The 56,851-nt window shown below is 65.0% G+C and carries 53 protein-coding genes, 2 tRNA genes, 1 other RNA gene and 1 pseudogene (2 of these 57 only partly in view); 5 read left to right on the top strand and 52 right to left on the bottom strand.

Annotated elements, in window-relative coordinates:
- Positions 1–509, top strand: partial view of an AI-2E family transporter gene (locus Q0G75_RS03840; RefSeq protein ID WP_294416886.1) — the end only. 646 nt of this gene lie to the left of the window's left edge; the window shows 509 of its 1,155 coding nt (coding positions 647–1,155); its start codon lies off the left edge, out of view; its stop codon occupies positions 507–509.
- A gap of 154 nt (positions 510–663) precedes the next feature.
- Here the strand turns inward: Q0G75_RS03840 and lysS are convergent, their stop codons facing one another.
- From lysS to leuB, 18 genes are all read right to left on the bottom strand, one after another.
- On the bottom strand, positions 664–2,607 hold the full coding sequence (lysS, locus tag Q0G75_RS03835) for a lysine--tRNA ligase (RefSeq protein ID WP_294416887.1): 1,944 nt from the start codon (positions 2,605–2,607) through the stop codon (positions 664–666).
- Between the two features lie 193 nt (positions 2,608–2,800).
- The gene (gene greA / locus Q0G75_RS03830) at positions 2,801–3,268 is read right to left on the bottom strand and encodes a transcription elongation factor GreA (protein WP_294416889.1); all 468 of its coding nucleotides are present in this window, start codon (positions 3,266–3,268) and stop codon (positions 2,801–2,803) included.
- An 88-nt stretch (positions 3,269–3,356) separates the two neighbouring features.
- Positions 3,357–3,599, bottom strand: coding sequence for a twin-arginine translocase TatA/TatE family subunit (gene tatA / locus Q0G75_RS03825; RefSeq protein ID WP_042434766.1), 243 nt, complete (start codon positions 3,597–3,599; stop codon positions 3,357–3,359).
- A gap of 186 nt (positions 3,600–3,785) precedes the next feature.
- Positions 3,786–3,862 (bottom strand) — tRNA-Pro (locus Q0G75_RS03820).
- A gap of 87 nt (positions 3,863–3,949) precedes the next feature.
- Complete coding sequence (locus Q0G75_RS03815; RefSeq protein ID WP_294416891.1) at positions 3,950–5,122, bottom strand: 4Fe-4S binding protein; 1,173 nt, start codon at positions 5,120–5,122, stop codon at positions 3,950–3,952.
- Positions 5,123–5,255: 133 nt separating this feature from the next.
- On the bottom strand, positions 5,256–6,599 hold the full coding sequence (gene mobB, locus Q0G75_RS03810; protein ID WP_294416892.1) for a molybdopterin-guanine dinucleotide biosynthesis protein B: 1,344 nt from the start codon (positions 6,597–6,599) through the stop codon (positions 5,256–5,258).
- A gap of 354 nt (positions 6,600–6,953) precedes the next feature.
- A complete protein-coding gene (gene recR / locus Q0G75_RS03805) occupies positions 6,954–7,550 on the bottom strand; it encodes a recombination mediator RecR (RefSeq protein ID WP_294396607.1) in 597 nt (198 codons plus the stop codon).
- Positions 7,551–7,562: 12 nt separating this feature from the next.
- Entirely contained in the window at positions 7,563–7,907 is a 345-nt protein-coding gene (locus tag Q0G75_RS03800; RefSeq protein WP_042434781.1) for a YbaB/EbfC family nucleoid-associated protein, read from the bottom strand.
- A gap of 75 nt (positions 7,908–7,982) precedes the next feature.
- Positions 7,983–10,427, bottom strand: a complete 2,445-nt coding sequence (gene dnaX, locus Q0G75_RS03795) for a DNA polymerase III subunit gamma/tau (RefSeq protein WP_294416547.1) — start codon at positions 10,425–10,427, stop codon at positions 7,983–7,985.
- A 214-nt stretch (positions 10,428–10,641) separates the two neighbouring features.
- The gene (locus tag Q0G75_RS03790; protein WP_294416549.1) at positions 10,642–11,301 is read right to left on the bottom strand and encodes a VTT domain-containing protein; all 660 of its coding nucleotides are present in this window, start codon (positions 11,299–11,301) and stop codon (positions 10,642–10,644) included.
- Positions 11,302–11,382: 81 nt separating this feature from the next.
- Positions 11,383–11,478, bottom strand: an RNA gene (gene ffs / locus Q0G75_RS03785) — signal recognition particle sRNA small type.
- A gap of 90 nt (positions 11,479–11,568) precedes the next feature.
- Positions 11,569–12,207, bottom strand: coding sequence for a TetR/AcrR family transcriptional regulator (locus Q0G75_RS03780; protein WP_294416551.1), 639 nt, complete (start codon positions 12,205–12,207; stop codon positions 11,569–11,571).
- 316 nt (positions 12,208–12,523) lie between these two features.
- Complete coding sequence (locus Q0G75_RS03775; RefSeq protein ID WP_294416553.1) at positions 12,524–13,822, bottom strand: class I SAM-dependent rRNA methyltransferase; 1,299 nt, start codon at positions 13,820–13,822, stop codon at positions 12,524–12,526.
- A gap of 159 nt (positions 13,823–13,981) precedes the next feature.
- Positions 13,982–15,769, bottom strand: a complete 1,788-nt coding sequence (gene aspS, locus Q0G75_RS03770; protein ID WP_294380077.1) for an aspartate--tRNA ligase — start codon at positions 15,767–15,769, stop codon at positions 13,982–13,984.
- A gap of 275 nt (positions 15,770–16,044) precedes the next feature.
- Entirely contained in the window at positions 16,045–17,412 is a 1,368-nt protein-coding gene (hisS, locus tag Q0G75_RS03765) for a histidine--tRNA ligase (protein WP_294416555.1), read from the bottom strand.
- A 212-nt stretch (positions 17,413–17,624) separates the two neighbouring features.
- Positions 17,625–20,423, bottom strand: coding sequence for a hypothetical protein (locus Q0G75_RS03760; RefSeq protein ID WP_294416557.1), 2,799 nt, complete (start codon positions 20,421–20,423; stop codon positions 17,625–17,627).
- A gap of 285 nt (positions 20,424–20,708) precedes the next feature.
- On the bottom strand, positions 20,709–21,074 hold the full coding sequence (locus Q0G75_RS03755) for a histidine triad nucleotide-binding protein (RefSeq protein ID WP_042434802.1): 366 nt from the start codon (positions 21,072–21,074) through the stop codon (positions 20,709–20,711).
- A gap of 125 nt (positions 21,075–21,199) precedes the next feature.
- The gene (gene leuB, locus Q0G75_RS03750) at positions 21,200–22,309 is read right to left on the bottom strand and encodes a 3-isopropylmalate dehydrogenase (protein WP_294416558.1); all 1,110 of its coding nucleotides are present in this window, start codon (positions 22,307–22,309) and stop codon (positions 21,200–21,202) included.
- A gap of 275 nt (positions 22,310–22,584) precedes the next feature.
- On the opposite strand from leuB, the gene Q0G75_RS03745 reads away from it, so the two are divergent.
- Positions 22,585–23,922, top strand: a complete 1,338-nt coding sequence (locus Q0G75_RS03745; RefSeq protein WP_294416560.1) for a hypothetical protein — start codon at positions 22,585–22,587, stop codon at positions 23,920–23,922.
- Between the two features lie 369 nt (positions 23,923–24,291).
- Here Q0G75_RS03745 and leuD read toward each other — a convergent pair whose 3' ends face one another.
- The 5 genes from leuD to Q0G75_RS03720 form a co-directional block, all read right to left on the bottom strand.
- Complete coding sequence (leuD, locus tag Q0G75_RS03740) at positions 24,292–24,789, bottom strand: 3-isopropylmalate dehydratase small subunit (RefSeq protein WP_294416561.1); 498 nt, start codon at positions 24,787–24,789, stop codon at positions 24,292–24,294.
- A gap of 22 nt (positions 24,790–24,811) precedes the next feature.
- A complete protein-coding gene (leuC, locus tag Q0G75_RS03735) occupies positions 24,812–26,083 on the bottom strand; it encodes a 3-isopropylmalate dehydratase large subunit (protein WP_288578646.1) in 1,272 nt (423 codons plus the stop codon).
- Positions 26,084–26,330: 247 nt separating this feature from the next.
- Positions 26,331–26,837: a hypothetical protein gene (locus tag Q0G75_RS03730; protein WP_294416563.1), complete on the bottom strand. Its 507-nt coding sequence runs from the start codon at positions 26,835–26,837 to the stop codon at positions 26,331–26,333.
- Between the two features lie 163 nt (positions 26,838–27,000).
- A complete protein-coding gene (locus tag Q0G75_RS03725; RefSeq protein WP_294416564.1) occupies positions 27,001–27,900 on the bottom strand; it encodes a peptidoglycan-binding protein in 900 nt (299 codons plus the stop codon).
- A 9-nt stretch (positions 27,901–27,909) separates the two neighbouring features.
- Positions 27,910–28,965: a polyprenyl synthetase family protein gene (locus Q0G75_RS03720; RefSeq protein ID WP_294416565.1), complete on the bottom strand. Its 1,056-nt coding sequence runs from the start codon at positions 28,963–28,965 to the stop codon at positions 27,910–27,912.
- Between the two features lie 170 nt (positions 28,966–29,135).
- Between Q0G75_RS03720 and Q0G75_RS03715 the strand changes: the two genes are divergently transcribed.
- A tRNA-Leu gene (locus tag Q0G75_RS03715) sits at positions 29,136–29,220 on the top strand.
- A 128-nt stretch (positions 29,221–29,348) separates the two neighbouring features.
- Here Q0G75_RS03715 and Q0G75_RS03710 read toward each other — a convergent pair.
- From Q0G75_RS03710 to Q0G75_RS03680, 7 genes are all read right to left on the bottom strand, one after another.
- Positions 29,349–30,320, bottom strand: a complete 972-nt coding sequence (locus tag Q0G75_RS03710) for a Ppx/GppA phosphatase family protein (RefSeq protein ID WP_294416567.1) — start codon at positions 30,318–30,320, stop codon at positions 29,349–29,351.
- Positions 30,321–30,338: 18 nt separating this feature from the next.
- Positions 30,339–31,325 (bottom strand): septum formation initiator family protein, encoded by a 987-nt coding sequence (locus Q0G75_RS03705; protein WP_294416570.1) that lies wholly within the window; start codon positions 31,323–31,325, stop codon positions 30,339–30,341.
- Positions 31,326–31,510: 185 nt separating this feature from the next.
- Positions 31,511–31,891, bottom strand: a complete 381-nt coding sequence (locus Q0G75_RS03700; protein WP_294360486.1) for a metal-dependent transcriptional regulator — start codon at positions 31,889–31,891, stop codon at positions 31,511–31,513.
- A gap of 657 nt (positions 31,892–32,548) precedes the next feature.
- Positions 32,549–32,767 (bottom strand): hypothetical protein, encoded by a 219-nt coding sequence (locus tag Q0G75_RS03695; RefSeq protein ID WP_294416572.1) that lies wholly within the window; start codon positions 32,765–32,767, stop codon positions 32,549–32,551.
- A gap of 186 nt (positions 32,768–32,953) precedes the next feature.
- Entirely contained in the window at positions 32,954–35,548 is a 2,595-nt protein-coding gene (locus Q0G75_RS03690; protein WP_294416574.1) for a FeoB small GTPase domain-containing protein, read from the bottom strand.
- Positions 35,549–35,738: 190 nt separating this feature from the next.
- Positions 35,739–35,975 carry a FeoA family protein gene (locus Q0G75_RS03685; protein WP_294416576.1) on the bottom strand — a complete coding sequence of 79 codons (237 nt, stop codon included), beginning with the start codon at positions 35,973–35,975 and terminating at the stop codon, positions 35,739–35,741.
- Between the two features lie 127 nt (positions 35,976–36,102).
- Entirely contained in the window at positions 36,103–36,393 is a 291-nt protein-coding gene (locus Q0G75_RS03680) for a FeoA family protein (RefSeq protein ID WP_294416579.1), read from the bottom strand.
- 440 nt (positions 36,394–36,833) lie between these two features.
- On the opposite strand from Q0G75_RS03680, the gene thrC reads away from it, so the two are divergent.
- Together thrC and Q0G75_RS03670 are read left to right on the top strand one after the other, a co-directional pair.
- Complete coding sequence (gene thrC / locus Q0G75_RS03675) at positions 36,834–38,390, top strand: threonine synthase (protein WP_294416580.1); 1,557 nt, start codon at positions 36,834–36,836, stop codon at positions 38,388–38,390.
- A gap of 30 nt (positions 38,391–38,420) precedes the next feature.
- A complete protein-coding gene (locus Q0G75_RS03670; protein WP_276666069.1) occupies positions 38,421–38,771 on the top strand; it encodes a LysR family transcriptional regulator in 351 nt (116 codons plus the stop codon).
- 186 nt (positions 38,772–38,957) lie between these two features.
- On the opposite strand, the gene Q0G75_RS03665 is transcribed toward Q0G75_RS03670, so the two are convergent.
- From Q0G75_RS03665 to Q0G75_RS03560, 22 genes and pseudogenes are all read right to left on the bottom strand, one after another.
- The gene (locus tag Q0G75_RS03665) at positions 38,958–41,414 is read right to left on the bottom strand and encodes a hypothetical protein (protein WP_294416582.1); all 2,457 of its coding nucleotides are present in this window, start codon (positions 41,412–41,414) and stop codon (positions 38,958–38,960) included.
- Positions 41,415–41,598: 184 nt separating this feature from the next.
- Entirely contained in the window at positions 41,599–42,522 is a 924-nt protein-coding gene (locus Q0G75_RS03660; RefSeq protein WP_294416584.1) for a type II secretion system F family protein, read from the bottom strand.
- Positions 42,523–42,551: 29 nt separating this feature from the next.
- The gene (locus tag Q0G75_RS03655; RefSeq protein ID WP_294417720.1) at positions 42,552–43,469 is read right to left on the bottom strand and encodes a type II secretion system F family protein; all 918 of its coding nucleotides are present in this window, start codon (positions 43,467–43,469) and stop codon (positions 42,552–42,554) included.
- A 13-nt stretch (positions 43,470–43,482) separates the two neighbouring features.
- Positions 43,483–44,802 (bottom strand): ATPase, T2SS/T4P/T4SS family, encoded by a 1,320-nt coding sequence (locus Q0G75_RS03650; RefSeq protein WP_294416587.1) that lies wholly within the window; start codon positions 44,800–44,802, stop codon positions 43,483–43,485.
- Positions 44,792–45,649 carry a Flp pilus assembly protein CpaB gene (gene cpaB / locus Q0G75_RS03645; protein WP_294416590.1) on the bottom strand — a complete coding sequence of 286 codons (858 nt, stop codon included), beginning with the start codon at positions 45,647–45,649 and terminating at the stop codon, positions 44,792–44,794. The genes Q0G75_RS03650 and cpaB overlap by 11 nt, the downstream gene beginning before the upstream one ends.
- 16 nt (positions 45,650–45,665) lie before the next feature.
- Positions 45,666–46,253, bottom strand: a complete 588-nt coding sequence (locus Q0G75_RS03640) for a hypothetical protein (RefSeq protein WP_294416591.1) — start codon at positions 46,251–46,253, stop codon at positions 45,666–45,668.
- Positions 46,250–46,708: a hypothetical protein gene (locus Q0G75_RS03635; RefSeq protein ID WP_294416593.1), complete on the bottom strand. Its 459-nt coding sequence runs from the start codon at positions 46,706–46,708 to the stop codon at positions 46,250–46,252. The genes Q0G75_RS03640 and Q0G75_RS03635 overlap by 4 nt, the downstream gene beginning before the upstream one ends.
- Positions 46,695–47,189 (bottom strand): annotated as a pseudogene (locus tag Q0G75_RS03630) (hypothetical protein); the annotation flags it as partial. The gene Q0G75_RS03635 and the pseudogene Q0G75_RS03630, both read right to left, overlap by 14 nt.
- 53 nt (positions 47,190–47,242) lie before the next feature.
- Complete coding sequence (locus Q0G75_RS03625; RefSeq protein WP_294416620.1) at positions 47,243–47,485, bottom strand: hypothetical protein; 243 nt, start codon at positions 47,483–47,485, stop codon at positions 47,243–47,245.
- A gap of 107 nt (positions 47,486–47,592) precedes the next feature.
- A complete protein-coding gene (locus tag Q0G75_RS03620; protein ID WP_294417718.1) occupies positions 47,593–48,345 on the bottom strand; it encodes a prepilin peptidase in 753 nt (250 codons plus the stop codon).
- Positions 48,346–48,479: 134 nt separating this feature from the next.
- On the bottom strand, positions 48,480–49,094 hold the full coding sequence (locus Q0G75_RS03615) for a hypothetical protein (RefSeq protein ID WP_294416597.1): 615 nt from the start codon (positions 49,092–49,094) through the stop codon (positions 48,480–48,482).
- Positions 49,091–49,396, bottom strand: coding sequence for a DUF192 domain-containing protein (locus tag Q0G75_RS03610; protein WP_294416599.1), 306 nt, complete (start codon positions 49,394–49,396; stop codon positions 49,091–49,093). The genes Q0G75_RS03615 and Q0G75_RS03610 overlap by 4 nt, the downstream gene beginning before the upstream one ends.
- Positions 49,397–49,413: 17 nt before the next feature.
- Positions 49,414–49,977: a hypothetical protein gene (locus Q0G75_RS03605; RefSeq protein WP_294416601.1), complete on the bottom strand. Its 564-nt coding sequence runs from the start codon at positions 49,975–49,977 to the stop codon at positions 49,414–49,416.
- On the bottom strand, positions 49,974–50,426 hold the full coding sequence (locus Q0G75_RS03600) for a hypothetical protein (protein ID WP_294416602.1): 453 nt from the start codon (positions 50,424–50,426) through the stop codon (positions 49,974–49,976). Before Q0G75_RS03600 ends, Q0G75_RS03605 begins: the two co-directional genes overlap by 4 nt.
- Positions 50,417–52,546, bottom strand: a complete 2,130-nt coding sequence (locus tag Q0G75_RS03595) for a hypothetical protein (RefSeq protein ID WP_294416605.1) — start codon at positions 52,544–52,546, stop codon at positions 50,417–50,419. The genes Q0G75_RS03600 and Q0G75_RS03595 overlap by 10 nt, the downstream gene beginning before the upstream one ends.
- The gene (locus Q0G75_RS03590; protein WP_294416607.1) at positions 52,543–53,052 is read right to left on the bottom strand and encodes a TadE family protein; all 510 of its coding nucleotides are present in this window, start codon (positions 53,050–53,052) and stop codon (positions 52,543–52,545) included. The genes Q0G75_RS03595 and Q0G75_RS03590 overlap by 4 nt, the downstream gene beginning before the upstream one ends.
- A 28-nt stretch (positions 53,053–53,080) precedes the next feature.
- Positions 53,081–53,317 carry a hypothetical protein gene (locus Q0G75_RS03585; RefSeq protein ID WP_294416608.1) on the bottom strand — a complete coding sequence of 79 codons (237 nt, stop codon included), beginning with the start codon at positions 53,315–53,317 and terminating at the stop codon, positions 53,081–53,083.
- Positions 53,286–53,501 carry a hypothetical protein gene (locus Q0G75_RS03580; protein WP_258795714.1) on the bottom strand — a complete coding sequence of 72 codons (216 nt, stop codon included), beginning with the start codon at positions 53,499–53,501 and terminating at the stop codon, positions 53,286–53,288. Before Q0G75_RS03580 ends, Q0G75_RS03585 begins: the two co-directional genes overlap by 32 nt.
- A gap of 2 nt (positions 53,502–53,503) precedes the next feature.
- Positions 53,504–54,232, bottom strand: a complete 729-nt coding sequence (locus tag Q0G75_RS03575; protein WP_294416611.1) for a type II secretion system F family protein — start codon at positions 54,230–54,232, stop codon at positions 53,504–53,506.
- A 194-nt stretch (positions 54,233–54,426) separates the two neighbouring features.
- The gene (locus Q0G75_RS03570; RefSeq protein WP_294416613.1) at positions 54,427–55,374 is read right to left on the bottom strand and encodes a type II secretion system F family protein; all 948 of its coding nucleotides are present in this window, start codon (positions 55,372–55,374) and stop codon (positions 54,427–54,429) included.
- The gene (locus Q0G75_RS03565; RefSeq protein WP_294416614.1) at positions 55,335–56,663 is read right to left on the bottom strand and encodes a CpaF family protein; all 1,329 of its coding nucleotides are present in this window, start codon (positions 56,661–56,663) and stop codon (positions 55,335–55,337) included. Before Q0G75_RS03565 ends, Q0G75_RS03570 begins: the two co-directional genes overlap by 40 nt.
- 2 nt (positions 56,664–56,665) lie before the next feature.
- Positions 56,666–56,851: the end of a hypothetical protein gene (locus Q0G75_RS03560; protein ID WP_294416616.1), read on the bottom strand. Its footprint extends 1,338 nt past the window's final position; the window shows 186 of its 1,524 coding nt (coding positions 1,339–1,524); its start codon lies off the right edge, out of view; the stop codon is at positions 56,666–56,668.

Here is a 56,851-nt window from a genome sequence, read left to right as displayed (position 1 = left end):
TGCACGCATGCAGCATCACCAACGACTGCTTCTCGCGTTTCATCCGCGGGCAATGCATCGAGGCCATCATCCTAGGCGCCCTGTGTGCAATCGGCGGCACCATCCTGCAGTTCCCTTATGCGGCATCCATCGGCCTTATCGTGGGCGTATCGTCGCTCATCCCGTTCGCCGGCGCATGGATCGGCGGCATCATGGGTGCAGCGATGATCCTGTCGCAAGATCCTATGCAGGCCCTGCAGTTCATCGTGTTCCTAGTGGTCCTCCAGCAAATCGAGGGGCACCTCATCTACCCGAACGTGGTGGGACAGTCGGTGGGCCTGCCGAGCATCTGGGTGTTCGTGGCCGTGATCGCCGGCGGGTCGCTGTTCGGCCTTCTGGGCGTGCTTTTGGGCGTACCCGTCATCTCCACGCTCCGAACGCTTGCCATGGAGCACTTCGCGCAAGTTGATGCCGAAAACGGCAGCGAAGACGAAAGCGACGCGGCTATCAAACCCGCAACACTGGCATAACGTCATCCGCAACGGGACGATCCTATGGCGCGGCACCGCGTCATAGGATCGAGCGGCGAAACGCAACCGCACGTTCGCCTTCCACCAAACAAAGAAAGCCCGCCTGGGTTAACCTAGGCGGGCTTTCTTGCAATCACGATATAAGGTTTGCCGCTTAGTACAGCTTGGCGCCTGCCGGGATACGGTCGGAGACCATGAGCAGGTTCAGACGCTCCTCGGTGGTGTCGTCGTCGACCTTTTCCTCGTGCACGGCGGACAGCAGCATGCCGCAGGAGGCGATGCCCATCATCTTGCGCGGCGGCAGGTTGGTGATGGCCACGAGCGTGCGACCCACCAGCTCCTCCGGCTCGTAGTAGGCGTGGATACCGGACAGGATGGTGCGATCGGTGCCCGTACCATCATCAAGCGTGAACTGCAGCAGCTTCTTGCTCTTCGGCACGGCCACGCAGTCCTTGACCTTCACAGCACGGAAGTCGGACTTGCTGAACGTGTCGAAGTCCACCTCGTCGGCGAACAGCGGCTCGACGACCACCTTGGAGAAGTCGATGGGCTCCTCGGCGGGGTGCTCGACGGGAGCGGCCGGGCGTGCAGCGGGCTTGGCACCGGCAGGGGCCTCGTCGCGCATGTGCGGGAACAGCAGCACGTCGCGGATGGTCGGCGAATCGGTGAGCAACATGGTCAGACGGTCGATGCCGATGCCCACGCCGCCTGCCGGAGGCATGCCGTACTCGAGCGCGCGGATGTAGTCGGCGTCGTAGCCCATGGCCTCGTCGTCGCCCATGTCCTTGGCCTCGACCTGCGCACGGAAGCGCGCGGCCTGGTCGACCGGGTCGTTGAGCTCGTTGAAGGCGTTGGCGTACTCGTGGCCGCAGATGAACAGCTCGAAACGCTCGGTGAGCTCGGGATTGTTCGGCAGCTTCTTGGCCAGCGGGGAGATCTCCAGCGGATGCTCGGTGACGAACACGGGCTGGATGAGCTTCTCCTCGGCCACGGCCTCGAAAATCTCGGAGATGAGCTTGCCCTTGCCCCAGGCGTCCTCGGCGCGACCGCCGTTCTTCTCCAGGATGGCCACCAGGTCCTCGCGGCTACGGTCGAAGGAGACCTCTTCGCCGGCATAGCGCGTTGCCAAGCCGCACATGGTCTCGCGCGGCCACTGGCCGGACAGGTCTATGTCGACGCCCTGGTAGCTGACCTTAAGCGTGCCGCAGGCGGCTTCGGCGGCCGCCTTGATGAAGCCCTCGGTGAGGTCCATCATGCCGTTGAGGTCGGAGAAGGCCTGGTATGCCTCCATGGTGGTGAACTCAGGGTTGTGGTACGGGTCCATGCCCTCGTTGCGGAACTGGCGGCCGATCTCGAACACCTTCTCGAAACCGCCTACGAGCAGGCGCTTAAGCGGCAGCTCGGTGGCAATGCGCAGGAAGTAGTCGCGGTCGAGCGCGTTGAAGTGCGTCACGAACGGCTTTGCGTTCGCGCCGCCCAGGATGGGATGCAGAAACGGCGTTTCCACCTCGTAGAAGCCCTGGTCCTCCATGTGGCGGCGGATGGCGGCGACGATCTTGAAGCGCTTCTCGAAGACCTGCTTGACCTCGGGGTTCATGACCAGGTCGACGTAACGCTGGCGATAACGCGTCTCCTTGTCCGCCAGGCCGTGGAACTTCTCGGGCAGCGGGCGGATGGACTTGCTGAGCAGCTCGAAGGACGAGACGGCCACGGACAGCTGGCCGCGACGCGTGCGCATCATAGCGCCCTCGACGCCGATCCAGTCGCCCACATCAAGGTCCTTCAAGCGGCCGAAGGCCTCTTCGCCCAGCTCGTTGATGCGGCAGAACAGCTGCATGTCGCCCGTGGCGTCGCGCAGGCCCAAAAAGGCGATCTTGCCCTGAACGCGCTTGGACATGATACGGCCGGCGACCTTGACCAGGTCCTCGGTGGAATCCCCGTCCTCAAGGTGCGCGTACAGCTGCTCGAGCTCGGCCAGGTGATGGCTGTAGTCGAACGCATGACCATAGGGGTTCTGGCCCGCATCGAGCATGGCCTGGCGCTTGGCCTTGCGCACCTCGATGGGATCGTCTTCGATAACTTCAGGGGTATTGCTCATGGGAAAGCCCTTCTAAGTACAGGGATTTGGTTGAGTAAGCGAGAGCAGCTGCGGTGCGCCGGGTTTGGCCGAAGCGAGCAGGCATAGGCCCGTAGCCTTGTCCGTGAAACCGAATGCGCAAGCGACGCGGCGCAGCCAGCCGCAACATCGAGAAGTTCCGCTTACCCACAGGCAAGCGGAACTTGTAAATTTGCTAGTGCTCGATGTTGACGATCTTCATCTTGATGACGCGGCCGGTCGGGCCGGTGGTCTCGATCTCGTCGCCCTTCTTGTGGGCCAGCAGCGCGGCGCCCACCGGGGACTCGTTGGAGATCTTGCCGGCATGGCTGTCGGCCTCGGCGCCGCCCACGATGGTGAACACGCGCTCACGGCCGCCCATGTCGACGGTGACGGTGGAGCCGATGTGCACGGAGTTGGAGCGCTTCGGAGTTGCCACGACGGTGGCCTCGCCCAGGATGCGGGTGATCTCGGCGATGCGCGCCTCGAGCATGCCCTGCTCGTTTTTCGCGTCATCGTACTCGGAGTTCTCGGAGATGTCGCCGAACTCGCGCGCTACCTTGATGCGCTCGCCCACCTCGGCGCGCTTCTCGGTTTCCAGATAATGCAGCTCCTCTTCGAGCTGCTGCTTGCCCTCGGGGGTAAGGATGTAATTGTCAGCCATGTTGTTCACCTATCTATACGAAAAAAGCGGTATGCGCCGGACCGCAGCCCGTTGCGCATACCGCGTACCAACCTTGTGAAGCTGCGATCTACTCGCTCTTCTTGCGGGCAGCGGTGGTCTTCTTCTTGGCGGCGTCCTCGTCGTCTTCCTCGACCTCGACCTCGTCGGCCTCTTCCTCGGCCTTCTTAGAATCGCCCATGCCCTCGCGCAGGTTCTTCACGGTCTTGCCCAGAGCGCTACCGAGTTTTGGCAGATTCTTCGGGCCGAAGATAAGCAGGATCACCACGAGGATGATCAGAAGCTCAGGCACGCCCATTCCCAGAAATTTCATGTGTCCTCCAAGTACTCGTCCCAGCCCGGGCATCGGGCCGTGATATGCAACGCCGCGTACTTTAACATAACCGCAGCTTGCCGACGCACCTTCGATGAAAAGCACACGCGCTTGCGCAGCACTCCAACGGATATGCACGGTTGCACGAAAAAGGCTCGGTGCGAACACCGAGCCTTGACCATGCAATGGTCGGGATGACAGGATTTGAACCTGCGGCCTCTGCGTCCCGAACGCAGCGCTCTACCAAGCTGAGCCACATCCCGATTGCTGCTTTCGCAGCGGGGAATATATTAGCATAACCACCCGGCATCCGCGACGACTTTTTTCAAAATTTGCGGCCGAATGCACCCCTACCGCTTGAAATTCGACAAGATTCCCGGTCTGGCCTGGGGTTTCGGCAAATAGATGAAACGCGGTTCGAAGTCGAACAGCTCGGCGGTGCGCACCTGCGGGCTTACCGTGATGCACTTCTTCATGCACGCATCCACACACAGGCCGCATTGCACGCACTCGGCGCAGGAGAACTCGAGGAAGCTGCCGCCATCGGGCGTGCCGTCGGCGTTGGGGCTGGGCTTGATGGGACTTTTGCTGAGCGCGCCCGTAGGGCAGAACACCGCGCACATGCCGCACGAGTTGCACACGGAGGCGTCGATCTCCACCCTGCCGAACAGGCGCGTCTCTACCTGCTCGACCACCGGCTCGCCCAAACGGTCCATGGCATCGAGCACCTGGCTGCGACGGCGTTCCTGGAATTGGGGCAACGTGCCCGAGGCGCCCGCCCCCAGCTGCTCGCGCAGCGTGGCGTCCTTGGCCTTCATTCCGAGGTTTTTGCGGATGACCATCTCGGCGGTCTTGCCCGCCGCGCTGGCCGTCCACGAGGTTGCGCTGGTGAAGAAGCCGCGGCGCGCCTCGCCGAGCAGGCTGTTAGCGTTCTGGAGCGCCAGCCCTTCGGGGAATTCCGACGCGCGGGAGACCATTGCCGGCACCCCCTGCGCCTGCATCAGGTTGTTAGCGGAAGCGATGGTTTCGTCCACGCCGGGCGAGGTCGCCCTGAACCTGCACGTCCTGCAGCACCCGTCCACCAACACGATGTCCTTGGCGCCGACCGCCGCCAAGCCGAGCAGCAGGCTTTCGTCGACGCGCGCCAGGCAGGGCACCTCGGCGAACTTGTGCGGGTCGGCCAGGCCCTTGGACGCGATGCGGGCGCAGGCGACGACCGCGCGCCCATCAAGTGCGGCCATGGCCTCGGCAGCCGCCTGTTCGAGCGCCTCGTCGGCAGGGCGAACGGGGATCAAGGCCTCGGTGGGGCAAACCACCGTGCAGGCCCCGCACGCCACGCAAGCCTTGTGATCGACGCTGAGCACGTTGTTGTGCACGCTGATGGCATCCGCCGGGCAGGCATCGATGCACTTGCGGCACGAGGCGTTGCGGTTGCGTACGGCCACACAGCGTTTCGAAGCTGGCACGACGGCCTTGTCCTCAAGCTCCTCGGCCACTTCTATGATGTCTGCGATGTTGGGCATTCGCCTTCCCCCTCGTTTACTCCCGCGCGTATATGCCGCGGCGAAGATTAGCGTACGACCGCTGCACGCGACGGGTTCGCATCATAATCTGCGCGAAATCGGCGCGGGTCGGACGCGGGCGCTTCACATGGCGCTACTCGCACTCGATGCGCTCCTGCACGATGCGCTCGAGCGCCGCCAGCTCGTCGGGTGTGTTCGCGTTCATGAAGCACCCGCCCATAGGCTCGGCCTCAAGCACCTTCTTTTGCGGAAACTCGCACACGTTGACCTGGTTGAAGAACACCTGAGCGCGCTTCTCCCCCTCATTGAGCGCCTCGCGCACGGCCGGCAGGCAGCCCGAGCGACGGTAGATCGCATGAAACGGCTCGAAGCCGTGCTTGTTGACGGGCACCACCACATCGGCTCCCGTCCTGGTCATCTCGAGCGCTTCGGCGACCACGAGCGACGGCGACGCGAGCACCATGTCGCAGGCCACGACGGCCACGTAGGGGTTACGGGCGCAGCGAAGGGCCGTGTAAAGGCCCGGCAGCGCGCCGCGCTCGTTGATGACGTCGGACTCGAAGCGGATGCCCAGTTCGGGATACCGCTCTTGCAGAAACGCAAGCTCCTCCGGCTCATTGGTGGTGATGATGAGCTCGTCGGCCACCGGCGAGAGCCTCTCGACCAAACGGCAGATGAGCGGTCGGCCGCAGAACGGGACCGTGGCCTTGCTGCGACCCATGCGGCGGCTCTCACCGCCGGCCTGGATGACCATAGACACGCGCGGACGCGCGAAGCTCGCCTGCAGAAAATCCGCCAACCCTGCCACATCATTGATATCGAACGCCGGGATGCCGTATATGCCGGCGGCTTCAGCAGCCAACGGAATGTCGGTGACCACCGCAACCGTTGCGGCCGTGGGCATCTTGTTGGAGATGTCGGCATGGTCGGGATAGCTGCGAGCGAGGCGGTCCTCCTCGGCCTGACCTAAAGGCTGCGCCACGGGATGATCATTGGGATGAACATCGGCCGCATGGGGCATGGCGCCGCGTCCGAACTGGGTGAAATCCGTGCCGAGCGCCCATCCCTTGCGAGCACCTTCGGCGAACACCTCGGCGGTTCGGGCATCGGCCTTGTTGCCGGCGCGCATGATCTCGATGGTGGGCAGGCCGCTCTTGCGATAGCCCTCGACGATCACTACGTCGTGGCCGGGCATGCTCGCCACGATGTCGGCGCATTCCGCTTCCCCATCGGTGGTTTGGATACGCGCCATCTGGCCCGGAGCCGCGATAACCGTCTCGCTGGCGCCGGCGTGGCGATGCCGCCACGAGTCTTTCCCGGGGATGTCGATATCGAATCCGACATGGCTGTGGTGCTTGACGCTGCCCACGTCCAGGCCGCGACCGACCAGCTCGGCGATGAGCTTCTCGATAAGGGTTGTCTTGCCCGAATTATGACGCCCGACGATGGAGACCGCGGGGCTGGGAAACTTGATCATGCGCATATCCTTTCGTGCGAAAAAGTATAGCACGCGCTTTCCGACGCACGCCCCGCGCACAAGACCCAGCCCGGGCGTTCCATGCGCTCCATCTAAGGAAGTGCTTATGATTGATAGAATTTATTGATATTCCATGAAGAGATTGCTATAATCATTTTGCTTTTTTCGATAGCCTTGGCTTCGTTAAAAGGAAGAGAAGGGATTCCGTTTTTTGGAGGGGGCGGAATCCCTTTTTCTATGTCAAAACGCGGCCATCAGGCGAAACACACGGGCCCCGCAGCTGTTCGGCTGCGGGGCCCGGTTCGTTGTCATGGATTTTGGCGCTGCGGAAAACGCGCACAGGGCAGAAGCGTGCTACAGCACGCGCCTTGCCTCAAGCGCCCGTCCGAGCGTCACCTCGTCGGCGAACTCCAGGTCGCCGCCCACGGGCAGGCCGCTGGCAAGACGCGTGACCTTGATGCCCAGGGGCTTGATCAGGCGCGCAAGATAGGCGGCGGTGGTCTCCCCTTCCACGTTGGGATTGGTGGCCAGCACCACTTCCTGGATATCCTCGCTACCCAGACGCTGCATCAGCTGAGGGATGCGAAGATCATCGGGCCCGATGCCGTCCATAGGCGACAGGGCGCCCCCCAGCACGTGGTACACGCCCTGGAACACGGCGGTGCGCTCGATGGGCGGGATATCGCGCGGCTCGCTGACCACGCACAGCAGCTGCTGGTTGCGGCTGGTCGAGCGACAGATCTCGCACAGGTCATCCTCGGCATAGTTGAAGCAACGGCTGCAGAAATGCACCGTGTCCTTCACCTCCACGATGGCCTGCGCCAAGCGCAGCGCCGTGGCGCGGTCGGAGTTCAAGATCCAATACGCCATGCGCTGCGCCGATTTCGGGCCCACGCCGGGAAGGCGTTCGAGCTCGTCGAGCAGCTTTTGGATTGCGGGAGCCGATTGCACGGAACCGCTTCCCTACATCAGGCCGGGGATGCTCATGCCGCCGGTTGCGGCATTGATGCGCTGGGCGCCCAGCTCGGCCACGCCGCGCAGCGCCTCGTTGACGGCCGCGGTGATCATGTCCTGCAGCATCTCCACGTCCTCGGGGTCAACCGCCTCGGGGTCGATGGTCAGACTGACCAGGCTGTTGTCGCCCTGGGCGACCGCCTTGACCATGCCGCCGCCGGCGGAGGCCTCGAAGGTCATGTCCTTGATCTCCTCCTGCGCGCGGGCAAGCTCGACCTGCATTTTCTGAGCCTGCTTCATCATGGCGCCCATGTTGCCCATGCCGCCACCGGGGAATCCGCCTTTACGTCCCATATCGTTTCCTGTTCTAATCGCGAATGTACGGGTTTCAAACCATTGCATTGTACCGGGCGCGGGCCCGGATGTGCGCTATTCCTTGACTTCTTCGAACGTCACGCCGCCGCCGAAACCCGCCTGCAGCACGGCCTGCAGCTCGTCGGGGGTTTGCGGAGCGCCCTCGCAGGAAGGCGCCGGCTGGGCCGCGAACGCCTGAGGGCGCGACGCGGGAGCCGGTTGGGCCGGTGCTGTGGGGGCCGGTTGGGCCGGGAAAGACGCGGCAGCAGGCTGCGCGGGGGCCATGGGGCGCGGCGCGGCCTGAGGCTGCGGCATGCCAGCCTGAGGAGGCGCCGGTCGCTGCGAGGCAACGGGCGCCGCCTGCGGACGCGCCGCCGGACGGGGAGCCCCCGCCGGATGCGGCTGCGCGGAGCGCGCGGGGCCGGCCGGCGCGTTAAGGAGCTCATCCTCGGGCATGGGCGCGTCCATGTCGCCATAGGGAACCTGATCGTCCTCCCACGGCGGCACGTCGGCAGCAGCCCGTTGCGGGCGCTGCGGGGCCGCGGGGGCCGGTGCTGCCGCGGGTGCAGCAGGGCGCTGCTGAGCCATAGGCGCGGGCGCAGCCGGACGCTGCTGAGCCGCCGGCATCTGGCGTTGCACGGGCTGGGCCTGGGGCTGCGGGCGCGAAGGCGCGGGCTGCGCGGGCATCTGCACCGCAGGACGCGCTTGCGCGGGCTGCGGGCGAGAGGGCGCGGGGGCCGCCGCGGCGACAGGGGCCGCACCTGCCTGCTGATATGCGAACGGCACCGCCTGGCCCGCGCACGACTGCGCCAGAGCCTCGGCTACCGCCGTTTGCACATCCGGCTTCTGGACGGCCTTGAACGCGAAGGCGTTCTCCTTCGGAAACTCGATGGCGAGCATGCTCGTCTGCGCATTCCACACGGCCTTCGTGCCCAGGAACAGCACGCCGTAAGCGGCCTTTTTGCGCTTGAGCTCGGCAAGCGCCGCCTGCCACATGCGCTGCAGCGCCGCAGGGTTTTCCATGGTGGCCGCCAGCTGCGGGTTCGCACCGCCCGCCGCAGCCGCAGCGGAAGCGGGCGCGGCCGCCGGGGCCGACGGAGCGGGTGCGGGGGCCGCAGGGACCGGAGCCGGAGCCGCCGGGGCAACGGGCGCGGCGGGAGCAGGAGCAGGTGCGGGCGCAGGCCGCTCGGGCGCAGTCGGACGAGGAACCGCCTGCGGTGCGGCCGCCGGAGCCGCAACCGGCGCAGGGGCTGCAGGAGCCGCAGCCGGCGCAGCAGCAGACGCAGCGGCAGCGGGCGCAGGGGCCGCGGGGGCAGGGGCCGAAACGGGCGCCGCCGGGGTAGCATGCGCCGCAGCGACCGGCGAAGCGGCCACGGCGACCCCGGAGCGCTCCAAAGCCTCGACGCGCTCCGCAAGCGCGGCGAGCGTCAGGTCGCCTTCGGGGCGCACCATGCGCGTGCAGCCGATCTCGAACGACAGGCGCGGATTGGTGGAGGTTTTCAGCTCGGCCATGACGTCGCCGAGCACCTGCAGCATGCGCGCCAGGCGATCGGTGCCGAACAGGGGCAGTTCATCGGCAAGCTGACGGCGCTCAGACGCGCTGACGTCGAGCGCCACGTCGGTCCCCGCCAAGCTCATCACATACAGGTTACGCACGTGCTGGGCAAGCTCACGCGCGAATTGCGCCAGGTCGGAACCCGATTCGACGAACTCCGCCACCCAATTGAAGCATGCCGCGGCATCGCGCTTGCCGAGTGCCTGCACGATGTTGGCCAGATCGCCGGAATCCACGCCGCCGAGCATGCGCTCGGCAACGGCCAAGGTGACCTTGCCCTCGCCGAACGCGATGGTCTGCTCAAGCGAGGTGAGCGCGTTGCGCATGCCGCCGCCGGCGTGGTGCGCGATCAGGTCGAGCGCATCGCCTTCGAATTCCACGCCTTCTGCCACGCACACCGCGCCCAGGCGCGAGACGATGGACTCGTTGGATATGCGACGGAAATCGAAGCGCTGGCAACGCGAATGGATGGTCTCCGGCACCTTCTGCGGGTCGGTGGTCGCCAGGATGAACACCACGTGATCGGGAGGCTCCTCCAACGTCTTGAGCAGCGCGTTGAACGCTGCGATGGACAACATGTGGACCTCGTCGATGATGTAGACCTTATAACGGCCGCGCGTGGGCGCGAACTGCACGCGGTTGATGATCTCCTCGCGCACGTTCTCCACGCCCGTGCGACTTGCCGCGTCGAGCTCGTAGACGTCGGGATGCACGCCTTCGGCGATCATCTGGCAATCCTCGCAGGTGCCGTCCGGGTCGGGAGTGGGGCCCTTCTCACACAGCAGCGCCTTGGCGAGCAAGCGTGCCGTGGTGGTTTTACCCGTGCCGCGCGGGCCGCAGAACAGGTAGGCATGGCTGACCTTGTCCTGCTCGATGGCGTTTTTGATGGTGCGCTCGATTTGCTCCTGCCCTACCACGTCCTCGAAGATCTGCGGACGGTATTTGCGGTACAGCGCCTCTGCCATATGGTTGCTCCTTGCCCTGCGTGCGGATATGCGAAAGCCCGGGAAGCCCGGGCGTTGTGGTCTGCCACCATTATACGGGCATCCCATTGCGGCCGCGTGCCAGACGCCGCCGAACACGAAAAACGCCCGGAGCCTGCAAGCCCCGGGCGCATCTCGGCGCACCCTGCAACGGATGCGCCGCCGAAGATTCCCGCGAATAGGCGCGAATGCCGCGCTACGCCTTCTTCTTGCGGCCGTTCAGAGCCGCCTTCACCGCGCCGATGACCGCCGGAGCGACCGACACGGCCACGATACCGAGCACGATGACCTCGAAGTGCTCCTGCACGAACGGCACGCCGCCGAAGAAATAGCCCACCAGCACGAACAAGCTGACCCAGGAGACGCCGCCGATGGCGTTGAACATCGTGAACTTCGCGAAGTTCATGTGCCCGGTACCGGCGATGAACGGGGCGAACGTGCGGAAGAAGGGCATGAAGCGCGTGATGACGATGGTGAGCCCGCCGTACTTCTCGAAGAAGCTATCGAGCTTGGCCATGCGCTCGGGCGTGAGCGCCTTCACCTTGCCGGAGTCGATGATGCGCTTACCGAAGAAGCGCGCTATCCAGTAATTGGAGGTGTTGCCCAAGATGGCCGCGGCATAGAACACCAGCAGCGTGGCGCCCAGGTGCAGCCCGCCTCCATCGGCCGAGAAGACGCCGGCCGCGAACAGCAGCGAGTCACCGGGAAGGAACGGGAAGAACACCAGGCCCGTTTCCACGAACACGATCAAGAACAGCGGCGTGTACACCCACACCGCACCCAGCGTGATGATCCATCCGGCGATGGCGCCGCGCGGGTCGCTTAACAGGTTGAGGAAGAAATCGATGATACCCATATATGCCTTTCCAACGCCGTTTCGCCCCGGTTTGCACGCATCCGGGGTGCAGCCCCTGTGTTTTTGGGCGCAAAAAGAGCATCCTATATGGGACAGGGCGCTCGTCAGAGGCCCCTTATGGCTGCTTCCTCCCGGACCTGACCAGGTTCGGAACTTGGCGCCGCCCCGACCCATATAAGATGCTCGTTTCGACTCGGCATAGTATACCGGCGCCCCGCTCCCGCTGCGGGCGCAGGGCGCAAGCGTTACCAAATGCACACAGGCGCTTTACGCCGGCTTGACGCTTGGCAGCACGCCGTTGAGGCCGTCGAACAAACACGCGCTGGTCACCCCGGCAAGGCTTTCGAGCGGGATCTCGGAATCGGTGATGAGCCAACGGCGGTACACCGCCACCAGGCCCGCGCAGAAAAACGACACGATGTAGGGCACGTACGGATCGTCTCGGCGCAGGCCAAGCACGTTGTCCTCCATGAGCACATCGACCAAGCTTGCCTCCAGGCGGTCGAGCACGTCTTGCAGCGACACATGCTGCAAGACTCGCTTGCTGCGCGTCATATCAGGGGCCAAGGCCAGGCTGATGCTTTGGAACAGCTTGCTCACATCAAGCCCCTTGTCACCATCCGAGCGCAGCGCCTCGCGGCAGCTGGCGACGATCTTCTGGGCCTCGTCGCGGATGACCTCGTCCACCAGGTCGCTTACCGAGCGATAGTGCAGGTAGAACGTCTTGCGGTCGATATCGGCCTCGCGCGCCACGGAGGCGATGGTGATCTTGTGGTAGTCCTGGTTCTCCATCAGCTTGAAGAACGCCTCGCGGATGGCCTTGCGCGTGCGCACCACGCGGCGATCGGTGGACCTGCGCAGGTCTTTTGCCGTCGTTTCGCCCTTCGGCGCAATCGGGTCTGACACCTTATACCCCTCGTTTCCTGGTTACTCGCCGACATCCGGCGGCCCTTGTTCGTCTTAGCGTGATCGCTGCAGCGATAGCTTTATGCGTTAATCAACATTGGACCATTTTGTGGATACTTATCCTCGTTCGTTGCAAAACGGTCGATTGCAGAATACCAGAATCCCGCTGTGTTTGGGGAACGTAGATTACTACCCACCTGCGTATTTCCTAGGAAAGCTGCCAAAACGGCTCGATATGGATTGCGAGCGGTTTTTTTGAGCGGCTTTTGCGCAACGGCAAAAAAACGGGCGCGGCATCATGCCGCGCCCGTTTGCGTTACACCACCTGGAAGATGAAGAACTTCAGGTAGTCGGTTTCGGGGACGCCCCAGACGATGGGGTGATCGGGCGCCTGCTGACGCTCCTCGATCTGGCGCAGCTGCACGCCCGCATCGTGCGCGGCGCTGGCCACCACATGCTTGAAGCGCTCGGTGTCCATGAAGTGGCTGCAGCTGCAGGTGGCCAGATACCCGCCGCGCGGCAGCAGCTTCATGGCGCGATAGTTGATCTCCTTGTAGCCGCGCGATGCGCTTTGGATGGTTTTGCGGCTCTTCGTGAACGCCGGCGGGTCGAGCACGATGAAATCGTACGTGCGGTCATGCGCGGCCTCAAGAGCCGGAAGCAGGTCGAACACGTTCGTGGCCGTGAAGTCCATGCGCTCCTCCAGGCCATTGAGCTGGGCGTTCTTGCGCGCCTGCGCCACGGCGAGCTCGGAGATGTCCACGGCGCTCACATACGCCGCGCCGCCATGGGCGGCGTTGAGCGCGAAGCTGCCCGTATGCGTGAAGCAGTCGAGCACGCGCTTTCCCGCGGCAAGCTTGGCCACCGCGCGACGGTTGTACTTCTGATCCAGGAAAAAGCCCGTCTTCTGACCGTTCTCGAAATCCACCTCGTAGCGCACGCCGTTTTCGACGATCTGCGTGGCGGTGGGGCCGAAATCCTCGGTACCCGGCGCGCCCGGCGCCAGCGGGTCAAGACCCGTTTGCCCGCCTTCGTCGGCCGCGCCCGCGAACCAGCCCGCGGTGAGCTCAAGGCCTTCAAGCTTGCGGGTGGCCACGTCGTTGCGCTCGTACAGGCCGCGGATGGACACGCCGTCCTCGGCGAGCACCTCGAGCAGCACCGGGAAGATCACCGGCTTGAGCTGCTCCATGCCCACGGACAGCGTTTCGGCGACCAACACATCGTTGAAGCGGTCCACCACCAGGCCCGGAAAGCCGTCTGCCTCCGAGAACAGCACGCGGCAGCAGCTGGCGTCTTCGCCCATGACGGTTTTGCGGTACTCCCACGCCCATGCCACCTTGCGCTTCCAAAACGCGCGGTCGAACGCATCGTTGGCGTTGCGCGTGATAAGGCGGATGCGGATCTTGCTGCTTTTCGACAGCAGGCCCGTGCCCAGGTACGACCCCTTGCGGTTGACCACGTCGATAAGGCTGCCGTTTGCAACCTCATCGCCCTGCCCCGGCGCACCCTCCATGAACAGCACCTCGGCCTCGTACACCCACGGATGCCCCTTGGCCAGCGCATGCTCGCCCTTCGGCGTGATGGTGGCGCGAGGATACGGACGTTGAGCTTTCATGAGGGTCCTTTCAGGAACGAAGAGTAAAAGAATCACAGGTGGCGCAAAAGCCAGCGAAGGCCGCTGCGGTGCCCCGGATTCGCGCGAACGCGAAGGCGAGGTGCCACAGCGGCCCACAGCGTCGAGCAATTGCGCTGGCCGTTAGGTCAGCGCAACCTATTACAGCAGTCGCAGGGAGACTTCCTTGAGCTGGCGGCCGGTGACGGCGTTCGGGGCGCCGGTCATGGGGTCGGAAGCGCTGGAGGTCTTCGGGAAGGCGATGACGTCGCGGATGGACTGCTTGCCGGCCAGCAGCATGACCAGGCGATCGAGGCCCAGTGCGATGCCGCCGTGCGGCGGGGCGCCCAGCTCGAGCGCGTGGATGAGGTGGCCGAACTTCTCCTCCATCTGCTCATCTTCCACACCCAGGCGGCGAAGCACGCGCTTCTGCAGCTCGGCGTTGTGGATACGGATGGAGCCGCCACCCATCTCGAAGCCGTCCATGACGATGTCGTAGGAGTAGCTCGAGCACGCCAGCGGATCGGTTTCGATCTTGTCCCAATCGGCCTCGGGGATCATCGTGAACGGATGATGCTCGGCGGCGTACTTCTTCTCCTCCTCGTCGTACTTGAACATGGGGAAGTCGACGACCCACAGCAGGGCGTGGCCCTCGCGCGGGATGTTCAGGGCCTCGGCCATGTGCAGGCGCAAGGCGGAGAGCACGGCGGAAGCGGTGTCATAGGTGTCGGCGGCGAACAGCAGCAAGTCGCCCGGCTCGACGCCGGCGGCCTGCTTGATGGCGCCGTGGACCTCGTCGCCGAGGAACTTGATGATGGGGCTCTTGCCCGCAAGCTCGGCGTCGGCGTCGGTGTAGGCGATCCAGGCCATGCCCTTCGCGCCGTTGGCGGCAGCCACGTCGGCCAGCTTCTCGATGTCGCCGCGCGACCAGTTGCCGGCGCCCTTGGCATTGATGCACTTCACGACGTTGCCCGCCTCGACGGCCTTGGAGAACACGCCGAAGCCGCAGCCGCGCACGATGTCGGTGAGCTCGACGAGCTCCATGCCGAAGCGCACGTCGGGACGGTCGCAGCCGAAGCGGTCCATGGCCTCTTTCCACGGCATGCGCTGCAGCGGGAACTCATGCTGCACGCCCGCGGCGGCCAGGACCTCCTTGAACACGCCTTCCATCAGGTCCATGACGTCGGTTTCCTGAACGAAGGACATCTCGATGTCGACCTGCGTGAACTCGGGCTGGCGGTCGGCGCGCAGGTCCTCGTCGCGGAAGCAGCGGGCGATCTGGTAATAGCGCTCGATGCCGCCGACCATGAGCATCTGCTTGAACTGCTGCGGGGACTGCGGCAGCGCGTAGAACTTGCCGGGGTTCGGACGGGAGGGCACCAGGTAGTCGCGAGCGCCCTCGGGCGTGGAGTTGGCCAGGATAGGCGTCTCCACCTCGATGAAGCCGCGCTCGTTCAGCGCGGCGCGCATGGCCTGGGCCACGGTGTGGCGCAGGTGCAGGGACTGGTACATCTCCGGACGGCGAAGGTCCATGTAGCGCCACTTCATGCGCGTGGTCTCGTCGGTCTCGATGCCGTCCTCGATGGAGAACGGCGGGGTGACGGATTCGTTGAGCACGTTGACCTTGCTGGCCAGCACCTCGATCTCGCCGGTAGCCATGTTCGGGTTCACGGCGTCGGCGCCGCGGTCGCGCACCGTGCCGGTGATCTGCAGGGCGTACTCGCGGCCCAGATGCTCGGCCTTGTGGAAGTCCTCCTCGGGCACGCAATCGGGGTCGACGACCACCTGGGTGTAGCCGGTGCGATCGCGCAGGTCGCAGAAGATCAACCCGCCGTGATCGCGGTTGTGCCACGCCCAACCGCACAGCGTGACCTCGCGGCCCACGTCGGACTTGCGCAGCTCGCCGCACGTTGCGTCGTGCATGCAAAACTCGTTGATGTAATCCGTCATTCTCTCTTGCTCCTTGCAATGCTTTATGGGCGCCCGGCCGCAAGCGCGGGCCCGGGTTGTTGCTCAAACCTAGCCATTGTACATCACGAAAGGAGCCGGAAACCATACTGGCTTCCAGCTCCTTTGAAAATGCCATGGTTGCAGCGCCGCGGGGTGAACAGGGGACGGAGGTGTGTTCACCGGAAACGCCTTCGGAATGACCAGGAGATGATCGGGTGAACACACCTCCGTCCCCTGTTCATGCCCTGTTCACGTGGCTGCGCGGCGATTGCGGGTTATTCCTCGCCGGCGAACACGTCCTCGATGCTGGCATGCGCTCCGCCGAAAGGCTCGCCGCCGAACTGGGCCAGCAGTGCTTTGGCCTGATCGAGCTTCACCAGGCGCTCGTGATGAGTCGCCATATTGCGCACCTTCACCTGACCTGCGGCCAGCTCGTCGGGGCCGAGCACGGCGACCATGCGCGAGCCCACCTTGTCGGCCAGCTTGAACTGGCTTTTCAGGCTGCGGTGCTGGTGATCCATCTCGGCGGCCACGCCTGCATCGCGGCATGCCTGCACCAAGCTGAACGCCTCGGCGCGCACGGAATCATCCACGCAAGCCACGAAGATGTCGCAATGCTGGGCGCTCGGGAACGCCTGGCCCGCCGCCTGGATGGCCAGCGCGCAGCGCTCGTAGCCCAGCGCGAAGCCGAAGCCCGGCGTGGGGCGACCGCCCACTTCCTCGGCCAGCTTGTCGTAGCGACCGCCGCCGCCGATGGCGTTTTGGCTGCCCATGCCCTGATCGACCTGCACCTCGAACACGGTGCGCGTGTAGTAATCGAGACCGCGTACCAGCGTGGGGTCCTCGATATAGGAGATGCCCGCGCCGTCCAGGTAGGTTTTCACGGCCTGGTAGTGTACGCGACAGTCATCGCACAGGTAGTCCGAGATCTTCGGGGCGCCCTCCATGACCTCGGCGCAGCCGGGGTTCTTGCAGTCGAAGGCGCGCAACGGGTTGATCTCGGCGCGGCGCATGCACTCCTCGCACATCTGCTCGGCGTGGGCGTTCATGTACTCGCGCACGGCCTCGCGGTACTTCGGGCGGCACTGCTCGCAGCCCATGGAGTTCACCAGCAGGCGCGTGGCGTCCATGGGGACGCCGATGGCTGCGTAGAAGCGCATGAGCATGATGATGCCCTCGGCGTCGACGCTGGGGTCCTCCGCGCCCAGGCACTCGATGCCCACCTGGTTGAACATGCGCTGACGGCCCTTCTGCGGACGCTCGGCGCGGAACATCGGGCCGGCATACATGAGCTTGGCCGGAGCCGCGCCCTGCGGCACCAGGTCGTGCTGTACCACGGCGCGCACCACGCCCGCGGTGCCCTCAGGGCGCAGGCTCAGACGGCTTTTCGCCTTGATGGTGCCGCCGTCGATGACGCGCTTGAAGTTCTCGCCGGAAATGGCGGTGAACATCTCCTTGGACACCACGTCGGTGGCCTGACCGATGCCGCGCACGAACAGGTCGGTCTGCTCGAACAGCGGCGTTTCGATGGGCTGATAGCCGTAACGGGCGAAGATGCCGAACGCGGTGTCGCGGAAATGCGCCCAGAACTTCGCCTCATCGGGCAGAAGATCGCGCGTTCCCTCCGGGGAGTTGATTGCCATGACGGTTCCTTACTTCCAATAGCTTACGTTCCGATGGTACGGACGGTTGAAAACGGTTAACCCTTGCATTGTAGCGCAGACGCCGCCATACGGCGGCCCGCCTGCCGCGGCCCCACGCAATCAGCGCGGCGAAACGGCCGGCGGGCGCGGCAATTGCCCGCAGACAGCGGCCGGCAAACACGGCGGTTGCGCGCAAGCGGCGGCGAGCGACGTTACGCAGGCTCGCCGAAGCTGCGCAGCACGCCCATGAGCGCGTCGTCGGGACGATGGCGCAGGCGCGTGGCGAGCAGGCTGCGGGCCACGTTGGCAAGGCCGGCATCGCAGGCGGCGGACAGGGCCGCATCGATGACGTCGAGCGTCTCGGACGCGGGCGCGCAAGGGATGCCCTCGGCGGCAAGGGCCGCCTCCACGCCGCCTGCCGGCGGGATGGATGCGCCGGTCTCGGCCACCAGCTCGCGCAGCTCGGCCGTGGCCTGCATGGCGATGGACGGCGATGCCTCGACCGCTTTCAGATAGCATGCCACGCCCGCGTCGGCGCTGCCGCGCTTCCACATCACGTATCCCAGCTGGTAGTACATGAGCGCGATGTCGGTAGGCTGCAGGGAGACGCGAAGGCCCACGCGCAGCACGTCGAAGGCGCGGCCCATATCGCCTTGGAGCATATAGGCGCGCCCGAGCACCCGATAGCCCATGGCGCACGACGGGCCCATGGCCACGGCGGCGCGGCCGTAGCGCAGCGCCTCGTCGGCGCGCTCGAACGAGCGCTCCAGCAAGTGCGTGACCTCCAGGTGGCACAGGTAGAACGAGTCGGGCACCACACGCACGCGCTTGCCGGTGTCGGCCACGGCATCGGGGACCGCGACGCTTTCGGATGCCGGATCGGCTGCAGACCCCTGACCAGGGTCGACGGGATTGCCATCAATCGGTACCGGCTGCGTTGCACGAGAAACGTTGTACAGCACCCTGGCGCTGTAGCTGTCGAACGCACGGTACACCTCTTGGGAGCCGTCGGCGAAGCCGTCGAGCAGCTGAGCCTCGGCGATGGCGCCGATGAGCGCTTCCACGGCAGCTGCGGGATCGGTCTCGGCAAGCGAATGCGCGCGGCCGAGCGCCACCAGGCAGCGGTCCTCGCCCAAAAAGCGCCCCACCACCGCGTTCTGATCGGCGGCGTCGATGGAGCCCTCGGCAAGCGCGGCCATCAGGCGCGTGCAGGCCGAGACGGCGCGCTCGTCCTTCGCTTCGAGCGCGGCGGACTGCACGCGGCGCACGGCGGCGATGGCCTCGGTGGCGCTCTGCGCTTCCACAAGCGAATCCGCCAGGCCCTCGGCCATGCGGCGATACGCCGTGTCGTATTCGATATCGAGATCGCGCTCGCACTTTGCGCCCAAGGGCCCTTGCGCCCACGTCGGAAGCTCACCTGCCTGGTCATCAGCGCTCCACGACTCGAACACGGGGTGCATCACGCGCTGGCGCGGCACCTGGGCGTCGGCAACGTCATAACGCGCTCCCGCGACATCGAGCAGCTCACGGGGATCACCCGCGATAGCTTGCTTGAAACCGCCGCGCTCAGCGTACAGCGCACGGTCCACATCGACCTCGAACAGCGCCGTTTCCCGAGAATCGCGCAACTGCTCCGACGCGGCGGGCGCGCCCAGCACCGCGGGCACGGGCTGCTGCGATCCTGCGGCAGGCGCATCCTGCGGCGCCTGCGGGTCGGGCAGCGGGAACGCCATCAGCTTCACCTGGGCAATGCCCGGCTCGGCGGCGAAAGCGTGGTCGGCGAGCAGCAAGCCCACGCACATGACGTAGGGAAGCGCAGCCCCCTCTTCGCCGTCCGCAGAACCCGGCACCATGCCCTCCGGCGGCATGGTCAGGCAAAAAGCCGCCTGACCGGCGCCGATATCGCCCGCCAGCTCCACATCCACGCGCACGGGAAGGCGCAGCTGCTCGATAGCCAGCGCCAAACGGCAGCGCATCCCCCATTCGCCGCCCTCGAGCCCGGACGGGGCGCCAACGGGCATGCCGCCTGCCAGGTCCTGCTCGCCCACCGCGACGAACAGCTGCGCATCGGCCTGGCGGCACTCGTCAAGCCCCGCGGCATCGGCGCGATCGCCCATGCGCTCGCACAGAAGGATGAAGCGGTTGAGCGCCGCCTCTATTCCCCACAGCTCCCGATCGGAGATGTCGGCATCCTCCTGGTTGCGAACCAGATAGGCCAAGTGCGCGTACTTCGTGGAGCGCACCAGGCGCACCGCTTCGTCGGAAACGCCGCGCTCATGGATGGCGAACAGGCCCGCCTGCTCGAGGTTCTCCAGCAGAAGCCTGACGGCACCGGGGGCCTCGAGCTGAGGGTCTGACAGCGCACGCTGAACCTGGCCCGCAAGCTCGCGCAGCGCCTCGAACGGTTTTTCGGGCCCCAAAGCGTCGAAGACGCCCATAACGCCGCGGCTGGGAACGGCCGGCGCGCCCATGGCCGGCCGGAAGCACAACGCGAAATACGCACGGGCCATGAACTCCTTGTAGGTCATAGCCTTGCGCTCGTCGAAGCGATACCACGTGTCGGATACCTTGTATAGATCGGCCGTTCCCTTGTACGCCGCCACGCAGCGCGCCGCATCGCCTTCGCCATCGCGCACGTACACGTACCCGGCGGTTTTCACCGCGTCCTGGGCAACATCGTTGAATCGCGCGATCTCCATGTCGGGCGTGCGGGCCGGCGGGGCGACCTGCGGCTCATCGCAGGCGAACACGCGCCCGTACCTGTCCAGATACGCCACGATGCGCATAGCCTGGTCGCTGGGGGAATCGCCTTCCAGATGCACCAGGTACATGCCGCCGCTTTTCGGCTTCGGCCGCATCACGCGACCGCCCACCACACCGAACGCCCCGGAAAAAACCGTGCCGTCGGCGAGCGCGGGCACGGCGTTGCGCAAAACCTTGCAACGCACGCCCAACAGCTTCTCGTGCGGCTCAAGCCGCCACAAGCCTTCTTTTCCCGCAACCTTTTGCACGCTGAACCATCCTTTCAAATGCCGGCGAATAGCTTACCAGAGTATGCGAGAAGCCGCCGACCCGCTGGTCGACGGCTTTCATCGTCGATGGATGCGTTGCAGCGAAAGGGGCTTCCGAACCGGACACTTAACGCTACGTCCCCGAAGAGTCTGTTGCGAACACGCTTAAGGCCAAGCTCCCGAAGTGTCCGCACCCAAAGCGTCCGTAGCGAAACGAAAACGCCGCCTGCCTTTTCGGCAAGCGGCGTTCTGCGATCGAAGCCTATTGCGCTGCGATTTCGGGCGCTAGCCCTCCACGCGCTGGGAGTTCTCGAACGTGAAGCGACCCATCTTCACGCCGCCCAGGATATGGATGTGGAAGTGCTTGACCGTTGCGGCGGAGTCGGGGCCGGTGTTCATGACCGTGCGAAAGCCGGACTCGCGCACGCCCTTGAGCTCGGCGACCTTCGGCACCACGGACAGCATATGGCCGAGCACCTCGGCCGGGATGCCGTCGCACAGGTCGTCGTAGTGCTTCTTCGGGACAAGCAGGGTATGCACGGGAGCCTCGGGCTCGATGTCGTCGAACGCGAAGCAGATATCGTCCTCGTACACCTTGTTCGTGGGGATCTCCCCGGAGATGAGTTTGCAGAACAGGCAGTCATCGGCCATTTGAGGTTCCTTTCGTCGAAGGGGTGCGGCGGCGCGGCGCCGATCCGCACGAACAGTTTACCGCACGGGGCCGCACCGCAACCCCGTGAACCTGTCGCAGCGGGAACTTCCCCGCCGGTCGGTGCTTACAGATGCGAAACCACCAGATCGCCCATGCCGGCGCAGCCGACCACCTTGTCGGCGGGCGTCGCGGCGTCCTTCAGGTCGCCCGTGCGCCAACCCTCGTCGAGCACCTCGGTGACCGCGCGGCGGATATCGTCAGCAGCCTCGTTCATGCCGAAGCTGTAGCGAAGCATCATCTCGACGGACAGGATCTGCGCCAGCGGGTTTGCAATGCCCTTGCCGGCGATATCCGGAGCGCTGCCGTGGCTGGGCTCGTACAGCGCCGTGGAGTCGCCAAGGCTTGCGGATGCCAGCATGCCAAGGGAGCCCGTGATCTGCGCGGCCTCGTCGGAGAGGATGTCGCCGAACATGTTCTCGGTGACCACTACGTCGAAGTCGGCAGGACGGTTGATCAGCTGCATGGCGGTGTTGTCCACCAGCAGGTCCTCGATCTGCACGTCGGGGTACTCCTGCTCGCCGATGCGGTGCACGATCTCACGCCACATGCGGCTGGTCTCGAGCACGTTGGCCTTATCGACGCTGGTCACCTTGCCACGGCGCTTGCGAGCAGCCTCGAACGCCTGGCGGGCGATGCGCTCCACCTCGTACTCGCGGTACTCGAGCGTGTCGTAAGCGCGCTGGCCCTTGGCGCCATCGGTGCCGGCGCCTTCCTCGTCGTAAAAGCGCTCGCGCTTGCCGAAGTACAGACCGCCGGTGAGCTCGCGCACGATCATGAGGTCGACGCCCTCGATGACCTCGGGCTTGAGCGTGGAAGCGCCCGCAAGCGCATCGAAGATCTGCACAGGGCGCAGGTTGGTATACAGGCCCAGGCCCTTGCGGATGCCCAAAAGGCCCGCCTCGGGACGCGGCGCGCCCGGGTCGGTGGTATCCCACTTCGGCCCGCCCACCGCGGCGAGCAGCACGGCGTCGGCCGCCTTCGCGGCCTCGAGCGTGGCTGCCGGCAGCGGATCGCCCTCCGCGTCGATGGCAGCGCCGCCGATAAGCGATTCCTTGCAATCGAAGCGCGTGCCGTACTTCGCGCCGACGGCGTTGAGGACCTTCACGCCCTCCGCGATGATCTCAGGGCCGATGCCATCGCCCGGCAACAGGCAGATGTCGTATTGCTTCGTCATGATGCGAGCCTCTTTCAAAAGGTGATTCGGTTACGTTCACATAGTAACGCACTAGGGCTTCCAAACAGCCTATTCCCGTGGGAAATATGGATATGTCCACGCAGGACGATGCGCGCTTTGGCGACGAAGCGGCGGCGCCGTCATCCGGGCGTTTTCGCGAAATGGGCCGCTCCATTGCCGGAGGTGCTGCTTTTTGGGCCGCGCGGGGCTTGCCGCGGGCACGGCGGCTCAGGCATACTCGCAAGCAACAGCCCCTACGCCCAAGGAGGCCTTATATGGAAGGGTTCTTCGCCATCAAATGCCGCAACTGCGGCGGCCCCATGTACTCCCACCAGCAAAACCGCAGCTTCGATTGCGCCTATTGCGGGGCGAGCACGCCCTGGGCCGAGGGCGGACCGGAGCCGGCACCCGCCATGGGCATTCGCCATACGCCGCTTCAGGTGGTCGACGGCCTGCTGAAGCTGACGCACGTCTCGCAGCTTGAGCCCGCGCAGGATTCCGATTGGTACTACTACAAGCCCTACTGGCGCAACATGTCGCTGCTCGAGCGACTGCTATGGGAAGACCCCGCAACCGCCGACGAGTTCCAAAACGCCGAGCACATGAGCGTCCCCTGCCCGTTTTGCGGGGCGGCCTTCGAGGGCAAATCCACCCAAAGCGTGTTCGAGTGCCCCTCGTGCGGCAACAAGATCGGCGTCGCCGACCTGCTCAAACCCGGCACGTTCAGCAAGCGGCTTTCCATGGGAACGGGAGCGGAATACATCCCTGAGCAGGCCCTTCCCTGCCGCATCTCCGCCCAGCAGGCGCGCGCGAACGCCCTTGCGCTTGCACACCAGCACCCCGAGGCCTTCGCCGGGCACGACGTGGATAAGGCCATCGGAGAGCAGATGGCGCTCACGTACGTGCCCGTGGAGCTTGCCGACCTGCGTATGATGGCGTCCTTCCCCGGCAAGATGCCGGGGAAGGAATCGCAGGTGTACTTCGAGGTGCTCGATTGGGCATGGCCGAAGACCTATTTCGTCGACATACCGCTCATGGGCCTGCTCGAACCGTGGGATTTCTCGACGGTGGCCCCGTTCGACCCCGCCATGCAGGAAGGCGATTTCCGCGTCATAGCCGTCGAAGGCCTGCTGAAGAAGAGCGCCGTCATCGACAAGCTAACGTATTCGCTGGCGGGAAACGATGCCGAGAAGGCGTTCGGCTACGGCAAGAAGAGCATGCGTCAATGGGCCCGCAGCGTGCGCAAACACGCATCGGGGTTGATGCTCGTGCCCGTCTATTACGTCGATCGTCCCACCTCGGACGGGCGCGATGGCGAGCAGGTACGCATAGCCGTGAACGGGCAGACGGGCCGCGCCGCAGCCGTGGTGTTCAGCGAGAAAAAGGAAATCCACGTGCAGGCGCCGCTCAACCCCGGCCTTTATCTGTCCGCCGAGAGCACCGTGCATGCAACGCCCATCGAGGTGAAGTACGCGAAATCGCCGTTTTTGTACAAGATCATCCGCATCGGCGGCAACGGGGGCGCCGTCCAAACGGCAACGGCCGGCGAAGGCACGTACCGGGAAGAGAAACCGCGCCGCAAAGGCCTGCTCAGCAGGCTGTTCGGGGAGTAGACGCGTCCCGCCGCACATCCCTGAACCGCAAATGAACAGGGGACGGAGGTGTGTTCACGGTTGGTGAACTGGGGGCGCAGGCGCATTCGCAGCCAAAAGCAGGTGCGAACCGGGGTAGAAGCGCGTTCACGTGTGCAAACAGAGAACGCGGACGCGTCCAGGGAGCATTGCCTGCCCTGAAAGCAAGAGGGCGGCTTGCCATGCGCAAGCCGCCCTCTTCTCAGTTTGCGGTTGGTACCCCACTCCCCCCTCGGAGGGGGGGGACAGTGCACAGGGGACGGAGGTGTGTTCACGAGCTTCCTTCTGCATCGTGAAAGCCAACCGTGAACACACCTCCGTCCCCTGTTCACGAGTCGGCGCCGCTAAAGGCTATTCGATGCCGAGCACCTTGCGGGTGCGGTTGATCAGGCCGCCTTCCTCGATGATCTCGCGGATGAACGGCGGGAACGGCTGGGCCTTGAACGTTTCACCGGTGGTGGTGTTGGTGATGACGCCCGCATCGGCATCGACGTCCACGACATCGCCCTGCTTGATGGCGTCGACGGCCTCGGGGCATTCCATGATGGCCAGACCGGTGTTGATGGAGTTGCGGTAGAAGATGCGCGCGAAGGACTTGGCGATGACCACGCCCACGCCTGCGGCCTTGATGGCGATGGGCGCATGTTCGCGCGAAGATCCGCAGCCGAAGTTCTCGTCGGCCACGATGATGTCGCCTTTCTGCACCTTCTTCACGAAGTCCTTGTCCAGATCCTCCAGGCAGTGCGCTGCCAGCCACTCGGGGTCGGAGGAGTTGAGGTAACGGGCCGGGATGATGACGTCGGTGTCGATGTCGCGGCCGTAACGATGCGCGGTACCCTTGAAATGCATGATCGGTTCCTTCCCTTATCCGTTATTCCGCAATATCCTCGGGCAGGCCGATGTGGCCGAGCACGGCGCTGGCCGCGGCAACCGCCGGGCTTGCCAGGTAGACCTCGGACGTGGGGTCGCCCATGCGGCCGACGAAGTTGCGGTTCGAGGTGGACACGCAGCGCTCGCCGGCGGCCAAGATGCCCATGTAGCCGCCCAAGCACGGGCCGCACGTGGGCGTGGAAACGGCGCAATTGGCATCGAGGAACACGTCCATCAAGCCCTCGGCGATGCACTGCTTGTACACGGCCTGCGTTGCCGGGATGACGATGCAGCGCACGTCGGGGTGCACCTTGCGGCCGCGCAGCACATCGGCGGCCTGACGCATATCCTCCAAACGGCCGTTGGTGCAGCTGCCGATGACGGCCTGGTCGATCTTCACGTCGCGGGATTCCGCCGCCGGGCGCGTGTTGGACGGCAGGTGCGGCCATGCAACGGTAGCTGGGATGTCGGCGGCGTCGATCTCGTACACGTGGGCGTACACGGCGTCGGGGTCGGAATGATATTCGGTATAGGGGCGCTCGGTGCGGCCGTCCATGTAGGCGCGCGTGATGTCGTCGACCTCGATAAGGCCCGCCTTGCCGCCGGCCTCGATGGCCATGTTGGAGATGGAAAGGCGCTGGTCCATGGACATGCTGCGGATGGCGCTGCCCGTGAACTCCATGGCCTTGTACAGCGCGCCGTCAACGCCGATCATGCCGATGATGTACAGGATGACGTCCTTGCCGGTGACGCCGGGGGCAAGCTGGCCGTCGATCTTGAACAGCAGGCTTTCGGGCACCTTGAACCACGCCTTGCCCGTGGCATAGCCCACGGCGGCGTCGGTGGAGCCCACGCCGGTGGAGAACGCGCCGAGGGCGCCATAGGTACAGGTATGGGAATCGGCGCCGATGATCAGATCGCCCGCGCCCACGACGCCCTGCTCGGGCAGCAGCGCGTGCTCGACGCCCATGCAGCCGACCTCGTAGTAATGCGTGATGCCCTGTTCACGGGCGAAATCGCGCACCTGCTTGGCCTGCTCGGCGCTTTTGATGTCCTTGTTCGGAACGTAATGGTCGGGAACCAGGGCGATCTTGGTGGGGTCGAACACCTTCTCCACGCCGATCTGCTTGAAATTCTTGATGGCGATAGGCGACGTGATGTCGTTGGAAAGCACCAGGTCGAGATTGCACTCGATCAACTGCCCCGGCTCGACCTCGTCAAGCCCCGCATGGGCGGCCAAGATCTTCTCGGCCATAGTCATGGGACGTGCCATGTTCGCTCCTTCGATTTGCAGCCTCGTTTGCCCGCATACCGGGCGTTTTGAAAAACTGGCTGATTGTACCACCGGCGATTCCCGAAAATATGGAAGAGCCCCGATGGGGCTCTTCTTCGTAACATATTGTTTACGTTTGCTAACGCGAAGGGCGTGTCCGGCTGCTGAAGCTAGACCCGGCAAGGGCCCGAACACGGCCGTCCGAGATACCGTGCGTCGCGGATGGCCGTCGTTGCAAAACCCAGCACTACCAGGTTCCGGCGTAAGCGCCGTAGTAGCTGGGATCGACAGCGGCCACGAACGCAGCGAGCATGCCGCCTATCATGACGGTGAAGATGATGCCGGCGAGCATCCATACGGCGAAACCGATGGCGGAGAACTTCACCGCATCATTTTTCACCTGGGGGTACTTATCTGCATTGCACACCCAGGCAAGCAGGATGCCCGGGATGCCCACCAACGCGCCGATGACGAACCAGGCGAACTTCATGCCGCCCGACAGCTTCATGAGCGGCGCCGGGGGATACACCGGCTGCGCATACATGGGCTGTTCGTAGGGCTGATGCTGCTGTGCCTGCGCATACGGCTGCCCGGGCTGGGGCTGGGTCGGAGGCACCTGGGAAGCGCCGGGGCCGCTTTGCGGCTGGTCGCCGGGCTGAGCTTGAGGCTGCTGCTGAGGAACAGGCTGGGCGGGCGTCTGCGGGGAAGCCGGCTGCTCGGTCTGCGGAATGGGGTTATCGTTATGCTCGGTCATGATCGGACCTTTCTCTTGATTGCAGGGGCCGCGTTCGGACCCCGCTTCGATATCCCCAGTATACGCAACGCCCAACCGCTTTAGGCAAACCGTTGCCATCCCGATGCAAAACGGGCGGCCCCGTGGACCGCCCGTTACCTTTGCTTCTTTTCGCTATACGCCCCTACCGCTTCGCGAGCGCCGTGCACAGCGCGTCGAGCAGCGTGATGGCGAAATGCTGAGCCGAACGGCCCACGCCGGCGTCCTCCCACATGCTGCCGGGAAGCTCGACGGCGATGCGCGCCGGATCGGCCTGCATGGCCGCCTCGAGCGCCGACTCCAGGCGCATGGACAGCGTTTCCTCGGGGGCGAACCCCACGCGAGGAGCGTTGCCCGTCTGCTCCTCGGGCAGCACGATGTGCACGAGCAGCATCTGCTCGTCGGGCGCCACCAGCAGGTTATCGGCGCTGACGATCTTCGATGCAGGGTTGGTGGCAAGCGCCAGGTTGCTCATACGCGAAGCCACGCTGCGCGTGAACTCCTGCGTGCCGAACAGGCACAGCGCGTTGCGCTCGAGCACGCCGGCCGCACGCGCGAAGCCCAGGTGAGAGGAGCCGCGCACGGCCTCCTTGCCCTCCCAGGAATGATGCAGGTTGCGGATGGCGGCATACGTGTACGCACCGGCGATGCCGTCGGTGGGCAGGCCCAGGTTCGTCTGGAACTTGCGCAGGGCAAGCTCGGTGAACGCGCCGAAGATGCCGTCGATGTCGCCGCAGGCGAAGCCGAGCGCGGAGAGCGCCTTCTGCAGCTGCTGCACGTCATGACCGTGGAAATGGGGCATGCGCAGGTACAGCGTGCGGTCGCCCAGGCAAAACGATGCGTCCACCAGGGCAGCCCACGTTTTCTCGTCCACCTCTTCGCCGCACTCGAGCTGCGCCTGGGAGCGGAAAGCGGCAACGGCCTTCGCCGTTTCAGGCCCGAACAGGCCGTCGACGCAAGCCTCGTCCAGAAGCCCGATGCGGGAGAGACGATGCTGCACGTCCTCGACTGCAGCTCCGGAATCGTTGAGTTTAATGGTTTCCATTGCACCCACCTACTTCAGTCGGTTCACAAACCAATCGGCCATGGAGATCAGCATGTCGCGCGACAGGGACGGCCCCACCTTTTCCACCAAGCGGCCCTTCGCGGCGTTGGTCAGGTTCTCAGCATAGCTGCGCGCATACTCGACGCTGCCCGTTGCCTGCATGATGTCGACCGCCTCGGCGAGCACCGCCGGGTCCTTCTCCTTGGCTGACAAGATCTGGATAAGGCGCTCGCGCGCCTCAGGGGCGGCGTTGGCCAGGGCGTGCACCACCACCAGCGTGCGCTTGCCCTCGGTGATGTCGCTGCGGAAATCCTTCTTCGTGGACTCCTCGCTGCCGATGAGGTTGAGCAGGTCGTCCTGGATCTGGAACGCCAAGCCCGTATCAAGGCCGTAGCTGCGCAGGGCCTCCACCTCTTCTGCCGTGCCGCCGCCGATGATGGCGCCCACGGCCAGCGGCACCGCACCGGAGTAATGGGCGGTTTTATGCGTGGCCATGACAAGATAGTCCTCGGGGGTGATGTCGTAGCGGCCGTCGCGCGCCCATCCGATGTCAAGGGCCTGGCCTTCAATGGTACGGCGCGTCATTTCGATGAGCTCGGAGATAACGCGGACCTTCGTATGATCGTCAAGGTCGGGGTCTTCCACGACCGTGCCGTTCACCAGGGACAAGGCAAGGTCGCCCGCGTTGATGGCAAGGCCGATGCCCTCCGTGCAGTGCATGCACGGCTCGCCGCGGCGAAGCTCCGCCTCGTCGGCGATGTCGTCGTGAATGAGGGCCGCGGTATGGAAGTGCTCGATAGCGGCCGCCGCGCTGGTGGCCAGGCGCATGTCGCCGCCCACGGCCAGGCATGCGGCGAAGCAGATGAGCGGGCGATGGCGCTTGCCGCCGTTTTCGCTGTACCGCTTCAGGGGCGTGTACAGATAACGATCCATGTCGGGATGCGTTCCCGTGGGAAGATAGGTGTTCACCAGATCCCCTACCTGATCGGCATAGGCCATCAGATAGCCTTCGAAGGTTTTCGGGGGTTCGGCTACGTCTGCGATGATCTCGTTGATGTTCTTCATAGCGCTTTCTTGATTCGAATCGCTTGCATGCTTCATGTCATGGTACCACAAGCGTCTTGCGCTCACGCGCCCCTCCGGACAAGCGGCGCAATCAGCCAAGGAACTTCAAATTGACCGCCGTCAAGACGCCCTCGCGGCTTTTTCTGTTATGATGGTGGGCGCGCTAACGCGGGAGCGTGGCGGAATCGGCATACGCAGCGGACTTAAAATCCGCCGCCGCAAGGCTTGTGGGTTCGAATCCCACCGCTCCTACCACGCAGACATGGCAACGGCCCGGATCGGTTCACCGATCCGGGCCGTTTTTCACATGTTCGCGCAAATCCGTTGCACTACGCCGCGGGCGCTTGCGAAACGCCAGGTTACGCTGCCGCTTGAAAGACGACCTAGCCTAGCTTGGCCGCGTCCAAAATGATGCCGTGCAGGATGTCCGTCTCGCTGACGGTGAACCCGTCCACGCCGACGGCATCCATGACCGCCTGCATGATGACCAGTCCCGCCACGATGACCGGGGCCCGGCCGGGATCCAAACCCACGACCTGGCTGCGCCGCTCCAGGGGCATGGCCGCAAGCTCCGAGTACTGCCGATCGAGCTGCTGGCGCGTCACGTGCGCCTTATGCACCTTCGTCGAATCGTAGACCCGCATCTGGTCGCGCACCGCGACCACCGTGGTGGCCGTACCCGCGACCGCCACCAGGCGCTCAGGCGCCACGCCGGCCTTCCCGGCTTCCCCGAGATGCTCGGCAAGCTGCTGCGCTACCCATTCGCGCGCTGCTTCAAGCTCGGCGGGTGCGGGAGGATCGGTGCGTATGAACTTCTCGGTGACGCGACGACATCCGATATCGAACGAATGCGCCCACGCCGGTGCTTGGCCCGCACGGCCCACCACCATCTCGGTGGAGCCGCCGCCGATATCCACCACCATAAGGTCCTGACCAGGGAAATCGCACGATGCGCCCGAGAACGACAGCCCCGCTTCCTTCCAGCCGGGGATGACCGAAAGGACGATTCCCAAGTCCGCCAGACGCCGCACGAACTCATCGGAGTTTCCCGCATCGCGCGATGCCGAGGTTGCGACCGCGATGGTCTTGGCGATAGGGGCGCCCTGCTCGGCAAGACGGTCGCGCACGGCGCAATAGCCTCCTACCGTTTCGGCGGTGTGCTCGATTGCGGCGGGCGCGAGCATGCCGGTGGCGTCGACCCCTTCGCCAAGGTTGGTGATGGCGTATTCGCGATCCACCTCTTGGATGGCGCCCGCGGCATCGACGTCGGCCACGAGCATACGGCACGTGACCGTTCCGATGTCGATGGCGGCATAGCGCCCTGCAGCAAAGCCTTGCGCACAGCTTTCGGTCATGGCAGCCCCCTTGCCTGTTTATTTGTAGCCGAACACCAGATCGAGCAGCGGCGAGTACCACGTATCGGGCGCCTGCACGCTATCGGAGGAGATGTTGGGCGTGATATTGGAGCCCTGCTGCGTTTCCTCCAGGTTCAAACCGCGCACGTTGGCGGATTCCTCGCCCTTCTTCACCCAACCGAGCTGCTCGTGGGCGCGCTGCTCGACGCCCGCATCGGTTTGCAGGGAATCGACGTCGGATTGCAGCGCTTGGTTGCGATCGACGAGCGCATCGTATTCGATGACCAGCTTGTCGTGGTCGCGCACGCTGCAATAGTAGCGCTGCGCGGTGGGATACAGGAACACCGTGGACATGACCAGGCATGCCGCCACGGCGGCGCCGATCATGAAGTTACGAGACCCCATGGCGCCCATAAGGGCATCTTTGGAGAAACGCGCATGACGGCGGTTGCGAGAAGGCGTGGACTCATCGGCCTGCATACGCTGGGCGCGGCGTTGGCTTGACCCCATCTGCCCTTTGTACACGGCTGCGCGCGGGGAATCGTCGCTCTCGGGCGCCTGCCCGCCGAACTGCTTCTCGAACGCGCGGCCGGCCTTGGCCTTGGCACGGGCCTTCGCCTTGGCACGGCGGCGATCGGCTGCCGTGATCCGACCCTCCTGCGCCTCTTCGGCGCGCTCATCACGCTCTTGCGAGGAAACGCGAGAGGAACGACGCGGCTCGGCGACGGCTTCGCCGCGCTTACGGGCGGCGCGGGATGCGCCGCGGCGCTGCTGTGCGGGATGCCGCAAGGCCTCCTCGTCGGAATAAGGCTGCGCGAACGCGTCCTCGGAAAGATAGGACAGCAAAGGCGAGCTTTGACGACGCGGGGCCTGCGAGGGACGCTGGCCCGCGCGGGCGCGACCCGCCTGCGGGCGCTCCGCCCGATCGCGATGCTGATGTTCCGGGTAACGGGAACCGCCTCGCTTGACGTCGTCGAACGAGAGGATATGAGCTTGCCGTGACATGGATGACCGCCCCTTAGCGCATGTGGTTCGATTGAGTGTGTGATTTGGTGCAAGAAGCATTCGGTAGGATAGCACATCGAGCGCCGCCGCGCCGCCGACGCCCAAGACGGAAAACCGCCCGTCTCCGAAGAGGAAACGGGCGGCTGGCATGCGGTTTAGCTTCAACGATGGGCGTCTTCGCGCCTTTAGAGGTCGAGCTTTTTAATATAAGCTCTCCATTTCTCGAACGAGTCGTCGCTGATGGCGTGTTCCATAAGGCAGGCTTCGTTTTCGGCAACGTCGGCGGGAATGCCCAGCTCCTTGTGCAAGAACTTCGAGAGCATGCAATGACGCTCGTAGATGGCCGTGCCATAGGCGAAACCAGCCTCGGTGAGGGTGACATCGCCGTAATACGGCTGCTCGGCAAGGGCCTTCTCCTTCAGCGCGGTGACCGCCTTGTTCACGGAAGCCTTGGAAACGCCCATTTTGTTGGCGATGTCGACAGATCGGACGGACACCTCCGTGGTGCCCCCGAGCATTACGATGGCCTCAAGGTAATCCTCGTGCGATTTGGACATCTTCTCCATTGGGCCCTCCTTTCATAGTTGCCCCCATAGTACCACAGGGCGACAGCATAACACCGAAAAGCGCACAGCTGCGCATTCCGGCTGTTCAAACGGCTGGTGAATTCGCGGGGAAACCCGAAGAGGAGAAAGTGGCCGACGAGGGTGGAGAGGGGGGGGTATGGAACCCTCGTCGGCCTGCTGATACGGCGGGGCCAGACGAGAAGAGCCCTGCCGCCGGGTCAGCAAAAGAAAGAGAGGCGTCTGATGGCTTTCGCGAAGGGGGAAACGCTTGCCATCGACATTTGTCAGTATAGGGTAACTTTAGTAAACCGTCAATAACTTTTTGGAGAAAGTTTTCCTAAGCAATCTTCTCATCTTGCGCGCTTGATTCGCGAGCTCGCTCGAGCGCTTCGTTTGCGTTCGACGCGGGCGCGGACGGGCTTCCCGTTGCCGGTTGATTCCCAAGCCCATCCGAACGCTTCCCAAGCGAACCTCCCCTGCCGCCCGGATATCGCGGAACGGCTGCGTCGCACGCTTCGCCTTCATATCGCGGAACGGCTGCGCCACATGCCCGGCTCTCCCCGACCGCAAGACCGTCGAATACGCAAAGGGGCCGGCATCAAGCCGGCCCCTCCCCTTGGTCGCATCTTCTATACCGCGGACATGCCCGCGGTTCGCCTATCTGCCGGACACGGCCTTGCCCATGTCGGCGGCCATGCGCGCCGCGGCGCTGCACCCCGTGCACCCGCCGCAGCCGCCCGAGCAACCGCGCGGGCTGTCGGCATGGCAGTCGCACATGCCTCGGCTCCACAGACGGCGCACCGCCCATACCGCCCATGCGACCACGATCAGCAGGACCGCCACGGTCGACAGGTTGAATTCCAAACCCAAGATCACGGTCTGACTCCTTCCCAACGCTGCGCACCGATGCCGGCGCGCGAAAATGTTTCCTTTGGATAATACTACGAACGACAGCGGGACGCCACCCGAAGGCGGCGTCCCGCTTAAAGCAGCTCACGTCTTCGCAAAACCGTCATCGATGGTTTTCTGGCCCGATACCGGTCTTGCAAGATGGGCGCAGCGCTACTTCTCCTGCTTCTCCTCACGCTTGGGCATGGGGCGGAAGATCTGGAACAGCATGGCGGCTGCGATGACGATGGCCACCACGGTGAACACGTTGAACTCGACCTCGCCGGTCGCAAGGCCGACGAACTGGTAGAGCATGGTGCCCACGCACCAGGCGAAACCGCACAGGTAGCCGATGGTGATCCAGAACCACTTCGGGGAGTTCTGCTGCTGGCGGATGGTGCCCATGGCAGCGAAGCACGGAGCGCACAGCAGGTTGAACGCACAGAAGGCGACGACGGCAGCGGTAGAACCGCCGAGCATCTGCAGGAAGCCGAACCACAGCTGCGGGTCAGCCTCGCCGTAATCGGCCAGCTGCGTGATGATGCCCACGGTGGCAACGACGTTCTCCTTGGCCACCAAGCCGGTGACGGCGGTCGCCGTAGCCTGCCAGTTATCGAAGCCCAGCGGCGCGAAGATCCAGGCAAGCAGGTTGCCCAAGCCGGCCATGAGGCTGTACTCCATGTAGTCGGGGGCATCGGAGTCGAGCAGGCCGAAGCCCTCGCCCGCATCGCCGAAGTTCATGAGGAACCAGATGACGATGGTGGACAGGAAGATGATGGTACCAGCCTTGATGATGTAGCCCTTCACGCGCTCCCACATGGACAGCAGGATGGACTTCACCGTGGGCATATGGTATTCGGGCAGCTCCATGACGAACGGAGTGGCGTCGCCGGCGAACAGCTTGGTCTTCTTCAGCATGATGCCGGAGAGGATGATGGCGATGACGCCCAGGAAGTAGAACATGGGGGCCACGTACCACGTTGCCGACGAGTCGCCGGATGCCAGCGCGCCGAACACGAGCGCGATGATGGGCATCTTGGCACCGCACGGAATCATCGTGGTGGTCATGATGGTCATGCGACGATCCATCTCGTTCTCGATGGTCTTGGTGGACATGACGGCGGGCACACCGCAACCGGAGGCGATGAGCATGGGGATGAACGATTTACCGGACAGGCCGAACTTGCGGAAGATACGGTCCATGATGAACGCGACGCGGGACATGTAGCCGCACAGCTCCAGGATGCCCAGCAGCAGGAACAGGATGATCATCTGCGGGATGAAGCCGATGACGGCGCCGACGCCGGAGACGATGCCGTCGTTGACGAGGGACTGCAGCCACGGCGCGACGTCGGCCGCTTCCATGGCATCGGCGATGATGGCGCCAAGACCCGGGATCCACAGGCCCCACGTGCCGTCGGCCGGATCGGGCTCCTCGACCTCAAGGGCCTTCTGGTAATCGGCGAACGTGATGGTCTGCTCCTCCACGTTGCCGTCCTCGTCCTCTACCTCCATAGAGGCCACGGCATGGGAAGCCTGCGCCTGCTCGTCGAAGTCGGCGACGATGGCCTGCGCCTCCTCGTATTCGGCCAAGGCGTCCTCGTATTCGGCTACGGCGTCCTCATCGGCGTCGTCTTCAGGAGCTTCGGGCTCCTCGGCGGCCAAGGCGTCGAGCACTTCCTGCGATTCGTCGGAGGGCAGCTCGGATTCCTCATCCTCGCCCAGGATGTTCTCAACATAGGCCACGACCTGGGAATGAGCATCCTCGTATTCCTCGGTGGCCTCGTCGAACGCGGCGTTGCCGGTGTAGAGCCAGCCATCGCCGGAGATGCCGTCGTTGGCCCAGTCGGTCACCACGCCGCCGCCAACGGAGACCGCCAGCCAGTACACGAAGAACATGATGACGACGAAGATGGGCAGGCCCAGCCAGCGGTTGGTGACCACGCGGTCGATCTTCTGCGAGGTGGTCAGGCCCGTGCGCGTGCGCTTGACGGTCTTGTCCACAACATGGCTGATGGCGTCATAGCGCTCGGCGGTGATGATGGACTCGGCATCGTCATCGAGCTTGTCCTCGATGGAGGTGCGGATAGCGGCGATGGCGTCCAAGTCGGCCTGGGAAAGCTTGAGGTCGGCGATGGTCTTGTCCTCGGCCTCGAACAGCTTGATGGCGTACCAGCGCGCAGCGTTGGAAGCGACCTTATCGCCGAGCACGCCCTCGATCTTGACGAGCGCCTCCTCAACGGCGGCGTCGAACCTCATCTGCGACGCAGGGACCTTGTTGCTTCGAGCGGCATCGATGGCGGCCTTGACCACATCCTCCATGCCGCGGCCCTTCAGCGCCGAGGTGGGGATGATGGGGCACCCGAGTTCGCGGGACAGGCCGTCGACGTCGATCTTGTCGCCGTTCTTCTCCACCAGGTCCATCATGTTCAGGGCGATCACAACAGGAACGCCAAGGTTCAAGATCTGGCTGGTCAGATACAGGTTACGCTCAAGGTTGGTGGCGTCCACCAGGTTGATGACGGCGTCAGGGCCGCCTTCGAGCAGGTAATCGCGCGCCACGATCTCCTCGGGCGAATACGGGGACAGCGAGTAGATGCCCGGCAAGTCCGTGATGGTCACGTCCTTGTCGCGCGTGTACTTGCCTTCCTTCTTCTCGACGGTGACGCCCGGCCAGTTGCCAACGTATTGGTTGGCGCCCGTCAGGTCGTTGAACATCGTCGTCTTGCCGCAGTTCGGGTTGCCGGCAAGGGCAATGCAGATTCCCATGATCTACCTTTCTTGCGAATCGATCCGGCTTCTTATGCTGTGCGGGATTCGACGTCTATCAATGTCTCATCATGCCAGGTCAGAAGCCTATTTTGAGTTAGGTTACGGTAACTCGTTCCGGTAAAAAACGGCGCACTTGCGCCATTGCCCATCGACAGTCGATGCGCCGGCTGCTACGCCGACGTACGCGCTAGTCGATGAGGATGCACTCCGCCTCGCTTTTGCGCAGCGACAACTCGTAACCGCGAACCGTCACCTCGATCGGATCTCCAAGCGGCGCTACCTTGCGCACGTACACCTCAACGCCTTTCGTGATGCCCATGTCCATGATATGGCGCTTGAGCGCGCCCTCTCCGCTAAGGCGGCGCACCGTAGCAGATTCGCCGATCTGCACATCACGCAGCGTTTTGCCCTGAATCTCGGCCATCTAGCCCTGTCCTCGCTTTCTTGTGCTTCTCTCCATGCCTTTATACTGGCGGCTGCAGCGCAGCCGCACGAACGGCCGCAGCGTTGCCTCGCTGCGGCCGGATTCGCCCATTGCGACGGCAGAACGGCTATGCCGTTGCCGCAGAGGTGATGATATGGGACGCCGCCTGGCGGCCGATGGCCACCTGCGCGCCTTTGACGGAGACGATCAAGTCTCCCGCCACGCCCGAGACCACCTTGACCTCCGCTCCTTCCACGAAGCCGAGGTTTTCCAGATGATGCTGCAGGTCGCCCTTCCCGCGCACTTTGACGACATGCGCGGACTCGCCTTCTTTCAGAAAGGAAAGCGGCATCTGCTGGACGGACACGCTAGAAGCTCGCGCAGCCTTCGCCGCAGCGCTTGCCATTGCAGTCTCCATGATGTTCTCCCTTCATTGTTAGACGCATACAACAGAAGGATGTTATATCAAATTGACTTTTAATGGAAGCCCTGGGCAACTTTTTGTACGCTGCGGGTAATTTTTCAAAGTTTCACCACATTTACTTCGCAATGGGCCGTACGCCGCCGAAGACGCCGAACGCGCAGGCGCGGAGTACGCCCAGCGCCGTATCCCGCTTTCCGCCCTCCTTGCCCGCAATCGTCGAAACCGCCCGCAGGGGCCCCTCGCGCAATGTCGGAAGCGAGCCTCCTGCAGACAGACGGCACGAGCCCCGGCACCGAGAGCGTTTGCAGGAAACGCCTTTAGCCACCGTTTGTCTGAAGAACGGGAAATTCATCTTCCATCTGTACTTTCGCAGGAATATTATGCGTACCGTGAATAATCCCCCTTTTCGCAATGCCGAAGGAGGCGCCAAGCCCATGCAAGAGAATCGTTACATCGATACGCGCGGATGCGTCTGCCAGCCCGTCGAATTCACCGAGGCCGTTATCAACGGCCTGGCAGACGGTGGCGGACTATACGTTCCGCAGCATATCCCCGAGCTTACGCTCGATGAGATCTGCGAGCTGGCGCAGCTGCCCTACGCGCAGCGCGCGGCGCGCATCTACAAGGCTTTCGGCGTCGATCTGCCCGGACAGGTAGTCGACGAGCTGATGGCCCAGGCCTATGGCGACAACTTCGACGACGAGCGTATCTGCCCCATCACCTCCCTTGACGCCGACACCCACGTCCTCGAGCTGTGGCACGGCCCCACCAGCGCCTTCAAGGACATGGCGTTGCAGTGCCTGCCGCGCTTCTTCAGCGCATCAGCTGCCCAGCTGCGCGAGCAGGGCAAGCTCGACCACGATTTCCTTATCCTGGTGGCAACGTCGGGAGACACCGGCAAGGCCGCCCTCGAAGGCTTCCGCGACCTGCCTCATGTCTCCATCTCGGTCATGTACCCCGACGGCGGGGTGAGCGACATCCAGTACCGCCAGATGGCCACGCAGCGCGGATCAAACGTCAACGTGTGGGGCGTGCGCGGCAACTTCGACGATTGCCAGACGGGCGCTAAGAACGTGTTCGGCGACGCCGCCTTCGCCGAGAAGCTGCTCTCCGAGCACGGCGTCTCCCTTTCCAGCGCGAACTCCATCAACTGGGGCCGCCTGCTGCCGCAGGTGGTGTACTACGTGTCCGCCTACTCGCAGCTGGTCGCCGACGGCAAGCTTGCAGCCGGTGCGCCGCTTGACGTGTGCGTGCCTACCGGCAACTTCGGCAACATCCTGGCCGCGTACTACGCCAAGCGCATGGGCGTGCCCATCGACATGCTGTACTGCGCCAGCAACGAGAACCGCGTGCTCACCGACTTCATCAACACCGGCACCTACGACGTGTCCGACCGCCCGTTCGTGCTGACCCCCTCCCCTTCCATGGACATCCTGGTCAGCTCCAACCTGGAACGCCAGCTGTTCGAGCTGACGGGCCGCAACCCCGAAGCGATCGCCGGCTGGATGGCCGACCTGAAGCAGCAGCGCTGCTTCCGCGTGGACGAGGACACGTTCAAGGCCGTTCGCGAGCACTTCGCCGCCGACAGCGTGGACAACGCCGAGTGCCTGCGCACCATCAAGGAGGTGCTCGACAAGCACGACTACCTGCTCGACCCGCATACCGCCGTGGCATACCGCGCTGCACAGAACCTGCGCGGCGAAAACCCCGTGCTCATCGCCAGCACCGCCCACTGGGCCAAGTTCGGCAACAACGTGTACCGCGCCCTGCACGACATGCAGCCCGGCCAACCCCTGCCGGAAAACGTAGCCGCGCTTTCCGGCTGCGGCCTTAACGACCTGGTCGCCGACGAATCGGGCCACCACGACGTGCCGCGCGGCTTGGCGGAGCTCGACGGTCTGCCCATCAGATTCACCGAAGTCATCAATGGCACCACCGAGGATATCGAGAACGCGACGGAGCAGTTTCTCGCCGCCTTGGACAACGAATAGCAGCACACGAGGGGAACCGAGGGACTTTTCATGAGCAAACTATCCAAGCTTAAACCGATCGTCAGGCTTTCCGTGGTCAATCCCGATACGGAAAGCAACTCGGTGTTCGGCCGCGGCATCGCCAGCCTGTGCATCGGCGTGCGCGACACCGGCTCCTTGAATGCCGCAGCTAAGAGCATGGGCATGGCGTACAGCAAGGCGTGGCGCATCATCAAGGACACAGAAGCGGCCCTTGACGTGCAGCTTCTTTACCGCGATGGCGCTCACGGAAGCCGACTAACCGAAGATTGCGAGCAGATCCTTGCCGCATACCAGGCCATCGAGGAGCAGCTTCAGGCGCAAGCCGAGGATAGCTTCGAAAAGCAGGTTGATGGCCAGTAGCCTATAATCGCTCGGCCTGCGCGTCGTCTCAGGGGGATTTTCGACGAAAGCGCAGGTCGAGCAAATCGACCTTATCTCGCATGTTGTGGCGCGATGTCGGCACGCATCTTGCTGAGCAACCCAGCGCCGCACCACGCACCCCGGATCGGGCCGCCAGGCAATGGCGGCCCGATCCGTTTTCCATGCCTACGAAACCCAAATGCCCTCGTATCTTGGCAATGCCCATGCAAGGTACGCCGTCATAGAGCACGTCACCTTCAACTTCGCCGCCGGCGGCTGGGATGCAGAAGCATCGGCATATGCGCCGATAACGCCGACCGCCTCCCTTGCACGCCCCTCGGCCTCGTACCATACGCTGGGACGCCGCGAGAACGACAGCACCTCCCCATAGGCCACCTCTTGCGCAGGCGGCAGCATGGATTCGCCGTCCACCTCGGTTTCAAGCTGCTTATCGGCGAAGCACCGCCGCTCCGAGAACAGCTCCCGTGCCATATCCGTCAACGCATAGCGAACCTCGGCGATATTGCGCCCGAACAGGTCAAGCGTCGCGCCCTGCACCACCGTGCCATCCGCGAACGGGACGGTGCACGAGGCATCGGCGAACCACCCCTCCACCTTCTCGCACCCAGGTTTCAAGGCAATGGCACGCGCATCAGGGGAGGCGCTGTACGAGGACGACTCGTCAACGCGTTCGGACCAGCAAGGCTCTCGTTCGCCATCCACGAAATAACGCACCGTGGTGAAGGGGTTCACCACTTGCAGAGGCTTCGAAACGGCGCATCCCAGATACGCGGCATGCAGGTACGCGGTGGTCGCGCGCACGATGCACGCCAGCCGCTTTCCCTCCAAGTGCTCGCCGACCTGAAGCGTCCGCCCCGTTTCCTCAAGGAGCCCCGCTGGCACGATTCGGGCGCTTATGCCATAAATCGGCATCCCGCCGTAAGACGCCTCCTGCCCATCTTGGACCCATTCAGACCAGCTCCCATCCTTCCCGCACACGCGATAGCGCACATGAAAGCGCGAAGCGGCATCCCCGCCGAGCTTTATGCTGAGACCCTGCGCCTCGGCTCCCTCTTGCGAGGCATCGCGCCACGCTCCGGACGAGGCGATTCGCACGGCAAGTCCCGGCCCGCCCCCTTCGACCGACAGGTTCAAAGCACGCAAAGCCCCGGCACGCCCGCGTGTTCCCACCACGTTCGCCGCCGGCTGCGCATCAAGCCAAAGACGTTCCCTATCGAAAGAGACGCATGCACGGCCCACGATCTCGGGAACCTCGGAGATGGCCTCACCCTGGTCGTCGTCGGCGAACCATGCATACTCGTAGCGAATGCCTTCCGCATCGGCCGATGCGCCTCCGGGCCTGAACGCAGTCCGGGGATCGGGAACACCGAGCGAAGCGCCCACAGCAACCGTCGAGCCGTCTGCAGCGCCCTCAAGGTCGAAAAGACCGCCGCCCTCTGTGCCGAAACGAGCGTCTGCAAGATGCCACATATGCGATTCGTTGCCCCACTCCCCATCGGCATAGCCGTTCGAATGGAACTGTACGCGCGCACCGTTTTTCTGCGAAGCCCCCACGCGATCCAGCGCCATGCCGGAGCAATCGTTGAAAAGCCATTGGCGCGACCCTCGCCCATGCACCCACACCGCCTGCGCGCGATCGGCCCCCGCGCGACGCTGGAGCTCCGCCGCGCTTGCGTCGAAACGCGGCCCACCGCCAGCTTGGCCCAGGGAAAGCGAGCCGTCGCCGGCGCAAACGGGCACGAAGCGAAACGTCCCGGCGAAACGCTCGTCTTCATGCTCCACCGCTATCCAATGGCGCCTCGTCGAGGACGCAGAGGCGAACACGCTGCATCCCCGACCGGCCCGAGGCCCGTCAACGCCCAACTGCAGCGACGGCACCGTTGCCGGGGAGATGACAAGCACGCGGCCGGCCCATTGCGCCTCGCTAGCGATGCCCACCCGTTTCGCACGCTGCTTGACCCACTTCGTGGAAAAGCCGATAGGGGGATTGTCGGCCCGCTGGTAGTACCAATCCTTCCCGTAGTAGTAATAGTTCCAAAACCACGACCTCAGCTGAAAGCCATGCATCGCATCACGGTCGATGCGTCGAATCCACACCGAGTAATCAGATCCGGGATACTCGCGGTAATCGGTCCACACATGGCAGCCATCCCTATGGATGCCCGCTCCGGCCTCGTTATCGATGACCACGACTTTCGACCCCTCTTCCACGCCCCCCTTAGGCGCGCCGTCGACGGTATGGAACAGGGTGAAACGCGTATCATCGCCCGAATCCGTGTGCCACAGGTTATACGAGGCGTTCAACTCGTTATAGCTTCCGCATGCGATCTCGAGCTTGCCCCTCATGTGGTAATACAGCTCCGTTGTGAAATCGCATGCCATGGTGATCTTGGTGGCCACCCTGATGAACTGCCGCGAGGAGATGTCCCATTCAACCCAAGGCGTTTTCGCCGATACCTGCAAACCGGTGTACATATTCCCCGCCTGCTCGGCGCCTGCCCCCGCTTGCGCCGAACCGATTTCGCTCCAAAACCTGCTGGCATAACGCGCGCCATATCCGCGGAAGATCAATGACCCGTCCCACCAAGGCTCATCGGCAAACGCCATTCGGGGGTTGTACATAATCAGTCCAACAGCGACCGCCCCTAAGCCGAACACGAAACCACGGCGCGTGAGCACGCGCCCGTCCCCCGTTGGCGCGGCGCCTGATGCGGGAACGCGGCGCCTTCGATTGCGCATCGCGGTTTTACGCCTCTGCCTCACCATCGCCCCGCCCTTCCTTCCTGCAGCGCCCATCGAAACGACCTCAAGCCAGCCCACCTCCCAGAAACGCCAACAGATCGACCACCGTGGGAACGAGCACCAGCAACGTGGTAGGCGGCAAAAAGCAAACGGACAGCACCACATCGAGCTTCGTCGGCATCTTCCTGATATGCTCGAGCGCGGCCGCCTGTGCGCGCGAACGGGCAAGCGCGGCTTGGTTGGCAAGCCCCTGCGCCACCGATGCGCCCTGCTCTATGGCTTGGGTCAGCTGAGCGGCGAACGCGGTGACCTCCTGGCTTGCGCAGCGCTGCGCAAGGTTCGAAAGCGCCTTCGCGCGGGAATGCCCCAGCAGGTTGACCTCTTGATCCACCAGGCGGAACTCATCGGCAAGCGGGCCGCTCAAACTCTCGGCAACCTGACGGAAGCACTGTTCTACCGGAGATCCGGCGGCTATCGCCACGCCAAGCAGCTCCATGGCATCGGGCAATCCGGCATCGATGGCGGCGCGGCGCGCTTGGCGCCTCGATCGCAAATACAGCTGCAAGCCTCCGCAGCCCGCAAGCCCCGCTCCGCAAACGACGAACGCGAATACCGCCGGCGCCGCACGAAGCGCGATGCACGCCGCAACGGCGATGACCACGCAGCCCGAAACCGCGGCAAAGCACACGCAGCGCCAGGTCTCAGGCTCCAAAGCGATGCCCGCGCATCGAAGCCGTTCCCTTGACCGCTCCCGCTCCTTCATCGAAAGCGGGGCGAAATCCGCAAACGCCTCCACGGCACGCGACCACAAGCGAGCCGCGCCCGCATGGGCCCGATCCTTCGACGGACCGCCGGCTTGATCGGATCTTGCCCACGCCGGCATAAGCCCGCGCGCTTTCACCCCGGCCCAAGCGTTGAGCGCCTCGTAAACCGCCAACCCCGCAGCAATCGCCAGCAGGCAGATCGCGCAAAACGTCAGACCTTGCATGTATCACCCCCTAACCGGCGCGAGCGCGCCTAATACGAGAACCTTGTGATCCGACGGCACGCCGCAATACCCGCCACCTCCATGAGCGCAGCGCCCGCAAGCACGGCCCACCCCAGCGGGTTTTCCCGATAGAACAGGGAGAACGCCGGGTTCGTGGCAAACATGAACGCGAAGATCGCGGGCATGGCGCACGCCACCACCACCGTGGCCATACGCGTTCCTGCAAGTTCGCTGCGCAGCTCCTGCTGCATGAGGGCACGGCCCTGGGCATGCTCCGCGATCAGATCGAGAACCGCGCCCATCGACCCGCCGAAACGCTGCTGGATGCGCATGGCCGACGCCAACGCCGCAACATCGGCGTCGCCTGTGCTCTGCGCCATACGGGCAAGGGCCTGCACCAACGGCATGCCATAGGAAACGCGCGCGAGCACCGCCATCAGCTCCGAGCGCAGCGGCTCCGGAGCATGGTCGGCCGAAACCCGCAGCGCGCGCTCAAGGGTCAGCGAGCTTTTCACGCTGGCCGACAGCTGAGGCACGAGCCGCACAAACTGCCGGGAAAGCAGCTCGCGCCGTTTCGCCCGCGCGCGCAGCACGTACAGCGCCGCGGCGATGGCAACCAGCCCCATACCCAGCATCGCACCGAGCGGGCCGCTTATCCGTATGCCGAAAAATGCCGCGAACGCGCCCACGGTGCCCAAGCACAGCGTCCATGAAACCGGAGACGCCTCGATGCCCGCATCGCGCAGCATCCTGCCGAGCGGTCCTTCGGCATCCGCCTTCGCCGACTCGGCATCGCGCCTGCCCAGTTCGTACAACGCCCGGTCCGACGCTCGGGCATCGCTTTCCTCGGCCCTTTGCCGCAACCTCAAAGACAGGGCGGTGCACGCCACCGCCGCCGTCGCCAAAAGCACGCCGAAGGCAAGCGCCCCGGAGAAGAATCCCTTCATAGCCATCGCCTTCCTACGACCCGAAAAACCAAGACGGATCGAACCTCACCCCTGCCGCGAGCATGCGCCGCTTGATGCGCTGCGGCTGGACGCCGCACGCGCGCCAAGCTCCCGTGATACGACCGAACGCATCCACCCCGCGCGGCTCGAACCGGAACAGCTCGGCGCGGGGGATGACCGTCGCGCCCTCGGGCATCTGATCGACCGCCACGATGCTGGTAACGCGCCGCCCTCCGTCGCGCATGCGCTCCACATGGACGATCAAGCCCCCCGCAAGCGACTCCGCGATCTGCTGCACGATGACGTCGCGGCCCAGATCGGCATCGGCGTAACCCACCATGGTGCGCAGACGGCTCAGCGCATTGCCCGGGTCGTTGGCATGCACGGTGGTCATCGAGCCGGGGTGGTCGGTCTGCATCGCCTGCAGCATCTCATAAGCTTCCGCTCCGCGGCATTCGCCCACGATGATCCGATCGGGGCGCCGGCGCAGCGAGAGCGCCACCAGCTCGCGCATCCCGACGGCCCCTTCGCCTTCGATGTTGGCCTCGCGCGTCTGCATCCGCTCGACGTGCGCAGCGCGCAGCCGCAGCTCAGGTGTATCCTCGATGGTCAAGACGCGTTCATCGTCGGGAATGAACCCGGAAAGCGCGCCGAGCATGGTCGTCTTTCCCGAGCCGGTGCCTCCGGATATGATCACGGGGCACCGGGCGCGAACCGCCGAGCCTAGAAACTCCGCCATCACGGGGCTAAGGGCGTCTCGCGCCGTCAGATCCTCGATGCTCATGACGTCATCGCCGAACAGGCGAAGGTTGAGCGCTGGGCCGTCCGGGGCAAGCGGTGGCACGATGTAGGTCGCTCGCGCTTTGCCGCCCGGCAGCATGGCGCAGCCCATGGCATGCGCCTCGTCGCAGCGCATGCCCGCCTGCTCGGCGATCTTGTCGATGATGCGACGGAGGTGGTCGGCATCGTCGAACCGAACGTACGGGCAAGGTTCCAATCGTCCTGCGCGCTCCACGAACACATGCGGCTCCAAAAACCTTGCAACCCCGGCATCCATCGCCACGCCGCCGCCGTTGACGATGATCTCGGTGATCCCAGGGTCCTCCAACAACCCTTGCAAAGGGCCGTAGCGAAGGAAATCGTCGCCGACCGAACGGCACAAGCGGGCGATGTCGGGCTCCGCAAGGCCCAGGTTCCACGCCCGCACGGCCTCTTGCACAAGCGATTGGATAGCCGATTCCACCTCCACGGGATCGAAATCCCCCTGCAACCTGGTCGCAAGGCCTTCGCGAACCGCCCGCTTCAGGGCAAGCTCGGTCCCCCTATCCATCATGCTCGACCATACCTCCCGACAACATGCCACCCGCAACGAGTTGGACGCTGATGGTGCCCGATGCCTGCGCGCAACGAACGGCGTCCGCCTGCTCCGGCGTCAGCTCCAGCGTGATGGCGCTGTACGTCGCACCCTCGCCGGCGCCGTCGCCGCCCACCGACATCACCCGCGCCGAAGCGCAAAGCTCGTCCAGGCTGACCGCGCCGCCGGCGGCCTCGGTGACGCACACCACGCGAACCTCGTCGAACGGCTGGACCTGTCCGGCCACACCCGTCTCATCGTTGACCGACAGGGACACCGCCTCCATACCCGCGGCAAGCTGCGCGGCCAACCTTCCATCCGCCGCGCTGCCGGCGATCATCTGAGGCGATAGCTGAGTGTTCGCGGGAACGGACACCAATGCCCTGGCGCCTGCCACGCCGCCCGCGCCGTCAAGGGCGTCGGCACCGAGCGCATCGTCTTGGCGGAAGGCCTGGGGGACCTCCACAAGCTGCACCGCATCCGCGCCGAACTGATCGCCGGCGGCGACGTCGCGCGTGGTGACGACCACGCTGCGAGCGCCCTTCGTCGCTTGATCGACCGCCGCATGGGAAACCCCTGCCTGCCATAACCCGTACCCCACCGCCACGACCGCAACGGCCACCGCCGCCGCGGTCACCGCCGACATCTGCTTGAAACGCGCAGCTGCGGAATCCATCGAGCGAACGGCGTCGTCGATCGGGCGCTGCTCGCCCTCGTCCGCCTGCCCGACAGCCCTTCCATACGCCGCCCCCGGACGCCCGTTGGAACGCAACCGCCCCGACAGCGTCTGCCGCGAGGCGCGCCCCGTGTTCCTTCCGACCGACATGGTCGTCCTCCTTTCGCTATCCACCTAAACGGGCCTGAGCCTCCTCGGCTATCTCCCGAGGGAACCCCTCAAGCGCGTTTATCGCCGAGAACCGCCCCTGACCTGCGCCGCAGCCATCGTCGAAACGATGCACGCCGCATATGCGGGCATCAGGCCGCCAAACTTTCTGCGCCGCATACGGACGGGCGCTGAACACCCGGCTCGAAGCCACCTTCGCATCGGGGGCGGAGCTTACGGCAAACGGAAGGGCTTTCGCCTCCTCCACCTGCATGCCCACCACCCAGACCCGCTCGCTTTCGGCGACCGCCCGAGCGGGCGCCTCGTAGAACCACACGCTCACCGCGCCTTCCACCCCTTGCCCCCTGATTTGATCCACGATCGAATCGGCAAGGACGGCGCCCGCATCGTCGCCGTATTTCGCGGAGGCTGCTTGACCGGCGTCCATGCACGCCGACCTGGCGGCATCCAGGGCCTGCTCCTGGCGGGCCTTTGCGCCGTAGAGCACGGCGCAATCCGCCAAAAAGCCGAGCGTCATCACCAACACCAGGCACAACGCCACGGCAAGCGGCGCCACGTTTCCCTTCTCCCCTCGATATCGGCTCATGCGAGGCTCACCTCCGTCACCCGCTCGTCGACCACCGCGCACGCGACGTGACGCGACAGCCGCCCGCCATCGCGAAGCCCGGACAGCGATATCGGCGCCTTATAGGACACATCGTAGGAAACGGAGGTGAGAGCCGTGCGGCTTGAGACGCCGCTTGCGGAAAACGCATCCTCGCGCGCGTTCGATTCCACCCGCACCCCCGACACCGTCAAATCGCGACGACGCAGCTGCGCGGACTCATCGATGATCTGCTCGGCGACGAACGATTCCTTGTCCGATGCCGCCCTCAGGCCCGACACGTCGATGCGCATGCACGCCTGGGAAAGCTCGGAGGACAGCATGATGGCCGCCGCGTTCATCATGGCCGCCTGCATGATGCCGAACGCCACGACGATGAGCAGCACCGCGGCGAAGGAGAACTGCACGCTCTCGCTCCCCCGTTCATCGACGACCATGCCCCACCTCCGTATCCGCATCCACCGAAACCGTCCTGCTCGCCGCCGACGACAGCTCAAGCCCGCCGACCGCGCCCGCCGCGGAGAGCGCCGCTTCGCCGACGGGCGTCAAGCATCGGGCGCTCACGCGCATCCTCACGTCCACCTGCCGGCAAGCGAACCCGACCAGCCGTCCTTCGAAGCGATCTGCCTGCGGATCGAACGTCTTGCGTTCCACCTCCTTCGTCTGCACGGGCGAGCAGTCGACCTCGATCGAGCAGGAAACTCCCTCGCCTGCAAGCCCGGGAGCCTGCTCGAGCGCGGCCGAAAGAGCGGACGCCCCGTCCGGGCCCTTATCCCCTTGCGCTACGCGCTGAGCCGCATAGCGGCAGGCGGCCTGGGCCGCGACATCCGCTTCCATCCCCAGATACGCCGCCCTTCCGATATCCGCGACGGCGCACAGCAGGCCCATCAGCAAGGGCAGTGCCATCACGAACGTGACGGCACTCGCCCCATCGACCCGCGCCCAGCCGCCGGCCGGGCACCAAAGCGCGGCTACCTGCTTCCCACCGCGCCGCTCGTCACGCTCTTGAACATGTTCGTGACCGAGTTTCCGGCAGACGTGATCGCCGTGTTGACCTGCGTCTGCAAGATCATGAGCGCCGCTCCCAAGCCCACGGCGAAACCGAGCGCGATGACCACCTGCACGATTTCCGATCCGCCATCCTCCTCGCCGCGATACGCCAAGGCGCGAGCCTTGTCCGCAAAACCCTTCAGGCCGATTTCGTTCATGTTCATGTCCATACCCATATCCAAACCTTCCCATTCGCTGCCTTTTCCTTGTCATCGAATCGAACCGACGCCGAACCAGCCCAAGGGCACCACCTCCTTTCCAGACCCCGCCCTCATCCGAGCACCGTCGTCCCCACCGCCAGCCATATGGACAAAAACGGCGCCATGGGGATGCCGTCACGACGTCCAAGCCGATGCGTCAGCATCCCGGCGATCGAAAACGCGCACGCCGATACATAGCAAGCCGCCGCGCCCAGAAGCGTCGCGGGACCGCATGCGAAGGCGAGCGCCGTCATGCAGCGGATATCGCCGAAGCCCACCGATCCGCCGCTTTTTCGCGCAATGCGGTTCGCCGTCCAGCACACCGCCAGAACCGCTGCCGCGGCAACGGCGCCTTCCACGATGCCGATGGACCCATGGCGAAGCAGCTGATAAGCGCCTCCTGCGACCAGCAGCGCCGCGCAGCATTCAAGCGGGATCATCCTTGCCCGCAGGTCGCACACCACCCCCGACGCCATGGCCACGCCGCATACGCACAACAGGCCGCCTTGATGCCACGGGGCGCCGAACAGCGGCTGCGCCGCGAACCACAGCGCCGTGACCACGGCAAGCACCACTCGCTGCCACGGCCGCGGGGAGAACGAGCAGCGCCGCTGCTGCTCGACCTCGCTTCGCGTTGAGGCGCCCTTTCCCACATCGATGCCCGCCTCCCGAAGCGCTTCGGCGCGCTCGTGCGTGAGCGCCCTCTTCAAAGCCTGGGAGCGGCAATCCTCAAGCCAGATGCCCACGGCGCCTGCCGTCCCCTTCTCGTTTTGACGGGGAAGCCGGCCGGGACGGGCGTCGCGATAATGCGCAAAATCATCCAAACAGCGATACCACCAGGTATAAGAGCGCCAATATGCCCTGCTCAGCAACATATCGGCTATTCGGGGGATCGCGAACGCCCCCGTTGCGGCACCGACTGCCGCGCATAAGGCCAACGCAGTCAGCGCATACCCCGTCATGCGCTTACCGCCTGCAATTCGGCAGCATGACGCGGATGGGTCGGTCTTGCCTGTTCAGCCCCTTGCCCGGCCGACGCTCCTCGCTGCACATCGGCCGGGCGGGCGCCAACCGATCCCCGTACCGGCCTACCTCGGCGCAACAGCTGGCAAGCGGCGGCCTGAGCCGCCTGCCGGGCAGCATCGTCCTTCGCCGCCGCATTCTCCTCCACAGCCCCTACCAGCTCGATACGCACCACGATGTCCGCTCCACCGGCGGAAACGCTCACGTTCCTCGCTATGACAGGGGCGCTCCCGCAAGGCTCTCCGTCCAAGCACTGCTCGATTCCGGAAAAGCCGTCATCGGACAGCGACCGCTGCGGCTGCTCCGCCGAGCATTCCTTCGCCAAAGCCGCCTGCCGCGCATCGGCCCAAGGAGCCGAGTTCGCGCCAGGACTCGGCGCCTGGGCGCGCATCTGCGTCTCCTGGGGCAGCGGCCCGACGACCCCTCCCTTATGCGCGTTGCCTGACATCGGCGCAGCCGCCGGCTCTTTGCCGCTGAACCGGTGCATACAGCCGTAGCAGACCTCGGCATCGTCGAACGCCCTTGCATGGCAAACCGGGCATACCCTCATTTCCCTGCACCATCCTTTCTCGTCATCTCCACATGCTCCCCCGCTGAAAACCAGGGCGGGTCGTTCACGGAAAACCGCTCTAAAACGGCCACCGCTTTACGGCACCTGATACGCCTGCGCGGCCCAACGGCCCGATACGACTCCAGCACCTGCCCTCGCTCGTCCAGAAACGCGATGTCGATCAGCTCGGCCATGCCGAAGGTGTGAACGTCGTTGCACGGCGCCAGCATGACGACGCCCTTCGAGCGCTTCGTCCCCAGCAAGCCGCGCACGCGCGACCCGAAGCCGACCGCCAATCTCATCGGCGCATCCTTTCCTTTCACGAAAGCCCCTCCTTCCCGTATTCGGACCACTGCACCACCACGCTCGTCCCCTGAGGCATCTGCACGCACTGCACGAACGCCCAGCGGCAGGTGCCGCAGTCTTTCGAAAACGTCGCGCACGAGCCTTCCCTTACCGCGGTCGTGCTCCATCCACCGCGCTCAAGCGCATCCTGCACTTCCCGCAACGTATCAGGGGCGCTGCCCTCGTGTTCGAATCCCACCAGGTGCGACCCGGCATCGCAACGAAGCCCATGCCTGCCCATCACTGGAAGCAGCTCGTCCCTGAACACCTCGGGGACATCCGATGGCGAGCAGGAAAAGCCATCATCGACCCTCCCCATCACCGCATCGAACCCGGCAAGGGAAGCCGACTCGGACGCCGCTCGCCACGCCACCTGGGCATGAGCGGCATCGACGACGGCAAGAAGCGTGATTCCCGCGGCCACGATGAGCGCCGCATGGACGGAACGCGCTCGCGCACGGCCGCCACGCCCTGCGCGCGCCAGCCGTCTTGCCGCCCGATCGACGTCGCACGCCGGAGGCTCACGGCGCCCGCTCATAACAGCACCCCGGGCTTATAGCAATCCACCACCAGCTCCTCGGTATGCGACAGCTTCGGCAGCGCCACTCCCATCACCTCCGACTTCAATCCCAGACCGAACAACGTGGGCGCGTACTCGAGCGTTGCCGAAAACGATGTATGGCCCGCCGAGACGCCATGCGCCGATACGCTTACCGAGACGTTTTCCGCATCCAGCCGCTCATCAAGCGCCCGCTCGATGAGCGCGCAGGTATCGCCCACGCCCTGCCCGTACGCCGGCGAAGCGGCATAGACCCGGACCGAATCGCGGAAATCGTCATCGAACGCCGCGCACCATCCGAAAAACGCCAGGGCGTTGACCGAGATGGCCGCCACCGCCAAAAGCACGGGCAACGCCGCCACGAACTCCACCGTCATCTGCCCGGACAACCTGCCGGCGGCGCATATCCGATCGACCATCAATCCCATTGCCGCAATCCCGTCACGCTCGCATACACGGACAGAAGCTTGTCGGCTGCAGCTCCGATGGCATCCGAGGCAAATCCTTTCACTGCCGGGGGCAGCGCCACCGTTACGGGCACCTGGGCGCCGCCTATGCTGATGGTCGCCACTTCCACCGAATCGCCCCAGGCGTCGAAGCACTGCAGCACGTCCCTGCGAACAGCGCCCACCACCGACGAGAACACGTCGTTGGACATGAGCGGATGCTCAACCGCCTGCCGCTTCACCTCGAGCAAGCGGGCGCAAAACGCCCCATCGCCGGCCTGCGCGACATGCGCCGTGTTCATCGTCGCCGGGCGCAGGGCATCCAGGTTCGCCGGCTGAAGCCCCACGGTGCGAAACGCATCCGAAAGCGCATCGGCGGCCCAATCCCCCAATCCGGAGGCGCTTACCAGGGGCAAACCCCCCAAGCCCTCGCGCACAGCCGTATCCAACGCCGACTGCCCATCGGCATAGGCGCTCAGCGCGCCCGACCAAACGTCCGCTGCAGCGCCCAATACGCCCGCAAGCGCCGAATCCGATGCAAGGCCGTCGGTCAAAGAGGCGATGACGCTTCGCCCTTCGCCGGACGGATCGGCCACCAGCGTGGCCGCCGATATCGCCACACGGCACCCCAGCTGGCCGCTGGCCTGCACGAACGCGGATTCGAACCCCTTATCGGGGGCATCGGGGCCCGTATTCACTGCAAGGCAGACCACTCCCTTGCCCCCGGGCGGGTCCGCATCGATGCGGAACGATCCCACGCTCGAGCAAGCATCGCGCAGCTGGTCGAGCAGCCTGGACACGCGGCTTTTCGCCTCCCGTTTCGCCGGGGCTCCCTCCTCAAGGGCCTTTTGGTATTCCTCGGCGGCAAGCGCCACCTGCTCGTAGTGATGCTCGAAGCCGTTTCCTATGGACGTGGAGGCGGCCGCCACCTTGCCCAGGCTTGCCGCCGTAAAACCGCATTCGGAGCACGTCTCCCATGCGCCCTCCTCCATATCGCGAAGGGAGGCCCGCGACTCAGACCCCGTCGCCTTCGGGCAACCATCCCACGCGTGCAAGGTCGGAGAACCGTCCGTCACGCTGACCGGGTACACCGCCTGCCCGAACAGCTCGGTCTCCCGCATCTGCGCGGTGTTCGCGGGAAGATGAGGGAAAAAGGCCTCGAACGAATCGCCCTCCCGGACGTATCCGCGCGCCACCTCCTTCGCGGCGAAGGAGTAGAAGCGCTTGCGCAGCGCCGACTGCGCCTGGGCCTGCACGCTGCCGTCATCGGGCCGCTCGGCCGCCAAACGCGCCGGGTAATACGCCTGCGCCCTGCGAAGCGCCACGGAAAACGACCAGGCGTCCACGCTTGAGTACACCGGGTTTTGCGCGCCCGTCATATGCGCCAGGGTCTCGGCTCGCTCGGCCATGCACCAGCCGGGACGGGCACCGCAGTCGTGTTCGAAGGCCCGTTGCTTGGCGTCTTGAGCCCGCACGGCCGCCTCCTCGGCCCGCCGTGCCAGCTCCCTGACCTCCTCGGCCTGGCCAAGCGCATCTTCTCGAGCCTGTTTGGCATGCGCGTCTTCCTGCGGCACCCGGATATCCTCGGCGGAATCGGGAACCAACAGGGCAAGCGCCGTATAGTCGGACCCGTTCGAACCGTTTCCCTGCGCAACCGATGCCGCGCTGGCCGCCGCCAAAAACGGAAGGGCCTTCTGAACGCGCGTCAAGCCCTCGGAAGCGGTCCTCGAGAACGAATCTCGGGCATCGGCCACGCGCGCGCCGGCCTCGAGCAGCTTGGCGCCCACGCTCTGCCCGCCGGGAACGCAGCATGCGACGATTCCCAAACCCGTGGACGTCAAGCTGGTCAAGGACAGCGACAGCGCCACGGAATCACATACGCGCACCGCCACCATGAACTCCGCCACCACATTGCCCGCCGCAAGCGCACCGGCATCGGCCACCGACTGCACGCGCGAGGACACGGATTGGATCCGATACACCTGGGCCGACGAGAAGATCATCGACAGCGCCAGCAGAAGCGACACCACCATGCCGACCGTGGTCATCCCGTCCTCGTCACGCAGGGAAAACGCCTGCGCCATCCTGCGCGGCACGCTCATAGCCAAGCTCCTATCCAAGCCTCAGGGTCAAGTCCCTGCGGGCTGCCAGCAACCCATTCAGGCTGCGTCGCCCGCTCACAACGGGCCTTCACCGTCAACAGCCCATCGCCGTCCGTCATGCCAAGCAGCACGGCGCCCGCGTCCAAAAACGGCAGCGGCTTGACCTTGCCGGCAATCTCCACGCTCACCTTCTCCGAGCGCTCGTCCCCTTGCACGGACACCTCCCAGCTGCAACCTCCGTCGTGCACGTGAAAGCAGGGGACGGGCGGGATGGCGCCCAGCCTGTGGCGGACGAACGCCTCCACTGCCTGCGACGAATCGCCTACGGCATCGGTCTTGACGGCGGCAAGCCTGCACGCATCGCTTGCCGCCGCCTGCATGACCATCCGGTCGTACAGGACCATGCCGGGCTGCACGGACAGCAGAAGCACCGTGAACAGGACCGGGATGAGGAACGCCGCCTCCACGGTCGCCTGCCCGCGCTCGCCTGCGCGCAAAACGCCCAATCCCTCACCTCCTTGCGGAATCCGAAAGCTAATACAACGCCACGTCCGCCAACGCCCCGAGCAGCGAGCCCGTCACGCAATGGGAGGCGCACGACAGCGCATGCTCTACGAACACACCCGCCGAAACGCTGCGCCAAAGCGCGCCCATCCCAAGCACGACCGACAGAAACGCCACGGTGACCAGCGCGAACTCGACCGTCGCCTGACCTGCGCAATCGCGCGCCGCAATCCGCCTACAGGCTGTTGATGCCGTCAGCGATCGCATCCCACAGCTCCTGCAGTTTCGGCCGAAAAACCGTTATGGCGATGATGGCTATCACCACCAGCACGCCGACCAAGATCGCGTATTCGGTCGTTCCCTGCCCGTCCTCGCCGTGCCGAAGGCGGGCGACCTTGCACGCAGCCTTCGCCAACGCCCGCCGATACGCATCCATAACCGCTCGAATCATGCCTACATCCCTTCCATAAGCTCCAACAACACGGGCCCGAGCACCAAAAGCAGCATGGCGGGCAAGATCAGCGTCCCGGTGGGGATCATCATCTTCACGGGAGCTTTCGCCACCCGCTCTTCCACCTGCGCTTTTCGCGCCGCACGCGCTTGCTCCGCCGACTGTTCCAGCACCTCGCCGAGCGAGGTGCCGAACCGCAGCGAACGGATGATGGCCGACACCGTCCGCGAGAACAGCGGGTTGTCGTATCCTTGCGCCAAGGCACGCAAGGCGTCTTGGCGGGTTGCAAGCCCCGCCTGCCACGACCTCTGCGCCGCGGCGCACTCGCGCGCCAGCCCGTCATCGAAATGCCCCGTGTACAGCTGCAGGCTGCGATCGAACGAAAGCCCGCTTCGCACGCCGAGCGCCACCACCTCCAGCATCTCCGACATGCTGCGCTCAAGCGCCTGGGCGCGCAGGCGCCGGGCGCTGCGAACGGCGCGCCCGGGCGCGGTCGCGCCCGCTATGCCGCCCGCCACGCAACCGAGCACCGCAAGCTCGTTCGACGCCGCGCAGCCCAGCAACGCTCCCGCCGCAGCGCCCGCCGCAGCAAGGCGCACCGCGCCCTCGCAACACGCCTGGGCCGATACCGCGCCGGAAAGCCCGGCCTTGCCCACCTGCTCCTCGAAGCGCGCACGCGCACGGCGCAATGCGCCTGCCGGCAGCACCGGTCGGGTGGCCCGCAACGCCAAACGCCTGGTCAATCCTTTCAGATACGAAAGACATGCGCTCGCCTGCGCATCGCCTTGCGCCCGCCCGCCATCGGGAGCGCGGGCTCTTGCCGCCCGAGCCCGGCGAACCGATCTCGCTCCCGCCCAGCCCAAGCACGCCCCCGATGCCGCGCCAAAGGCGGCCGCGATCGCGGGAAGCACCGCCGCATACGCCATCACGACACCTCCACGTTCAACATGCGGCGCACCGCGAGCACGCCCGCAACCTCCATCGCGCACGCCAAGCCCAACAGGCCAAACCCCAGCGGGCTTTCCAGGAACGGGTCCAAAAACCCTTTGCTCACCAGCGAGAACACCGCGACCAACGCGAACGGCATCACCGTGACCACGCGCGCCGACAACCGTGCCTGAGCCGTCTGCACCCGCAACGCGCGACGCAGCGCCAGCTCCCCTTCAACCGTCTCGCGCGCCGCCTCGAGCACCGGGCGCATGCTGCCGCCCGCTTGGTGCTGCACGTCGAGCGCCACCGCCACGAACGCAAGCTCCGACCTTTTCCCGCCCGCGCGCAGCGCCCCCAAAGCCTCGCTCGAGCCATGGCCCGTCTCGAGCAGGTGGGCGCAGGCCGCGAACCTCTTCCCGAGCGGTCCCTTTATCTCGCCCGCAAGCTGCTGGAACGTCTGCAGCAACGAGAAGCCCGCCTGAAAGCACGACCCCATGGCATGAAGCGCATCGGGCACCGCCTCGCGCAACGCCTCCTCTTGACGATCGCGCCAGCCGTGGACGCGCGACACCGCCACGGCGCAGGCCAGAACCGCCACTGCCGCACCGGCGAACGGCGAGGCGGAAACCAGCCCCACGCAAACCGCCAGCGCCGATGCCGCCGCAACGGCAAGCGAGCACAGGCTTTGCGGCGTGCAAGCCACCCCGCGACCCTGCAGCGCCACCTGAGCGTCGGCTGCAAGGGCAGCGACCCTGGGCACGGAAAGCAGGCGCCGCGCAACCCCGTCGGCGCAGCGCACGCCGTTGCGCGCAAGGTGCTGCCCGACGCCGCCTTCGCCAACCCTCCGACGCCGAGTGCGCCGCAACGCTGCCTGCGCGCAAAGCGCACCGCCAGCAAACGCCGCTATGACCGCCCCTGCCCCGAGCACGCCAGATGTTTCCATTCCAAAACCTCCTCCCCATCAAGCCCGATGGTTTCAGGCAGGTCGTCCACCCAATCGGGAAGCGCCTGCCACGACCCCGCCTCTTCGGGAGAACGCCGCTCGAACAACGTCCTCACGCTGCAGGCCCGAGCCCTTTGGTCGTACACGAGCTCCGACACGTGGGTCACGCACCGCCTGCCGCTGAGCGCTCGCGATGTCTGCACCACCACATCGAACGCGCTCGCCGCGTTCGCCTCGATGACATCCACCGGCAGATCGACGCCGTAGCGGACCATGGTCACCACGCGGGAAAGCACGTCGCGCGGGGAGTTGGCATGCAGCGTGGTGAGCGACCCGTCGTGACCGGTGTTCATGGCGGTGAGCATGTCCACCGCCTCCGCGCCGCGGCACTCGCCCACCACGATGCGGTCGGGACGCATGCGCAACGCGTTGATCACCAGATCGCGAATGGTCACCTCGCCCGCCCCCTCGGCGTTGCGCGGGCGCGCCTCCAAGCGCACCACGTGCGGATGCTCGAGAAAGCGCAGCTCGGCCGTATCCTCGATGGTCACGATGCGCTCGCCTGCGGGAATGCAGCATGACAACGCATTGAGTAACGTTGTCTTGCCGCTGCCCGTGCCACCTGCCACCACCACGTTCTTGCGCGCGAGCACCGCCCATTCCAGGAAGCGCCGCAAATGCCCGTCGATCGAGCCGAAACGCTCCATCTCCGCAAGCGTTATCACGCGCTGCGTGAACTTGCGGATGGTGACGATGGGCCCGTCAGGCGCGAGCGGCGGGATGACCACGTGCACGCGATGGCCTTCGGGCATGCGGGCGTTCACCATAGGCGACGACTCGTCCACGCGCCTGCCGAGCGGCCCGAGCACGCGATCGATAAGAGCCCGAAGCTGCGCTTGGCTCGAAAACGACCGATCGCTGCGCACAAGGCATCCCTGCCGTTCGAAGAACACGTCGCCGGGACCGTTCACCATGATCTCGGTGATGGTCGGATCGGCCAGCAACGGCTGCAACGGGCCGAAGCCGAACACCTCGTCGATCAGCTGCTCGGACAGCCTCGATCGGCGCAAGGCATCTGCCCCCTGCCACACGGGCAGCGCGAACGCCTGACGGCACGCCCCTAAAAGCTCGCTTCGCGCCCGCGCCGGCTCGAAGGCCATCAACGCCGCTATATCGTCCACCGACACGAACAGGCGCACATCCTCCTTCAGGCGCGCAAGCGTCGCCGTGGGCGCATGACCTTCGCCGCTACCCGCGCCTAACGCCTGCGCACGCTCGGCCAGCGTCATGATCAGGCCTTCTTGCGCTTGCGCGAACGCTTTCCGCGCAGGAAGGGCATACCCGATCCCTCGCGCGAAGACCCCGCCGCAGCCGATACACCGGGCAACATCTCAGCCATAAGCTCCTCGATGCCCTGAAACAGGTCGTTACGCGAATCGATCAGGTCGCCCACCAGCCCCGCCGCCAGAAGCTCCTC

It is taken from the genome of uncultured Senegalimassilia sp., assembly GCF_934636665.1.
Taxonomy (GTDB): domain Bacteria; phylum Actinomycetota; class Coriobacteriia; order Coriobacteriales; family Eggerthellaceae; genus Senegalimassilia.
Note: the sequence above shows the minus strand (reverse complement) of the source record. Positions and strands in the feature narration are given on the sequence as shown.

What these genes read in the sequence shown, in the direction of transcription:
- leuB (WP_294416558.1), bottom strand. Translation starts at nt 22,309, where the DNA reads ATGACGAAGCAATACGACATCTGCCTGTTGCCGGGCGATGGCATCGGC.
- Q0G75_RS03670 (WP_276666069.1), top strand. Translation starts at nt 38,421, where the DNA reads ATGAGCAAACTATCCAAGCTTAAACCGATCGTCAGGCTTTCCGTGGTC.
- Q0G75_RS03725 (WP_294416564.1), bottom strand. Translation starts at nt 27,900, where the DNA reads ATGGAAACCATTAAACTCAACGATTCCGGAGCTGCAGTCGAGGACGTG.
- hisS (WP_294416555.1), bottom strand. Translation starts at nt 17,412, where the DNA reads ATGGCAATCAACTCCCCGGAGGGAACGCGCGATCTTCTGCCCGATGAG.
- Q0G75_RS03685 (WP_294416576.1), bottom strand. Translation starts at nt 35,975, where the DNA reads ATGGCCGAGATTCAGGGCAAAACGCTGCGTGATGTGCAGATCGGCGAA.
- tatA (WP_042434766.1), bottom strand. Translation starts at nt 3,599, where the DNA reads ATGAAATTTCTGGGAATGGGCGTGCCTGAGCTTCTGATCATCCTCGTG.
- Q0G75_RS03640 (WP_294416591.1), bottom strand. Translation starts at nt 46,253, where the DNA reads ATGAGCCGATATCGAGGGGAGAAGGGAAACGTGGCGCCGCTTGCCGTG.
- Q0G75_RS03605 (WP_294416601.1), bottom strand. Translation starts at nt 49,977, where the DNA reads ATGAGCGGGCGCCGTGAGCCTCCGGCGTGCGACGTCGATCGGGCGGCA.
- mobB (WP_294416892.1), bottom strand. Translation starts at nt 6,599, where the DNA reads ATGATCAAGTTTCCCAGCCCCGCGGTCTCCATCGTCGGGCGTCATAAT.
- Q0G75_RS03800 (WP_042434781.1), bottom strand. Translation starts at nt 7,907, where the DNA reads ATGGGACGTAAAGGCGGATTCCCCGGTGGCGGCATGGGCAACATGGGC.
- Q0G75_RS03655 (WP_294417720.1), bottom strand. Translation starts at nt 43,469, where the DNA reads ATGAAGGGATTCTTCTCCGGGGCGCTTGCCTTCGGCGTGCTTTTGGCG.
- Q0G75_RS03595 (WP_294416605.1), bottom strand. Translation starts at nt 52,546, where the DNA reads ATGAGCGTGCCGCGCAGGATGGCGCAGGCGTTTTCCCTGCGTGACGAG.
- aspS (WP_294380077.1), bottom strand. Translation starts at nt 15,769, where the DNA reads ATGACGGATTACATCAACGAGTTTTGCATGCACGACGCAACGTGCGGC.
- leuD (WP_294416561.1), bottom strand. Translation starts at nt 24,789, where the DNA reads ATGCATTTCAAGGGTACCGCGCATCGTTACGGCCGCGACATCGACACC.
- Q0G75_RS03790 (WP_294416549.1), bottom strand. Translation starts at nt 11,301, where the DNA reads ATGGGTATCATCGATTTCTTCCTCAACCTGTTAAGCGACCCGCGCGGC.
- thrC (WP_294416580.1), top strand. Translation starts at nt 36,834, where the DNA reads ATGCAAGAGAATCGTTACATCGATACGCGCGGATGCGTCTGCCAGCCC.
- Q0G75_RS03565 (WP_294416614.1), bottom strand. Translation starts at nt 56,663, where the DNA reads ATGACGCTGGCCGAGCGTGCGCAGGCGTTAGGCGCGGGTAGCGGCGAA.
- Q0G75_RS03710 (WP_294416567.1), bottom strand. Translation starts at nt 30,320, where the DNA reads ATGACCGAAAGCTGTGCGCAAGGCTTTGCTGCAGGGCGCTATGCCGCC.
- Q0G75_RS03705 (WP_294416570.1), bottom strand. Translation starts at nt 31,325, where the DNA reads ATGTCACGGCAAGCTCATATCCTCTCGTTCGACGACGTCAAGCGAGGC.
- Q0G75_RS03600 (WP_294416602.1), bottom strand. Translation starts at nt 50,426, where the DNA reads ATGGGATTGATGGTCGATCGGATATGCGCCGCCGGCAGGTTGTCCGGG.
- Q0G75_RS03775 (WP_294416553.1), bottom strand. Translation starts at nt 13,822, where the DNA reads ATGAAAGCTCAACGTCCGTATCCTCGCGCCACCATCACGCCGAAGGGC.
- Q0G75_RS03585 (WP_294416608.1), bottom strand. Translation starts at nt 53,317, where the DNA reads ATGCGATCGCTGACGGCATCAACAGCCTGTAGGCGGATTGCGGCGCGC.
- greA (WP_294416889.1), bottom strand. Translation starts at nt 3,268, where the DNA reads ATGGCTGACAATTACATCCTTACCCCCGAGGGCAAGCAGCAGCTCGAA.
- Q0G75_RS03720 (WP_294416565.1), bottom strand. Translation starts at nt 28,965, where the DNA reads ATGAAGAACATCAACGAGATCATCGCAGACGTAGCCGAACCCCCGAAA.
- Q0G75_RS03570 (WP_294416613.1), bottom strand. Translation starts at nt 55,374, where the DNA reads ATGGAAACATCTGGCGTGCTCGGGGCAGGGGCGGTCATAGCGGCGTTT.
- cpaB (WP_294416590.1), bottom strand. Translation starts at nt 45,649, where the DNA reads ATGTCGGTCGGAAGGAACACGGGGCGCGCCTCGCGGCAGACGCTGTCG.
- Q0G75_RS03815 (WP_294416891.1), bottom strand. Translation starts at nt 5,122, where the DNA reads ATGCCCAACATCGCAGACATCATAGAAGTGGCCGAGGAGCTTGAGGAC.
- Q0G75_RS03615 (WP_294416597.1), bottom strand. Translation starts at nt 49,094, where the DNA reads ATGAGGGTATGCCCGGTTTGCCATGCAAGGGCGTTCGACGATGCCGAG.
- Q0G75_RS03625 (WP_294416620.1), bottom strand. Translation starts at nt 47,485, where the DNA reads ATGAACATGAACGAAATCGGCCTGAAGGGTTTTGCGGACAAGGCTCGC.
- Q0G75_RS03700 (WP_294360486.1), bottom strand. Translation starts at nt 31,891, where the DNA reads ATGGAGAAGATGTCCAAATCGCACGAGGATTACCTTGAGGCCATCGTA.
- Q0G75_RS03635 (WP_294416593.1), bottom strand. Translation starts at nt 46,708, where the DNA reads ATGGTCGTCGATGAACGGGGGAGCGAGAGCGTGCAGTTCTCCTTCGCC.
- Q0G75_RS03745 (WP_294416560.1), top strand. Translation starts at nt 22,585, where the DNA reads ATGGAAGGGTTCTTCGCCATCAAATGCCGCAACTGCGGCGGCCCCATG.
- Q0G75_RS03580 (WP_258795714.1), bottom strand. Translation starts at nt 53,501, where the DNA reads ATGATTCGAGCGGTTATGGATGCGTATCGGCGGGCGTTGGCGAAGGCT.
- Q0G75_RS03690 (WP_294416574.1), bottom strand. Translation starts at nt 35,548, where the DNA reads ATGGGAATCTGCATTGCCCTTGCCGGCAACCCGAACTGCGGCAAGACG.
- Q0G75_RS03665 (WP_294416582.1), bottom strand. Translation starts at nt 41,414, where the DNA reads ATGTACAACCCCCGAATGGCGTTTGCCGATGAGCCTTGGTGGGACGGG.
- Q0G75_RS03650 (WP_294416587.1), bottom strand. Translation starts at nt 44,802, where the DNA reads ATGATGGATAGGGGGACCGAGCTTGCCCTGAAGCGGGCGGTTCGCGAA.
- leuC (WP_288578646.1), bottom strand. Translation starts at nt 26,083, where the DNA reads ATGGCACGTCCCATGACTATGGCCGAGAAGATCTTGGCCGCCCATGCG.
- Q0G75_RS03610 (WP_294416599.1), bottom strand. Translation starts at nt 49,396, where the DNA reads ATGAGATTGGCGGTCGGCTTCGGGTCGCGCGTGCGCGGCTTGCTGGGG.
- lysS (WP_294416887.1), bottom strand. Translation starts at nt 2,607, where the DNA reads ATGAGCAATACCCCTGAAGTTATCGAAGACGATCCCATCGAGGTGCGC.
- Q0G75_RS03660 (WP_294416584.1), bottom strand. Translation starts at nt 42,522, where the DNA reads ATGCAAGGTCTGACGTTTTGCGCGATCTGCCTGCTGGCGATTGCTGCG.
- dnaX (WP_294416547.1), bottom strand. Translation starts at nt 10,427, where the DNA reads ATGGCAGAGGCGCTGTACCGCAAATACCGTCCGCAGATCTTCGAGGAC.
- Q0G75_RS03730 (WP_294416563.1), bottom strand. Translation starts at nt 26,837, where the DNA reads ATGACCGAGCATAACGATAACCCCATTCCGCAGACCGAGCAGCCGGCT.
- Q0G75_RS03755 (WP_042434802.1), bottom strand. Translation starts at nt 21,074, where the DNA reads ATGGCCGATGACTGCCTGTTCTGCAAACTCATCTCCGGGGAGATCCCC.
- Q0G75_RS03680 (WP_294416579.1), bottom strand. Translation starts at nt 36,393, where the DNA reads ATGGAGACTGCAATGGCAAGCGCTGCGGCGAAGGCTGCGCGAGCTTCT.